Here is a 57671-nt window from a genome sequence, read left to right as displayed (position 1 = left end):
AGGATAAAGTGTTGGTGAACAATGTCTGAGTCAAGTAATCAACCCTGAGCCAATCATTGTTCGTGGGGTAATAAAATTGTTGCGTAATTTCACTTCAAGCACTTGCTTGGCACACTGAATACGTATGCAAATCTTTGCTGTATAAACGAAAAGCGTCATATATTACTTGTTCTAAAGATAAAATAATAATCAACAAGGACATACTATGGCGCGCGTTTTATTTAACGGAGCAAATCCGCTATCCACACAGTCACACTTTGCACTTAATGTTATCGCAGTAGCTTGTGCTGTCGCGTTATCAACCATTCCCAGTATCGCTCAAGCTAAAACCATTAATGTCGCCTCGCCTGACAAGCACATCAACATCAGCTTGACCGATGATAATGGCCGTCCTGAATACCAAGTAAAATTTAATGACAATATTGTTATTAACCCAAGTAAATTAGGGTTGGTATTTCAACAGTTAGGTGAATTAGGTACTGATTTTAACATTAAACATGTGACTAACAGCAGCGTAGACCAAACATGGCAGCAACCTTGGGGTGAACGTGAAAATATCCGCGATCATTACAACCGCGTGGTCGCCACCCTGAGTAACGGCAAAATTGACTTTGATATCGAATTTAAAGCGTTTAATGATGGTATTGGCTTTCGTTACCTAGTGCCAAAACAAACCGGGTTGGCTAACACACCAAAACTCGATATTACCGATGAATTGACTGAATTTTCCATCCCAGATCCACAACACACAACCGCATGGTGGATCCCCGGGCGCGGCTGGAACCGATACGAATATTTATACCGTACAACCTCACTTGATAAAATCGACCGAGCCCACACACCTATGACTTTTAGAACGGCTGATGGCGTGCATTTAAGCATCCATGAAGCCGCCCTCACCGATTATGCCGCAATGGTGCTTAATCAAGGGCGTGACGGTATTTTACGTGCTGATTTAACCCCCTGGTCGGATGGTATTCGAGTGAAGACTCAACCTGGCTTTTCAACACCTTGGCGTACGATTCAAATTGCTAAAGATGCCCCAGGTTTACTTAACTCAGATCTTATCCTTAATCTTAATGAACCCAATAAACTAGGTGATGTGTCTTGGGTGCAACCGGGTAAATACGTCGGCATTTGGTGGGGAATGCACCTCAATGAAAACACCTGGGGAAGCGGCCCTAAGCATGGTGCGACCACCAGCGAAACTAAGCGTTATATGGACTTTGCCGCCCAATATGGGTTTGATGGGGTATTGGTTGAAGGTTGGAATGAAGGCTGGGATGGTAGTTGGTTCGATAACGGCGACGTGTTTAGCTTTACTAAAGCTTATCCTGATTTTGACATTGATGAGATAACTCAATATGGACACAGTAAAAATGTCCGTTTAATTGGCCATCATGAAACCTCTGGTTCAGTCACTAATTACCGAAATCAAATGAGTGATGCTTATGATTTATATCAAAAACATGGCGTGACTCACGTTAAAACCGGTTACGTAGCAGACGGTGGTGACATTAAGCGCGTTGATGAAAATGGTATCGTGCGCCATGAATGGCACGACGGCCAATTTATGGTTAACGAATATCTACATAGCGTTACCGAAGCCGCAAAACGTGGTATTAGCATTAATACTCACGAGCCGATTAAAGATACCGGTTTACGTCGTACTTACCCAAATTGGATAGCACGCGAAGGCGCTCGAGGCCAAGAGTTTAATGCATGGGGAAGCCCACCTAATACTCCAGAACATACAGCAATTCTACCTTATACCCGTATGCTGGCTGGGCCGATGGACTTCACCCCTGGGATCTTTAATTTAGCGCCTGAAGGTCTAGATGCGGTTAACCGCGTAAAAACCACACTCACAAAGCAATTAGCCTTGTATGTCGTGTTGTACAGCCCTATTCAAATGGCTGCAGACTTACCGCGTAACTATGTGCAACGTCTCGATGCCTTCCAGTTTATTCAAGATGTACCAACAGATTGGAGCGACAGTATCGCCCTTGCAGGTGAAGTTGGCGACTATGTTGCCTTTGCAAGAAAACAGCGCGGTGCAGAAGACTGGTATCTAGGCGCATTAACAGATGAAGAATCACGGAAATTGACGCTAAAATTAGACTTCCTCACGCCAGGGAAACGCTACCAAGCCCAAATTTATCGTGACGGTGATAAAGCGGATTGGCTAACAAACCCTTATGATTACGTGATTGAAACCAAAATCGTTACTGCAAAAGACGCGCTGACACTTAACCTCGCAGCCAGTGGGGGTACCGCGATTCGTTTTAAAGCTTTGTAACGCTAGAATGTTACATAAGTGTTCGCATTAGGTTGCTCACAAAGCATGAATACGTATGTAGTCAGTTGTACCAAGAACAAGCTCGAGGATACTATAAAACATGCTATTTCGTTTCTAATTGCAGGATGGAATGGTTTAGGTCGTTTCTGGTGTGTCTTCGGCCATGGAGACCATCAGCTTTAGAGTACCTTGATTAACTTTATCCACTGATTATTTGACGAAAGTCGCTAATGGATAAAGCGTAGGTTTTGGCGAATACCCGTCTTAGGGAGATGCGTATTCGCCATTTTTTTAACTATTAATATGTAACGTAGCCAACGTAATGGTTACCAACGAATTCGCCATAAGCAATAAAATTAAAAGAAGTAAGCACAACGACTTACCAAAAAGGATGTCACATGTCTGACAATAATTATAAAAACGTCACCCAACAACCGCAGCTTAATTTTTGGCAAATCTTCAATATGTGTTTTGGATTTTTGGGGATCCAATTTGGTTTCGCACTGCAAAACGCCAATGTCAGCCGTATCTTTCAAACTCTAGGAGCATCCATTGATGATATTCCCATTTTATGGATTGCCGCACCGCTCACGGGTCTCATAGTACAACCTATCATCGGCTATTTAAGTGACAATACTTGGAATAGCCTTGGCCGTCGTCGCCCCTATTTTTTAATTGGCGCCATACTAACCACCTTGTCGCTATTTATCATGCCGCATTCACCTACTTTATGGATTGCTGCGGGTATGTTGTGGATTATGGATGCCTCAATCAATATCGCCATGGAGCCGTTTCGCGCTTTTGTCGGCGATAATCTTCCCAAAAACCAGCGTACCCAAGGCTATGCAATGCAGAGCTTTTTCATTGGTATTGGTGCGGTGGTGGCATCTGCCTTGCCATATATTTTAACCAATGTATTTGATGTCGAAAATACCGCCCCAGCGGGCGAAATTGCCGACTCTGTACGCTATGCATTTTACTTTGGTGGCGCGGTACTAATGCTGGCCGTGGGTTGGACAATTATTTCAACCAAAGAATATTCTCCAGAGCAATTAGCTGAATTTCATCAACAAGACACCACTGACGCACAAGACACTAACGTCAATACGCGTACAGCCAAACAATATCAAAATGGTGCGATTATATGGATGGCGATTGGCGCCATTTTCACTCTCGCAATTGTAAGCCTAGACCTAGATAAGCAACTTTATATTTTAAGTTTGGGTATTTTTACCTTCGGACCGCTGCAACTTTACTGCTCGCGTAAGTTAGCCAAACTGTCAAACAATAACGCTGAATCGTCAGCAACACGCGACGGCTTAGGCATGACGTTTAATGTTGTCGATGATTTGTTTCATATGCCTAAAGCCATGCGTCAGCTAGCACTGGTACAGTTTTTTGCTTGGTTTGCGCTATTTGCAATGTGGATTTACACCACAGCGGCCGTTACTTCGTACCATTACGGCACCACTGATGTGGTATCACAAGCCTATAATGATGGTGCAGATTGGGTCGGTATCTTATTCGCGTCATATAACGGCTTTGCTGCAATTGCTGCGATTATTATTCCGTTTCTAGCCAAAGCTGTCGGCATTAAACTCACCCATACCATCAACATGTTTATTGGCGGTGCGGGTCTCATCAGCTTTATGTTTATTGAAAACCCTAACCTGTTGTGGATACCAATGATTGGCGTCGGTTTTGCCTGGGCATCTATTCTATCGGTACCTTACGCCATGTTGTCTGGTGTATTACCCCCGAAAAAAATGGGCGTTTACATGGGAATTTTTAACTTCTTCATCGTAATTCCACAACTGTTAGCGGCCAGTATTCTTGGCTTATTGCTTAAGGTATTTTTTGATGGACAACCAATTTACGCGTTAGTACTAGGCGGGATATTTATGATGTTGTCGGGCATTGCGGTGTTATTTGTCGATCAAGACAAGCAAACACAATAAGGATTACCAGTCTTTGTCACTGGTAACTAGGGTCTGTTGATCTTTGCAGGTTAAATTTTGTTCGAGATAAAAACGTTTTAATCGAGGCGAGCGGATTGCTGCCTAGCAATCTAAGCTACTTTTACTTAACGAAGAGTAACTCAACAAAGAGTAAAACGTTTTTAGCCGAACCCTTCGGGCAGCGTTTGTTGGTCATTTTTACTGCGTTATCGACTTTTTATGTAGAATAACTACACCACAAAGTCTCTGCCTTGTACAAATGACCAACAATTCGCTGCAAAAACAACCTTAAAAGATCAACAGGCCCTAGATTAAGATTATTATTTTGGGGAATTCCATGTTAAAACCACATTTACTCACGCATCGCAGCATCATAGCGAAAGCTGTTACGACCAGCATGATGGCTCTAGCCTTAAGTGCGTGCTCACCAGCTGATACTCAAGTAAACACACAAGCTCAAGTTGTTAACGTCGCACCCGGTACGCCAGGCACAGAACCTACTTGGGCTTTCTCAGGAAAAACTGGCATAGGCACATCTTACGAGCCCTATGTTAACGGCCATTATCAAGACACAGCTGCAAACCCTGTCAGTAAAGTGTGGTTTTCGATAGCTCAAGGCGTATTAACCGAAACCATGTTTGGCCTTATTCACAATGCCCAGCTTAAAGAACTGCAATTTATTATCTCTGGCAATGGCTTTGTCGATACTGAAAAAGACCACACTATCAGCACTATTGAGTATTTAGATACCGATGATATGGGACGACCATTATCGCTGGCTTATAAAGTCATTAATAAAGATGTTGAAGGTAAATACCAAATAGAAAAACATATTTTTACCGATCCCGATAGAAATAGCTTGATGATGAAAGTCACCTTTACTGCTTTTGAGGCTGGCATTACGCCACACCTTTATGTCAATCCGCACATTGATAACAGTGGTTCAAATGACATTGCTAGTGTTGAAGGCCAATCGCTAGTGGCTTACACCAGCGACACTAATTCAACGGTAATGACCGTTAAAACAGATGTTGATTTTGTCGCTGCAAGCGCTGGGTTTGTCGGCACATCAGATGGTATTGTCGATTTACAAGATAACGGTAAACTTGACTCTCATTACCAAACCACTAGCGACACCAATCAAGGCGGCAACGTCGCCCTAACCGCACAATACCCTACCCTCACCAATGCTAATGACAGCCTAAGCTTTAATTTGGTTATTGGTTTTGGTAAAGACAAAGCAAGCAGCTTAGCCACCACTCAAGCGACATTAGATGCGGGTTATGACGCCGTTAAACAAGCGTATTTAGGCGACGATAAACATCTTGGCTGGAAAGATTACTTAGCCTCGCTGAAGCCATTAAATGACATGAGCAGCAACACTACAGATAACGGTAAATTACTCTATGCCAGCGCCTTAGTGTTAAAAGCTCAAGAAGATAAAACCCATGCTGGTGCGTTAATCGCATCACTTTCAAATCCTTGGGGCGACACCGTTTCAGCTAAAGTCGGTAGCACAGGCTATAAAGCCGTATGGCCACGTGATTTTTACCAATGTGCAATGGCATTTTTAGCCATGGGCGATATTCAAACACCAAAAGTGGCTTTTGAATATTTAAAGCAGGTTCAAGTTCAACAACAAACACCTGGTTTTGCAGGTACTCCTGGATGGTTTTTACAGAAAACCCATGTCGATGGTGAAATTGAATGGGTTGGCGTGCAGTTAGATCAAACCGCTATGCCAATCATGCTCGGCTGGAAACTGTGGCAAGCAGGTGTGCTTAGCGATGCAGAAATAATCCAATGGTATAACGACATGCTTAAACCAGCCGCTGACTTTTTAGTTAAAGGCGGCAAAGTAAAACTGGATTGGAATGACACTGAAATTAACCCTCCTAGTACCCAACAAGAACGCTGGGAAGAGCAAGCAGGATTTTCTCCATCCACAACTGCAGCCGTAATTGCGGGTTTAGTGGCTGCCAGTGATATCGGAGCGCTAGCCAAAGATGAACAAGCACCTGAATATGCCGATTTAGCGCGTAAGCTACAAAGTCAGCTCGAAACAACGATGGTCACCACCACTGGCTTATTAGGTGAAACAGATGCCAAAGGTAAAGTTGCACCTTATTATGTGCGCATTAGCCCAAATGGTAACCCTAATAACACCGATAAGCTCATCGATAACAATGGTAAACCTGGTTTAGATCAGCGCATGATCCTCGATGGTGGTTTTTTAGAATTAGTCCGTTATGGTGTGGTTAACGCCCAAGACCCTGTTATTAAAAACAGCGTCATGCTAATAGACAACCAAGGTCTTGAAGATAACTTACGAGTTAAATACCTATTTACCGCCAAAGATGGCAGTAAAGTACCAGGATACCGCCGCTATGGTAACGATGGATATGGTGAAGACACTGTCACAGGTCTTAGCTACGCTGAAAAAGGCGACACCGAAAATCAACGAGGTCGAGTATGGCCTTTCTTTACCGGTGAACGCGGTCATTACGAATTAGCCTTAGCAAAAGCGAATGACACCTTAACCCCTGACACGAAGAAAGTATTAATCAATACCTATGTTCAAGGCATGGAAACCTTTGCTAACCAAGGGTTAATGTTGCCAGAGCAAGCTTGGGACGGCGTAGGCAACGCGACTCGTTATAATTACAAAATGGGCCAAGGTACCAACTCAGCAACACCGCTAGCGTGGACCCATGCTGAATACGTTAAATTGGTGCGTTCGATGACCGATGAAAAAGTATGGGACTTTTACCCTGTTGTACAACAAACACTCGCTAAATAGCACTGTATTAATCGCAGTATATTGATGGCATTATTATTAGCTTGTTCAATAAGCCGTTGTGACTCACAACGGCTTTATTTTTTGTGTGTATGTTGAATAAACCTTGTTAATTCAACACTATCTTGTTACAAATACACCGGATTAATAAAAGTTAACGTTAAGGAACAACAAATGGATTGGTATGTAAAAGTATTGAAGCAGTATTTTGATTTTAGCGGCCGTGCACGTCGTAAAGAATACTGGATGTTTGGATTAATCAGTGCGGTGATCAGTATCGTACTGACGCTATTAGACATGGGTGTCGGTTTTTACAGCGACGTCTACGGTGCAGGGGTATTAAGCTCAATTTATTCACTCGCCATCATGATCCCAAGTATCGCTGTGAGTGTCCGTCGTTTACACGACACAGACCATTCTGGTTGGTGGTTATTATTGATATTTATTCCATTGCTTGGCATATTAATTTTACTGGTTGTGATGTGCTTTAACAGTAAAGATGACAACGAATATGGGCCAAATCCAAAAACAGTACCAAATCCAGACAGTCCCGATAATTTAACGGTTTAGTCCTAAGAGACTGATTAACATCGTCGTTATCGTCAATACCACGAAAAAAGCATAGTCATGGACTATGCTTTTTTCGTATGTTTTTACCCATCATTGCTTACCACAACAAATACTTGGATTAACTAACTTTTTGCTGGCATTAACTAGTTTTTTGCAGGCAGTAACTAATCTTTTGCAGGCAGTAACTTGGTCACACCGTTCATCAATAATACCGCCAAACCACCAGCAACAACACCAAATAGTGCATTCAACACGCTTGGGGTTAATAGCCCTAAAACGTCACCAACAAGACTCACCTGGCTAACCAGCGTTTCTGCATGCACAATCCATTCAGATACCACATGAATTCCGTGAGTTAAAATACCGCCACCGACCATAAACATGGCAATAGTGCCGACAAATGTCAGGACCTTCATTAAGTAAGGGGCAGCAGATACTAATCCTAAACCCAATTTATGCCCTATTCCACTTGGCTTACGCTGAGCCAGAAACAAACCAAGATCATCGATTTTAACAATCCCTGCTACTAAACCGTATACCCCTACCGTAATCACAATGGCAATCACACATAAGGTTAAAAATTGCCCCATTAGATCCATGTGTGCAGCCACACCTAAACTAATAGCGATGATCTCAGCCGATAAGACAAAATCGGTACGAATAGCCCCTTTTATTTTTTCTTTTTCGAATGCGGCTAAATCTTCGATATCCGCTTTTGCTTTGGCGACTACCGCATCGTCATCAATCACAGGAGCACGCTTATGTGTTAGTGAATGATAGACTTTTTCAAAGCCCTCATAACATAAAAACAAACCACCAAACATTAATAAAGGCGTTATAGCCCATGGAATAAATGCGCTGATCAGCATGGCCATCGGCACTAAAATCACTTTATTTTTAAATGATCCCATCGCCACCGCAAATACCACAGGCAGTTCACGATCAGAAGCAACACCCGACACTTGTTGTGCATTTAAGGCTAAATCATCACCCAGAACGCCCGCAGTTTTGCGTGCAGCCACTTTACTCATTGCCGCCACATCATCCAGAATAGTCGCAATATCATCTAATAGGGTTAATAAACTGGCACCGGCCATAAAAAACTTATCCTTTAAAAAACAATTGAATAGCAGGAATTACACACATATTTGAAAGCGATTTAATGATATGAGCACGTAAGTTGTTACTGTAAAATAAGTGTTCTTAACTCAGAGCATTAGTTTGCCAAGCTTCTGTAAATAAACAAAAATAGCACTACATAAAGTATTCAATGCACTTAATATCAATTATCTAATTATCTAATTATCTAATTATCTAATTATCTTCAACATTTGCACCACATGAACTACGCACCACTAAATGGGTCTTGATTAATCGCTGGCTAACTTCTTGACCACGGATTAACTTCAACACACTTTCGACAAGTATTTCACCTGCGAACTGAGTATCTTGCTTTATGGTTGTTAACGCCGGATTGGCAAAACTGGCCACTGGAATATCATCGTATCCCACTACAGCAACTTGATCTGGCACTACAACACCGCGCTTTTTCAATGCACGAACCGCCCCTATCGCAATAAGATCACTCGCAGTAAAAATAGCATCAAATGTCACGCCGCTATCTAATAATACGTTGGCGGCATTATAGCCAGAGGCTTCGGTATTAATAGCGTCATGCTGTAACTGTTTGTCGGCTTCGATACCGGTAGATTTTAAAGCATCAACATGACCTAAATACCTGTCGCGAAATTCAGGGCTGCGACTTGACGAGTCACCTAAAAACGCAATGTGTTTATGCCCTAACCCGAGCAAATGCTCCGTGGCCACAAAACCACCTTGATGATTATCGCAACCAATAGACAACACCGCTTTATTGTTATGCTCAGCTCCCCAGATAACAAAGTGAGTATTTTTTTCGATAAGCTTATCAAGTTTATGGGCATAATCCATATAATCGCCATAACCTAATAAAATAATACCATCGGCTTTATTGCTGTCTTCATAATCTGCATGCCAATCCGTTGAAAGCTGCTGAAATGACACCAATAAATCATAACCTTGACGGGCGGTTGCTCGAGTAATCGAACCCAGCATAGAGAGAAAAAATGGGTTGATCATCGACTCATCGTTAGTAGGATCTTCACAAATTAGCAATGCTAACGTATGGCTATTTTGCATGCGTAAGTTACTGGCATTTTTATCGACTTTATAATTGAGTTCTTTTGCAATGGCTTGAATACGCTGCCGCGTTTCTAAATTTACCAACGGACTGTTTCTTAACGCGCGAGACACAGTCGATTGCGACACGCCTGCACGGTAAGCTATATCAATAGAAGTCGCTTTAGATGTCATTTCTCTGCATCGCCTTTAGTTAATGGGTGAAGGTTTGAAACTGAAAGTACCCACATTTGCTTTTAATAATGATTTAAAAAAATAGTTAGCCTCTACTATTATGAAATTTATAAATATTGTAGTTTATTCACTTAAAATATTTATTCATAATTCTATCATTTCATAGTAATGAGCCAACTTAAGCTAGCTGAATACGTAAATGGGGGTAGTTAACTACATCATTTACTTTGGTTTTAGGTATCTATTATCATATGTTAAGTTAAGTTATCAGTAATTACTATGGGTAATTTTTTTAACATTAAGAAGGTGGTATTGTTAATTATTCATTTAAAAGGACTTAGTAACATGCTTATTCAATTTAATAAATTATGGGTTAACCATCCTTATCCCAGCAACCCTTGCGACAAAACATTATTCGCTAATCAATGTGCTATCCGTATGGGTGTGTCATTAGAAGCGTCTGGAATCGATATTTCATCTTTTGATAAAATGTATCCTCAACGTCGCTGTTATCCTGGTTTAAAACATACACCAAGGCATATCCTTGCTGCACAAGAACTTGCAAATTGGATTGACTCTGCTAGCTGTACATTTGTTGGTAACAAACAAGTCCTTAAAAACGATGCTCTATCTGTTTTAAAAGATAAAAAAGGCATTGTTTTTATAATGAATGGTTGGGGAAATACTGATCATATTGATTTATGGGATGGTGAATATTTAAAGGCTGGAGATCCTGACTGGCTTAATTTAGGAGAGCAAATATGGTTCTGGGAAATGTCAGCATGATTCGACCATTTGGTTTACTCGGATCATTATTGTTAATGTCATGTGCTAACGCTCATGTCAGTTTGAACGATGATTCAGGGCAATGCGTTTTCGATAAAGATACTCAACATATTTCTTTACAACTAAAAACACCATGTTCTCTCGTAAAGGTTAATGACGATGGGCGTTATTTTTATCAATACAATAATGTGAAAGTTTATATTGTTGCTGGTGCGCCTGCAGCTTTAGATGAACTCAAAAGATGGCAAGTGAAAGCGATTGATAAATGCTCATTACAATCACAAGCAGTGTTTATCACTGATGGCAAGATGACTGTTTCAACTGTAAGAGATAAAGGGTTAACGTGTCCAACAATTGGCCTAGATGAAAAGGTCTACCGTCACTTCTTAAATAATAAACAATAAATTTTTCTGGTAATAAGATTCTAACGCTATAAGTTGAATGTCTTTAAAGAGCTTCAATAAAGAAATTAACAACCAAGATGGCCAAAATCGAGAGAAACAACCAAGATGAATTGCTTATTTGGTTATGTCTCTCAATCTGCATTACTTATAATCCAAGTTCACTAAGCAAGTCATCTGCGTCATCGACAACAATGCCTTTAATATTGGGATCATTTAATACATCTTTTGATTTTACAGTGCTGACTTGCGCTGTTTTACCATGAGTTTCAATTAACGAGTCCAAATCAAACTCTTCGTCCATTTCAAAGTCTGCTGATCGTATAAACTCAGTTTTATCCATGGCGAATTCAAGATAAAAAATATGATTATTTTCAGTCTTAAATGACACTCGTCTGGCAACTGCATTATCGAGGTTTGTATCGATAGAAATAGTTAACTCTTTATTGATAACCAACATTTTAGGTTGGCTTTGGCTAATTGATGTTTGCAATTCTTTCGATATTTTACCAATAAAATCACCCAAAATTTGGTTCATTAATTCGCCCATAACATTACTGACATCATCAGAAGTATGTGAAAACGCGAGTTCTGTTTCAGGCATGCCCATGTTGATCATATAGCGGCGATAAATTTCAATAGCCGCAGCAGCTGAAAAATTGATAACAACTAAACCTGAAAAGCCGCCGTCGAAAATGGAAAAACACGCCAAATCAGGCTTTAAACGGGTACGAGAAATACTTTGAACCATCCCAGCATGACTAATATGGCTCGCACTAGTGCTAGACAGAACATGAGAAACAGAATGACAAAGTTTAAGTAAAATGTCGTCATTTTTGACTGTAGAAGATGAATTCATAACGTAGGTACCTTATCCATTAATTAAGCTAATCTTGCGGGTAAATCAAAAAAAAATCAAAATTAAAACAATCGATTAGCATGTTAATTAACCAATCAAACTTAATGGTACACTAATCATTTGATAATCAATAATTTTTTACAAATAAACACATTCAATTAACAAATGTAAAAATCAGCTGTTTGCTCACAAAAACAATCTTTCAAGCTTGTGTTTTTTCATATTTTCATTATAATCGCACAACTTTGTATGGATTGTTTGAATTAGGACTGATGATGATTGGATTATTAAGACGCTTAACCATTTTAAAGCGCTTATTCATTATGTTAGCTTTAGCTGCTGTAGGCACTGTGGTTTTCGGTTCTTTTTCAATTAAAGAACAATATAATCATTTAATTGAGGAAAAATATAAGCAGATAAGTGGACAAGTCAGCCAATTAAGTAGCACTCTTGATGCGTTTAAATTGGCTAAGCCGGACGCTACGGTTGAAATATTAAGCCAATTTGCCAGTCAAATTGAGGTTAATGATCATCAAGCTTTTATCATTGTTGATAACCAAGACCGCATTATTGTTAATCCGCTTAATCAAAACTCTATCGGTAAACCACTTGCCAATTTAGCAACATTCAACGGCTCTAATTCATATCAACAATTGATCGCTAACGCCAAAAAAAACAACATCGCACAAAATGAACTTGCTATTGTCGACCAACAAAATCAGCCTCAAACAGTATTAGTCGCAGCGCAGTATTATTCAGCCCTTGATTGGACCTTAATCACTCAAGCTAACGTCAACGATGTTAATGAAAGCATGACGGGTATCATTATTGACTATTTTATTATCATGATGATTATTTCAGTGCCTATTTTTGCATTCTTTTTATTGTTGAATCATTCCATTACCCAACCTCTTAACGTCACGATCGATGCGATGGAACAGATAGCCAAAGGTGAAGGTGACTTGACCCAGCGTTTGTCGACTGAAGGTAACGACGAAGTGGCTAAATTGGCTGATGCATTCAATCAATTTGTGATTAAAATTGCCAATATGGTGGCTAATTTGCAACCGCTCGGGCATACCTTAAATGATGAAGCCATACATTTATTAGACACCGTAAAGTCATCTAATCAAAGCGCGAATCAAGTGCATAGTGAAACCCAAAGTGTCGCCGCGGCTATCAACCAGATGTTATCGACTAGCCAAGAAATGGCACGAAATACACAAGATGCAGCTGACGGTGCCGCTAATGTAAAACATCAAGCGGAACAGAATCAAAAATTGATGCAACAAACCGTTGAACAAACACAAAGTTTAGTCCATGAATTACATCAAGCTGAAACAGTGTCACTAACACTGAGTCATTCATCCGCTGAGATTGGCAGTATTCTTGATGTTATTGGCAGTATTGCAGATCAAACTAACCTGCTTGCGCTCAATGCCGCCATTGAAGCAGCACGAGCCGGTGAACATGGTCGAGGCTTTGCTGTAGTGGCAGATGAAGTACGAGCACTCGCGAATAGAACTCAGTCATCGACTAATGAAATCAATAAAATTATTAGTCAGATCCAAACGGGTATTCAATCGGTTATCGACAGCATTACTCATACCCAACGGGAGTCTGCTCAGTTACAGTCAAAAGCCGTACAGTCAAGCGATGCAATTATCGAAATTCTAGCACTCATCGATAATATTAGTGGCATGACAGCACAACTTGCTAGTGCCACTGAAGAACAAGCATTGGTTACCGAAGACATCAATGTCAACGTCAATACCATTTCTGAACTCACCGAACAGTCGTTAACCGCTAACGAAACCCACAGCCAGGCAGCGCAATCGTTGCAAGCCATTAGTGTTGATATGAGCAAAACACTAGGGCAATTTAAAATATAATTAATAAAACGATTTATTGACTAAGGCTTGTCAGGCGGAGCATTGCAAATGTCAGCCCCAAAAGCCTTAGTTTTTTACCTGCTAAACCCTCTCATTCTTAGCACTACCAATATTGGCTTATATCCTTGATGATTACATCGCAGATCATTTCGAGTCGAACATCACTTTTAGCCCTTCTGACTTTAGGGTATATTGTCTCCATCAGATTAAAAACTTGGGTTCTACAAGCATTTTTCAACCAAATGGCTAGTGAGTACTTTCGACTAGCTTATTGAAATATTGATACTTAATCCGATGAGTATTTAGTTGTCATTCATTACAGAGTATGTTGTTTATGTATCAAAAAACGGTCACCATTGTTGCTCCTCACGGTATTCACACCCGTCCAGCGGCATTACTGGTAAAAGAGGCAAAAGAGTTTGATTGCGACATTATGGTCGAATGTAATGGAAAACAAGCCAGTGCGAAAAGTTTATTTAAGTTGCAAACATTAGGCCTTTACCAAGGCATGTCTGTGACGGTGTTAGCGTCAGGTGAACACGGCCAAGCAGCCGTTGACAAAATAGCCTCAATGCTGATTACGCTTAGTTAATAGGACAACGTTATGTCAATCAATGGAATCGTTGTATCTGCAGGTATCGCTTTTGGTAAAGCATTAACTATTACCACCCAACTGCCACCACTCGATTTTAAACTGCTTTCTATTGAACAAATTGACCAGCAACAGCAACAGTTAACCCAGGCAATTCATCACTTGATTGCACATTTACAACACTGCCAACATCACCTGTGCCCAGATTGTGATAATTTCCAACTCATTGATAGCGATATTATGTTGCTAGAAGATGAGGAGCTGCAGCAGCAACTACATCAACATATTAATCAATTTAGAGTTTGCGCAGCTGTCGCGGTTGATCGGATTTTTAATCAACATGCAGCAGAAATGTCGTCATTAGACGACCCTTATTTAGCCAATCGTAGCGGTGATATTATTTGTTTGGCTAAACGCCTCACCAGTGCTTTGCATGGCCATTTGCAATGGGACTTATCAACACTCGCAGAAGACACCATTTTGCTCGCTGATGATTTAACTCCTGCTGAATTTGCCATATTGCCACTAACCCACATTACCGGACTCATTCTCGAATCTGGAGGCCTAACAAGCCATACTGCGATTTTAGCTCGGGCAGCGGGTATTCCAGCGTTACTTAATTATCAATTCTCACAATCTGAAAACCTCATCATAGATGGCTCGCAGCTCATTTTAGATGGTATGTCAGGTGAGTTACATATCGCCCCATCACCTGAACTTTTCGACCAGTTAAAGCAAAAACAACAACAAGAATTGCTGCGTCGTCAAGCATTGATGATTTATAAAGATAAGCCCAGTCAAACCCTTGATGGTCATAAGATCACTTTGCTGGCTAATGTGGGTAATCTGAGTGAAATATCTCATACAGCCGAAGTCGGAGCACAAGGTATTGGCTTGTTTCGTACCGAATTTTTATTGATGAATGCTAAAGCGCTACCCGATGAACAGCAACAATATAAACTCTATAGCGATGCTCTGCATAGTTTACAAGGCGACGTGTTGACTATTCGAACGTTTGATATTGGCGCAGATAAAGAGATCCCTTGTTTGCCGCAAAATAACGAAGACAACCCAGCCCTTGGTATTCGTGGTATTCGCTATAGTTTGGCGCACCCAGAGACCTTTATCCCCCAAGTAAAAGCGATACTTCGGGCGGCAAACCATGGCCAAGTTCGATTAATGTTTCCGATGGTTAGCCAGGTTGAAGAACTTGACGCCGCGTTTTTATTAATTGAACGTGCCAAAGCGGAGTTAATTGAACAAGAAAAAGGTTTTGGTACCCTGAGTTACGGCATTGTGGTTGAAACCCCAGCAGCAGTTATGAACCTACCCAGCATGCTGCCACTGCTTGATTTTGTCAGTATCGGCACCAATGATTTAACCCAGTATACTTTAGCGGCCGATCGTACTAATCCGCATTTAGCCAAACAATATCCGCCTCTGTCACCTGCTGTTATCCAGTTAATTTCCATCAGCATAAACCACTGTAAAAAGGCAAACGTTAAAGTCTCTTTATGTGGTGAACTTGGTAGCGATCCACGCGTCTTACCTTTATTAGTCGGACTTGGGCTTGATGAATTGAGTATCAACCCAGCTAATTTATTAGATGTAAAAGTGGCATTGATTAAGGGGCATTACGCTGAATATGTCCGCCATGCACAACACATTGCTTTGTTAACTCGAATTACTGATATACGCTCAGCCATTAACGCTTTTGCACTTGATTACAATCAATAGCACGAATAAAGTTGGTAAAGTTCGCAGAGCCGTTTACAATTAACCGCATAAAAATATTAATAAAAGAGGCTTGTTCTTATGGGATTTTTAAGCCGTATTAGACGACTTATTTCTGGCCAACCACCATTAACAGGTGGTATTGCCATTTATGCACCTGTATCTGGTGATATTGTTGCAATTGAAAAAGTACCCGACGTGGTATTTGCTGAAAAAATTGTTGGCGATGGCATTGCTATCGACCCAAAGGGCGAATTTATTGTCGCTCCGATAGATGGCACCATAGGTAAAATTTTTGAAACCAACCATGCATTTAGCATTGAGTCTCCACAAGGGCTTGAACTGTTTGTGCACTTTGGGGTTGGAACCGTTGAACTGCGAGGTAATGGCTTTAAACGTTTGGCCGAAGAAGGTCAGCAAGTTAAAGCCGGTGAACCGATTTTGTCTTTCGACCTTGCCTATTTACGCGGCAAAGTCGACAGTTTACTGACTCCGGTAGTGCTGGCCAATATGGAAGACGTTAAACAATTAGATAAGGCTCAAGGCAGCGTTGTTGCTGGTAAAGATATTATTTTTACGGTGCAAATGTAACATCAAGTTGACTCTATCTATTTAACAACCCTATTCAATGGTTATCGTAAACTATCGCGCCACAATAATATGCAACCTTCAGCTTAAGTGAGCGTAGGTTGCATATTATGAAATCTTTTCAAAACACCGTCTTCGGCTTGTTCAAGCCGCTTCACAATGCCACAATGTTGTTAAATGCATTCAATGATATCCCTTTTACATAAGGCACTTTTTCAGGCTTATCTACAAAGCCAAGCCTTACATGACAACCCTATCGACATTAATGGAGTATTCTTTTGACTTTATACGGCATAAAAAATTGCGATACAGTTCGTAAAGCGCGTAAATGGCTTGAAGCCGAAAAAATTGATTACACGTTTCACGACTTCCGTGAAGATGGTCTAAATGAAACCATGGTTACGCAGTGGGCTGATGTTGTCGGTTGGGAAACCTTATTTAACAAACGCAGCACCAGTTTTCGTGGTTTGACTGATGCTGAAAAAACGGATATCACTCAAGACAAAGCCATAGCATTAATGGTGCAATATCCAACATTGATTAAGCGCCCGGTTCTGGTCAACAACGATAAATTACTGGTTGGTTTTAACCTAGCTCAATACCAAGCGTGGTTCGCATAATGAATAATGATGTAGTTGAATTAGCAAAAGATCTGATATCACGTCCATCGGTAACACCATTGGATGAGGGTTGCCAAACCTTAATGGCCAATCGCCTTGCCGCTGTTGGGTTTAATATTGAACCGATGGTTTTTGAAGACACCACCAATATGTGGGCAAGACGCGGTAACTGTGATCCGGTTTTCTGCTTTGCAGGTCATACCGATGTAGTCCCAACTGGCGATCTTAACCGTTGGCATACTCCTCCGTTTGAACCGACCATTATTGATAACTATTTACATGGTCGCGGCGCGGCAGACATGAAAGGATCGTTAGCCGCGATGATTATCGCGACCGAACGATTTGTTGCTAAACATCCAGACCACAATGGCTCTATTGCTTATTTAATTACCAGTGACGAAGAAGGTCCATTTATAAACGGCACCACGCGGGTTATTGATACGCTCGAAGCTCGTAATGAAAAAATGACATGGGCGCTAGTTGGCGAACCTTCTTCAACTCATAAATTAGGTGATGTCGTCAAAAATGGTCGTCGTGGAAGTTTAACCGGCAACTTAACCGTTAACGGAATTCAAGGCCATGTTGCCTATCCACACTTAGCCGACAACCCTATTCATAAAGCGGTTCCAGCACTAACTGAACTCGCACAAATGCATTGGGATAATGGTAATGAGTTTTTTCCACCGACCAGTTTCCAAATTGCTAACATTAATGGTGGTACTGGTGCATCTAATGTTATCCCCGGTGAATTAACCGTGATGTTTAACTTCCGTTACTCTACCGAAGTGACCGCAGAAGAATTGATCCTGCGGGTGGTGAGTATTCTTGATGCTCATGGCTTAGATTATGATATCAACTGGATTTTTAATGGTTTACCGTTCTTAACGGGTGACGGTCCACTGCTTGATGCCACACGGGAAGCGATTCGCGAAATTACAGGTTATGAAACCGACCCACAAACTTCAGGTGGTACCTCAGATGGTCGCTTTATCGCACCAACTGGCGCACAAGTGTTGGAGTTAGGCCCAGTCAACGCGACAATTCATAAAGTGAATGAATGCGTTAACGTGGCCGACTTAGAGATATTAGCCAATTGCTATGAACGCATTTTGGAAAAGTTATTGTGCAAATAAGCTCACAGTTTTCTTCGATTGATATCCCTAGCGAGCAAGCTAAATTATACGGCTTAGACGATCGACATTTAGTTTCAATCGGACAGTTTTTGCTTGAACAACGCACTGCAACTGCATTTATGCAGTTGCAGTGCGCGGCATCTGTTGCGGGGTTTGATGTACAAATATGTTCTGCATATAGACCATTTGATCGTCAATTGAGTATTTGGAACGCCAAAGCCACAGGTCAGCGACCATTACTCGACCAAGACTCAAATCCAATTGAGTTTACGTCACTCACGCCACAACAAGTGATTGATACCATTTTGATATGGTCTGCACTCCCTGGCGCATCTCGGCATCATTGGGGCACCGATTTCGATATATATGATGCGAATAACATTAGCAAACAAGCACTGCAGTTAATCACTGCAGAATATACAGCCGATGGCCCTTGTGCTCAATTGCATCAATGGCTTACTTCGCATGCTACTGAGTTTGGATTTTATTTTCCCTATCAGCCAGATTTAAGCGGCGTTAGTCCTGAACCATGGCACATGAGCTATTTTCCTGTCGCTAATGAGTTGTTGGAGCAATTTAGCGCAGATGAATTTGCAAAAGTGTTGTCTGCGGCAGAAATATCGTTAAAATCACCCTTAATTGAACGGCTAACAGAGTTAGTTAATCATTATGTTTTCTTTGTTGCGCCCTCTCCGGCTTAATGTTTGCGCGCATTTCCTCTTTGAATGAGTTTGTTATGTCCACTTTAATGCATCACATAGAAATTGATAATCAACCACTGTATTACTTAGATGAAGGACATGGACCTGTTGTTATTTTTTGTCATGGCTTACTCACCAATAGCACTATGTGGCGATCGCAAATTGACCAACTGTCATCACAGTATCGATGTATTGCCATCGACTTTTGGGGCCATGGTCAAACAACCACTATCCCAGAATCTGTTGGAAATTTACAAGATGTGGCCCAAAACGTATTAACGTTAATGGATAAGCTTGAAATCAACTCTGCCGCCATCGTAGGTCATGGTAGTGGCGGTGCAATTGCGGCAGAGCTTATATTACATGCACCGGCTCGCATTAATGGCTTGGTGATGTTAAACAGTTTTGTGGGATTTGAACCGCAAGTTAATTGCGTTAAATACCAAGGGTTAATGGCTCAAGTTGCCAACGACCAAGCTATATCATCAGACCTTGCACAAACCATTAGCACATTATATTTTAGTAAAGAAATTGAGCAATTGGTCAACCAAGACCCCAATCTAGCTAATACTGTTGCACAATTTAGCGCTGAATTAACGTCTTACTCTGGCGCTCAACTTACTGCGTTACTTAAATTTGCCAATATGGCCATATTCAAACGTGACACACTCGAATCGGTTGAGTTATTAACATTACCGACTTTGGTGGCCGTAGGATTAAGTGGTTATTTGCGTACCGCGCTGGAAAGTTATTTAATGCATGACTGTATTGATGGCAGTCAATTATTGCACATTGAACAAGCTGGTCACTTAGCTAACATCGAAAAATCAGCCATTTTTAATCAGCATCTTGTTGATTTTTTGAGTAAAGTTAATTTTAATTAATCACCTCAATGGATAGACCAGATTCGTCGGCATTGCTGATATACTCATAACAAAATGACATATTACCTGTAATACCTTACCGGTAAAAAACGACCTAATTCGAGCGCTCATGAAACTTCTTAAACCATTATTTGATAATAATCGCCGTTGGGCTGAACGGATCAACAAAGAAGATCCTACCTTTTTTGCGCAACTGGCAAAACAACAAAACCCAGAATACTTATGGATTGGTTGCTCAGATAGCCGAGTGCCTTCTAATCAGATTATCGACTTATTACCCGGTGAAGTGTTTGTTCACCGTAACATCGCTAATATGGTCATTCACACAGATTTAAATTGTTTATCAGTGCTGCAATATGCTGTCGATGTACTAAAAGTAAAGCACATCATGGTCGTTGGGCATTATGGCTGTGGTGGTGTTCGTGCGGCAATGAATAAAGAGCGACTGGGCCTGATTGACAATTGGCTCGGACATTTACGTGACATTTATCGTATTCACGAGGATGCTCTTGAATCGATGAGTGAACAAGGGCGTTTTGATCGCCTGTGTGAGCTTAATGTGATGGAACAAGTGTCAAATGTTGTGTCGACCAACATAGTTCAAGAAGCATGGGATCGTGGCCAAGATGTTGCAATACATGGTTGGATTTACGGAATTAATAACGGATTACTCACAGATTTAGACGTGACAATCGACCGTCTTCATGGGCGCAATTTAGCTTAACCTTGCCTTCTATCTCCATTTACACTTTTAATAGGCCTGTTATTTAGCAGGCCTTTGTTTATTGTTATTAAAAATATGCAATAAAAGTCGCGAACCACCACTGAAGAACGTTATAATCATTCAGTTTATTTAGCGCTACTATGCGCAGAATTTTTAGGAGATGATTTCCATGCCTGGTTTTGAATTATTTGGTCCTGAAGAAAAGCAGGAAGTTGCTGACGTAATGGAGAACGGTTTTACCTTCCGTTATAACTTCGACCATATGCGTAATGATCGCTGGAAAACCCGCGACATGGAGCAACTACTTTGCGAAAAAATGAACGTGAAACACGCTCATTTAGTATCAAGCGGTACTGCTGCATTACAAACTGCAATGGCAGCAGCGGGCATTGGTGCTGGCGATGAAGTTATTGTGCCTCCATTTACCTTCGTAGCCTCTGTTGAAGCCGTGTTTATGGCCGGTGCTGTCCCTATTTTTGCTGAAATTGACGAAACATTATGTTTATCTCCAGAAGGTATTGAAGCTGTCATCACACCACGTACCAAGGCTATTAACCTTGTTCATATGTGTGGTTCTATGGCGAAGATGGACGAAATCAAAGCGGTGTGTAAAAAGCATAACTTGGTGATTTTAGAAGATGCATGTCAAGCCATCGGTGGCAGTTATAAAGGCCAAGCATTGGGCACCATCGGTGATGTAGGTTGTTATTCATTTGACTCAGTTAAAACCATCACCTGTGGTGAGGGTGGCGCGATTGTCACTAACAATAGCGAAATTTATAACCACTCACACATGTTTTCAGATCACGGCCATGACCATGTTGGTAATGATCGTGGTGCAGAATCACACCCAATTATGGGTTTGAATTTCCGAATTTCAGAAATGAATGCAGCAATGGGTTTAGCACAATTACGTAAGCTTGATAAAATCATTGCTATTCAGCGTAAAAATAAGAAAACCATTAAAGATGCTATGGCATCTATTGCTGAAATCACCTTCCGTGAAATTCCAGATCCAGACGGCGATTCTGCAGGCTTCTTAACATTTATGATGCCAACAGAAGAACGCACTCAAGAAATTAATAAAAAGCTGGCTGCCAACAAAGTTGATGGTTGTTTTTACTGGTATGTTAACAACTGGCATTACCTTAAAAATTGGAAACACATCCAAGAACTTAAAGCACCTGCCGCATTACCTATTATGCTAATCGCTGATCGCCCTGACTACACTAAAGTGCTGACACCTAAATCTGACGCTATCATGAGCCGAACGATTTCGATGTTGATCAAGTTGTCTTGGACTGATGAGCAAATAGCTGAACGTATTGAAAATATCAAACGCGCTTTTGCCTAGCATTGATGCCTCTCAGTCAGTGATGGCTCAGAGCACTTTTTACAGTACTTATCTCAATGGAGACTGTTGTAATGAGTTTTAAAAATTTTAAATGTGTACCAAAAATGATCTTTGGCCGTGGTTCATTTGTGCAACTTGATGTTGTATTAGGTCAAGAACGCCAAGATGCTAACGATTTTGTCGTTTTCCTTGTCGATGATGTACATCAAGGTAAACCGCTAGCTGACCGCGTGCCAACTCAAGCGCACGACCTACTGATTTACGTAAACGTAGATGATGAGCCAACAACTGAACAAGTTGATGCGTTAACGGCGCAAGTTAACGCATTTAACACTAAGTTACCAGTGAGCGTAGTCGGTTTAGGCGGCGGTTCAACGATGGACTTAGCCAAAGCCGTATCACTAATGCTCACTAACCCTGGTAGTTCTTCTGAATACCAAGGTTGGGATTTAATTAAAAATCCTGCAATACATCATATTGGTATTCCAACAGTGTCTGGCACGGGTGCTGAAGCATCACGTACTGCAGTATTGTGCGGACCCGTTCGTAAGCTAGGTTTAAACTCAGATTACACCGTGTTTGATCAAATCATCATGGACTCTGAATTAATTGCAGGGGTTCCGACTGATCAGTGGTTCTATACTGGTATGGATTGTTTTATCCATTGTGTAGAATCATTACAAGGCACATACCTCAACGAGTTTGCTAAAGCATTTGCCGAAAAATCAATGGATTTATGTCGTCAAGTGTTCTTAGAAGACCACGCAGAAAAAGACGACAAGTTAATGATGGCATCATACATGGGCGGTATGAGCATTGCTTATAGCCAAGTCGGTGCATGTCATGCGGTATCTTACGGTTTAGGTTATGTACTGGGTTATCACCACGGTATTGGTAACTGTTTAGCCTTTGACGTGCTGGAAGAATTCTATCCAGAAGGTGTGACTGAATTCCGTAAAATGATGAAAATTCATAACATCACTCTGCCTAAAAACATCTGTAAAGATTTGCCAGATGAAACTATCGCTAAGATGGTTGCCGTGACTAAGAGCATGGGTCCACTTTGGGACAACGTGTACGGTAAAGGCTGGGAAGAGAAAGTTACCGATGAAATGCTGACTAAGTTATTCCGTCGTATATAATAAACGACAGATTAAGTCATAAAGGGCTCTTATGAGCCCTTTTATTTATTGTCTATATTATTGTCACAACCACAAGTAGGTCATATTAATGAAAGTTACTCTATTAATCCCGGCACGTTATGGTTCAAGCCGTTTCCCGGGCAAGCCGCTAGCCCCGATTAATGGTAAACCCATGATCCAACACGTTTATGAACGTGCATCATTAGCAAAAGGCCTCGATAGCATCTATGTTGCTACAGATGACGACCGCATTAAAGATGCCGTTGAATCCTTTGGTGGTAAAGTCGTAATGACCAGCCCTGATGCCGCCTCTGGTACCGACCGTATTAATGATGCCATTGCATTGCTTGGTCTTAACGATGACGATTTAGTGATTAATTTACAAGGCGATCAACCGCTGATTGATCCTATCTCAATCGAACAAATCATAAGTCTATTTGAACGTCACCCTGGTGAATTCGAAATGGCGACATTAGGATTTGAAATCGTCGATAAAAAAGAATTAGACGATCCTATGCACGTTAAAATGGTATTTGATAATGACCATAATGCATTGTATTTCTCTCGCTCTCGTATCCCCTTTGGTCGCGATACCAATGACTATCCGGTTTACAAACATTTAGGTGTTTATGGCTACACTAAGCGTTTTGTGAATGCCTTTGCTAAGTTACCTTTAGGTAGGCTTGAAGATCTCGAAAAATTAGAACAGCTACGCGCACTCGAATACGGCCACAAAATTAAAATTGCTATCAGCGCATTTGACTCTCCAGAAGTCGATACCCCTGAAGATATTCGCAAATGTGAACTACGTTTAGCCGTCGACTAACCAAACATATATGCTTATAGCTGGTGTTGTCTTAACAACATCAGCTATAAAATTGCAGGTTAAAAGGAGTTTCCAATGAGTCTAGAAGGTTATGAAGTTTGGCTAATTATCATTTTAGTCATCGGCGTTATTGCAAGTAACATTGCGGTGTTGAAATATTCTGCCAAATTTAAAATGCCTCAATTTGGTGAACATAAAGACCGAGAGCAAAATCCTGAAAAAGAAACCAGTTCACCAGAATCTGAACAAAAACTGACTGAAGAACCTTCAGACGAGAAAGACAACGGCAGCAAAGACAAAACGTTATAATGCTCAATGAACCTATCTATAAATGAACCTATCTATAAAATGAGCCTATCTATAATTTAGTGGGTTGCAAATAGCATAACGCCCATGTTGGCCTATCTTCTCGTTCTTAATCGTTGTTATTTGCCTAGCAGTTATTTTATATCTGTATTTCCATTCGTCATAACCTCTATATGGCGCAACTTAAGCCTAATAATAAAAAAGCTAACCCCATAATGAGGTTAGCTTAATGTATCCAACGGCTCTGTTGCTGTACTGATGTTTTAATACCACAGGCAAGTGTTATTCACTGTCAAGTGTGACTCGTTGTTGCTCTTGGTTATTCGGCCAAGCATTAATGACTGCTTTTACTAGCGATGCTAGTGGTATGGCAAAAAAGACTCCCCAAACGCCCCATAAGCCCCCAAAGACTAATACGGCGGCAATAATCACAACCGGGTGTAAATCAACCGCATCAGAAAACAATAGCGGTACCAATACATTGCCATCTAGCGCCTGAATAATCCCATAACCTAACATTAAGTAACCAAACTCAGCACTAAAACCCCATTGAAAAAATGCGACTAATGCAATCGGCAATGTAACCAAAGTAGCACCAACATATGGGATCAATACCGACAAGCCTGTCAATACACCTAGTAGTGCTGAGTAACGCAGCCCCATGATAGCAAAAAAGATATAACTGGCTACGCCAACAATAACAATTTCAATCACTTTACCACGAATATAATTAAAGATTTGTTGGTCCATTTCAAACCAAACTTTTCTCGCTAGACCACGGTTAGACGGGAAAAATCGTTTGCTGCCGTTTAATAAAAAGTCTTTGTCTTTTAAAAAGAAAAATACCAACAATGGCACTAAAATCGCGTACACCATTAACACTAATAATGACGCAGAATAACCTAAAATTTGTTTCCCTAAATCAATAAGGTGCTGTGTATCAAGCATCTTATTAATTTCTTCCATCATCGAATCAAGTTGTGATGCACTCACAAACTGCGGGTAATCAGCGCTAAACTCGCGCACAATTAGCATGCCCTTATCGATCATTGAGGGTAAATCAGTAACCAATGACACCCCTTGACGCCAAATACTGGGCACCAAACCAAACATCAAAATAATCATCACCCCTAAAAATACCACCAACACGATTGTTGCCGCAGCGGTTCGGCTTATACCCAGTCGCGACATTTGTGCTACCGGCCACTCCAGTAAAAACGCTAACACCAAAGCAACCAGCAAAGGCGCAAGCAATCCAGAACCGAAGTACAATGCAAGACCAATCCCAATAATGATAAACATTAACGTTATGGCTTGTGGATCACTAAAACGGGTTTTGTACCAATCAGTTAAAATTTCCAGCATTGAAAAACCTTTTATATAAACAATATCAATTTGTTTTGGTGATGATAAATGACAAACAATGCGGTTGATCAGCAATGATTTCAATACCAAAACCCATTTTTTTTATCAACAAGGGAACATCTCGGCGTGAACCAGGGTCAGATAAGAGTACATGTAATTTTTCATCCACATCCATCTGCTTTAGTAAAAGTTTCACTTTTACTAAAGGATAAGGACAAACATAGGGTGTTAAATCAATTAAAATCATTATCAACTTGCTTTAAACAATCTAGGGCTATTATCCTAGCTTGGACAATAAACCACAAGCAATGTAACTTAAGCAAACTTGCTGGTTAAGCTTAATTTTTCGATTCAATCATCATTAAAGGTTCCGCTTGAGTAAATTATCATTATCGACCTTTTCAAAATCACTGGCTGCTAGTGCTATTAGTGTGCTTTTTGCTGCCAGTATTGGCCACAGTTTTGCCAATAATGATCTTCCAGATCTAGGTACCGCAGCGGTCAATACTTTTAGTTTAGAAAAAGAAACTGTCTACGGAGACGCCTATATGCGCGTTATTCGTTCATCGGCACCGGTACTCAGTGATCCAGTGTTAACCCAATATTTATCTGAACTGGGTAACAAGCTTGTTGCTAATGCCACGGGGGTAAAGACACCATTTTATTTCTTTTTACTCCGCAATGATGAAATCAACGCGTTTGCGTTTTTTGGTGGTCATGTTGGCGTACATACGGGGTTATTTTTAAATGCCGACAACGAAAGTGAACTTGCATCGGTATTAGCCCACGAAATTACCCACGTCACTCAACGCCATTTAGCACGATCTCTTGAGGCACAACAAAAAAGCTCAACTGCCACAATTGTGGGAATGTTAGGGGCTATTTTATTAACGATTGCTGCACCACAAGCCGGTATGGCAGCCTTAGCAACCACTCAGGCCTTAGCAACACAATCTAAAATTAACTATACCCGCTTACATGAAAAAGAAGCTGATCGTATTGGAATGCAAATTCTTGTCGATGCCGGATTTGATCCTAATGCTGCCGCTACATTTTTTGGTCAACTGGCAATTCGTTATCGTTTTACCACAACACCACCACAAATGTTGCTGACGCATCCATTGCCAGAATCACGTATTACCGAGGCACGTAACCGCGCGGCTCAGTACCCTAAAAGTAATGTCCCTAACAGCCTTAACTTTCAGCTAGCTAAAGCGCGTATCCAAGTACGCTTTTCAAGTTTTAGTGATGATGCCGCGTTATCTTTGTTTAATCAACAACTCAAAAAGAACGAGTATTCGTTTAAACAGGCCGCGCTCTATGGCAAAGCTTTAGCACTTTTCCGTTTAGAAAAATTTGCACAAGCTGAAGTGATCATTGATGATTTACTAAAACAAGATGACAATAATCTGTTCTACATCGACACCAAAACAGATTTATTAGATCAGAAAAAAGATTTTGCAGGTGCAATAGCATTATTAGAAGCTCAACGGAAATTAAAACCGACCTCACAAGTGGTCAACGCTAACTTAGCCAATATTTATGTTCAGGCAGATCAGCCTAAAAAAGCTATCCCGCTGTTAGAAGAACTGATATTTTTCGATAAGCAAAGTATGCTGCCGTATCAAATTATGGCTGATGCATATCGTAAGCTAGACAATAAAGCGCTTGAGTATTATAGCAATGCTGAACTCATGGCCTTATCGGCTAACTACAAAGGTGCAATTGACCAACTCAATTATGCATATCGCTATTCTGATGGCCAAAACCTACAAATGGCACGAATTGAAGCAAGAATAAGACAATTCAGACAAGCAGATAGGGCAATGGAAGAATTAAAATAGCCGCGATAATCTAACCTTACAAGCTATTCTTTGATAGAATAATGGCAAACAATAAATCTACTTATTGTTTGCCATTTTTTAATGACGGACTATGACAATGACAACCACCAAAACAACGATATACCATAACCCTCGCTGTTCAAAAAGCCGTGAGACGCTCGCATTGTTGCAAGCTAATGCAGTAGATGTCACTGTCGTTGAATACTTAAAGACGCCACCTACAGCCGCTGAAATTCAGACTATTTTGCAACAACTTGGTTTAACAGCTCGCCAGCTTATGCGCACTAAAGAAGACGAATATAAAGCTCAAAATTTGGCTGACACATCGTTATCGGAAGATCAGCTCATCGCTGCAATGGTAGCAACACCTAAATTAATTGAACGTCCTATCGTGCTAGCCAACAACAAAGCAGCCATTGGTCGTCCACCAGAAAATGTTTTGTCTATTCTTTAACGAGTAAAATAATGACTTCACAAACCTTGTTTCAACTAAGTCGAATTGGTTACCTTGCATTACTCCTGCTGCTCAGCGGCTGGTTTATTCAACAAGGCATGAATGGCACCTACTCGCTAGGATTCAGCTTAATATGGATTGTACCTTTACTGTTTCCGCTTAAAGGCATCTTAACCGGTAACCCATATACATATGCATGGGCCAGTTTTATTCTGTGTGTATACTTATTACATGGCTTAACCCTTGCTTATGTCACCACTGATGCGCTGGTATTTGCACTGATTGAATCGGTATTGATTTGTGTCTTGTTGGTGAGTTTTCCATTCTATGCTCGTAAACGCGGCCGAGAACTGGGATTAGGGTTGAAGAAAAAGTCTGAACAACAATAAACAAACTTCATTTTTGTTGCCTCACTAAGCGCCTTCGGGCGCTTTTTTGTTAGTTGCATTTAACCAAAACAGCGTGCTACATTATTTTGCAAACAAGATGTTATAAAAATGTATTGTTAAATAATAATAAAATAGACATGGAGTCGCTTAATGAAGTTATCGCAAAATTTAGGGATCTATAGCCTTTTAGCCAGTGCCATATTCGTTAGCGCCTGCGGAGGAGATTCAGACAATAACGATCAAGGTGTGCCTACCTCATCCACTTTCGAAATCTGCAGTGAAAGTTTAACTTATTCAATTACCGACACAAACTCTCAATTGACTTTTACCCTTGAACAGCATTATGCCAAAGACAAGCCTGGCAGCATTATTGCCAACCTTAATGAACAAGACACTATTGGCAAATCATTTTTGTGGCAGCAGATATCAGGACCCAGTCTTGAACTAGCTGCAGTTAATAGCCAAGTATTAGCATTCACACCCACAAGTAACCAAGATTACGCTTTTAAGGTGACTGTCTCTGGCGGTAATATCAACATTGAAGAAACGATATCAATTACAGCCGATTCTAATGACAATATTTTACGCATTAATAGCGATCATCAAATGGTGAATAGAACTGATGCGAGTTTACGTATACAAAATATAAACGGCCAAGTACCTGAAAATATTAGTTGGTGCATGTATCCGAGTGCTAATAATAAAGCCTTTACCAACGTGGATTTGAGTGACATAAATAGGCCACTTTTTGTTGCGCCAAACGTCGATACCGATCAATTATTCAGTCTTAAAGCCACTGCCACATTTGATGGCCAAACCATTAGTGATGACGTCAATTTACTCGTAACCAAAGAAAAAAACGCCCCATCGGACGCCTACTTCAGCTACCCCATTGCACGAATGCACCCTTACAAGCCTAACTCACCTTATGCTAATAATCTGGCCTATTGTGTTTACTCGAACCAACTAGTCAATCAATGTAATATTCTTAACGAGCTGCCCTTTATTAGCCAAGATACTAAGCCAGATCCGATTGATACTATTATGGACAGAGTACTTGTGTCGCACGACTGGATGGGGGCAAACTTTGAAGCCTATTTACGCGCACAAACACATAATGACTTTGTAGAATTGTTGCAATCAGTGACGGCTGTGGTCATCAGTTACGATATCAGACCAGCCTTTTATGCTGGTTTTATTGGAGCAATATATCTTGACCCTGAATACCTGTGGTTGACTACTGCTCAGCGAGATACAATTAATGAAACGCCTGATTATCGCAGCAACTTTGGTGAAGACCTGAATTATTTATCTCCCTATCGTTATGTTAAAGATAATGCTTATGCAAGTGAATACATAGAAAAAGGTAATCGCATCAACCGCACGATTGACAGCATGTCTTATGATTTAGCTGATTTGCTCTATCATGAGCTGGCTCATGCAAATGATTTTTATCCACAAAGCATGCATGCCAATATTCAAGGACCTACCTTAATAGACGAATATCAGCGTCGTGATGAATCGAATGCCATGACATCAGCTCAACTCAATATACGCTATCCATTAACCAGTAATGAGATGTATGGTCTTGCAAAAGTAAATTATGCCGGTGAATCTGCAAATAACACCCAAAAAGCCTATACTCCAAGTGATGTAGCGCTATTTTTCTCAAGTGACCTCGCCAACGATGATTATGCCTATTCATCAACACGAGAAGATGTTGCCATGTTGTTTGAAGAAGTGATGATGAGCCATCGATATGGTATTTTGCGTGATATCGCCATTACTGACAAACCAGAAATTGAGACGAGCTCGACGATTGTGGTTGAATGGGGCCAACGCGGCCGAGTCGGTCAACCTGAGTTATACGATCGCGCTAGCTACGTCTTGAGCCAAATACTGCCTGAAGTTGATGTTAGCCAAGTGATGGACGGTTTACCTGCACCAGTAGCGTTAGTTAAAGGCCAAACTTGGGCACAAAACTTGGTGCTAACAACTGATCCATCAAAATCACCACAGAAAATCTCATCACAAACTGAAAAAAATACTGCTGAGACTAGACCATTGCAATTTAGTGGCAGTGATCACGTGAAGCAATAAACCATTGACTCACACAATAAAAAACGCCAAATGAATTCATTTGGCGTTTTTTATTGTGTGATTGCGTAGACTGATGACGATAATTTTTGCCTAAAGAATTAAAACCTAAGGTATTAAAGTCTCAACATCTCTTTTATAAACGGAATAGTCAGTTTACGCTGATGTACCATAGAAGCTTTATCGAGTTTATCGAGTACATCAAACAAGGTGCGTAAATCACGCGCCATTCGCGTCAGTAAAAAGCGCCCTACTTCATCAGACAACTGCAAACCACGCATTGCCGCTCGGCGCTGCAAGGCCACGAGCTTTTCATCGTCTGCCATTGGTTGTAATTGATAGATTAATCCCCATTGCATACGAGAAACCAAATCTGGCAATAAAAACCCCGTTTCAGAAGGTGATGCCTTTCCGCTAACTATTAAACGGCAATCTTGTTGCTCAGCTATACGATTATATAGATGAAAAATAGCTTCTTCCCATACAGGATGACCCGCTATGGCTTCTATATCATCAATACAAATCAATTCCAGAGATTCTAGGCCCTCAAATAATGCCGGTGAAATACTGGCATGAATGCCTAATGGGATATAGAGAGTGCGGCGTTCTAGGTCATTGGCAAGGGCACAAGCTGCATGCATTAAATGCGTGCGGCCTGATTTTTCTGGGCCATATACATACAAAGAAGACGCTAGATTGCCTTCAGCGCTAGCTTGAAGTTTCTGGATCAACTCATCATTACCCGAAGCAGGATAATAACTCTGAAAGGTTTCATCGTCAGGTAGATAAACGGGTAAAGATAATTGTCTTGGTGAGTTTTGTGTCACTCAGATAGGTCTCAAAATCATAAACTAACTAACGTTATTATACCTAAATCCGTCAATTATGCGAGTATCAGCAAGAATCCTGCACATAAAGATCACCTCGGTATAGCATTTCACGCTGTACAATTAAAGTGTACAGCGCACCTTTTGATAATACTTATTGGCCCAACCATTGATAAAGTAATTTAGGCGTAGAATTGTCGGCCTTAGACTCATAAAATGACTCCACACTGCCAACGGTATCTAATTTTGATAACCGACTATCAATATTAAGCAATCGTTGCAAATCATCTACACTGCTAAACAATTCTATCGTATAAGTGGCTGCTTCACCCTTAAACTGACTAAGTTTCAGGGATTTCACCGCACTAAGCTGACGAAGATAGGTTTCAATATTTACCACTTGAGTCATGTTGTTTAACCCAGTAAAGCTGACTTGGGTAGCTACATCACTGCCTGTCGAGGCTATGGCAAACTGGCTAATATAATAATCGGCCAGAATGTTCATCATTCGCTTCGTGGCTTGTTGATAATCCGTCGCTTCACCCTGTTGTGAAATTAACGGCTGTAGTACACCATTAGTTCTATTTTTATCAAATAATTTGATGGTGAAATGAACGTTACTGCTTTGAGTATCCAAATTGGCAATAGCGAAGTAATCAGCTTGATAACGGGTAGATGCATTAGCTAACACATCAGTAAACATTCCACGTACATCAGTGATACTCACTTGCATCACATCATCCAAATCCATAATAGGCAGCAATAACGGAATGCCTTTATTATTAGACTCTTGAGCCAACTCTGATCGAATATCGGCTGAAGAAGCATCAGCTAAAATAGACGGTTCATTATTTTCATCAACCGACATCCATAACAAGGTTAATGGTCGTTGACTGCCCCAAACAGGTAAACCGGCTTGACGTAACGTTGAAATAACCCGTTGATGGTCAAAGCTGGCTTTGAGCATGAGTTCACCATTTTTCTCATAATAACCGTATTGAGTCAAAATGACTTCTGGGTTATTAATTTGGTCTTTTACCAATGGGTTTAATACTACACTCGGCAGACCAGAGTTTTTTAAGAAAACGGCAGCTAATGCCTCTTTAAGGGCGTTATTTTTCACATCGTTTGCGCGTGAAGCTACCGTAATATCGGCTTCATCAAGCTTGCTCACTTCAGCAGCATGCACAAGCGTAATCGAGGTTAACGCAATTAGTGGTAACGTAATGAGATTAATTAGTTTTTTCAGCATCTGATAACATAAACGCAGCAAATATAAGTGAACAAATTATATCATAATAAAATTCTATCGAGTAATGGATAACGAAAACTCTTTTTTACTGCCGCCAAATTGACCCAGTATTGTAGCCATATCAAATAACAATAATCGCTACAGCGTCCTCAAAGTTGTTATGCATATTATCGCTTTTATGTGACAATTCGCGCCGTTTAATCACACGCTAACTTTCTAAATAATGATGGAGAACAATATGAAACGCGTGTTAATTCCGCTTCAAGGCGCACAAATGCTATTTGTCGCTTTTGGGGCACTCGTGCTAATGCCGTTATTAACGGGTTTAGACACCAGTGTCGCATTATTTACAGCCGGTTTCGGTACCCTACTGTTTCAATTAGTCACTAAACGTCAAGTACCTGTATTCCTCGCTTCTTCCTTTGCCTTTATTGCGCCCATTTTATATGGCGTACAAACATGGGGTATTCCTGCCACCATGGGCGGTTTAATGGCTGCTGGCGTGGTGTATATGCTACTTGGATTAACAGTAAAACTTCGTGGCACTGGATTTATACATACTTTATTACCTCCGGTTGTTGTCGGCCCAGTCATTATGATCATTGGCTTAGGCTTAGCGCCTGTAGCCGTCAATATGGCATTAGGTAAAAGTGGTGATGGAAGCTTGATCATCGTAGAGCAAAATGTCGCGCTAACGATTTCACTTTCGGCATTAATGACCACCATAATCGTAGCGATTTTTGCTAAAGGATTGGTCCGACTAATGCCTATTCTGGCGGGTATATTGGTTGGCTATGGTGTGAGCTTAGCCTTTGGTGTTGTCGATTTCACCCCAGTTACTCAAGCGGCTTGGTTAGCCATGCCAAACTTTGTCGCCCCAGAATTTAACTGGCATGCGATTCTATTTATGATCCCAGTTGCCATTGCACCAGCGGTTGAACATATCGGCGATATTTTAGCCATTTCTAACGTGACGGGTAAAGACTATTTTAAAAAGCCTGGTTTACATCGCACCCTTACTGGCGATGGTATTGCTACGATAGCAGCGTCGGCATTGGGCGGTCCGCCTAATACCACTTACAGTGAAGTAACCGGTGCGGTTACACTGACCAAAAGTTTTGATCCACGGATCATGACCTGGACAGCCATCACTGCGATAACCCTAGCTTTTGTCGGTAAATTGGGTGCCATGATGCAAACCATACCTGTACCGGTAATGGGCGGTATTATGTGCTTATTATTTGGCTCGATTGCAGCTGTTGGATTAAATACCTTAATTCGTCATCAAGTCGATTTATCTGAACCTCGTAATCTGAGTATTGTCGGGGTAACGTTGGTGTTTGGTATTGGCGGAATGGCGTTTGGTATTGGCTCGTTTAGCTTAACGGGGATAAGTTTGTGCGGTATTGTTGCTATTTTGATGAACTTGATTTTACCTGCCGTGAAAAAGCCACAGGTTGAAAAGTAACTTTCTGTAACCGCATGCAGAAGCACTGCTTTGTAAGTACATGTTTTAAAAAATAATAAAAAGCCCCAACAGCCTTTCGCTTTGGGGCTTTTTTTGAGTGCGTAAACACTCAATCATCTGCAATTACTCTGCTGCGTCTTCTGTACGGAATTTATCAGCAGTTGCTTTAATAATTGGTTGAAGTTCACCTTTTTGGAACATTTCAGTGATAATGTCACAGCCACCAATTAACTCGCCTTCTACCCATAATTGTGGGAATGTTGGCCAGTTAGCAAATTTTGGTAATTCAGCACGAATATCTGGATGCTGTAAAATATCTACGAACGCAAATTGTTCACCACAGTTGATCATCACTTGAGCAACTTGAGATGAAAATCCACAGCTTGGTAATTTAGGTGAACCTTTCATGTACACAATAATTGGGTTTTCGGTAATTTGCTGTTTAATCTTTTCTACAGTTTCCATTTGATTTCCTAAGTACGACGACTGAATACATAATGTCTATTGTACGACACCTAGACTAAGAACAAAATGCCACAGTTTGTAGGGTTTATCTAAAATCCATAAAATCGATTACTGCAATCCACATAATTCCCTAAACAATGATTCACATCACAAAAATAATCAGTACAATAGCAATAGAGCAATGTTACCTGATGGGTAAACAAAACGATAACCTGAATCCATGGAGAGATACTAATGGCCTTCGAATTACCAGCATTACCTTATGCAAAGAACGCACTTGAACCACACATTTCTCAAGAAACCATTGAGTTCCATTATGGTAAGCATCACAACACATATGTGGTTAAACTAAACGGTTTAGTTGAAGGAACTGAGTTTGCGGGCAAAACACTAGAAGAAGTTGTTAAAACTTCAACTGGCGGTATGTTCAACAACGCGGCTCAAGTTTGGAACCACACTTTTTACTGGAACTGCTTAGCACCTAATGCTGGCGGCGAAGCAACTGGCGATATCGCTGCTGCTATCAATGCTTCTTTTGGTTCTTTTGAAGAATTCAAAGCTAAATTTACTGATTCTGCAGTAAATAACTTTGGTAGCGCTTGGACATGGTTAGTGAAAAAAGCTGATGGTTCATTAGCGATTGTTAACACTAGCAATGCTGCTACACCGTTAACAGATGAGTCTGTTACGATTCTATTAACTGTAGATGTATGGGAACATGCTTACTACGTTGATTACCGTAACGCACGTCCAGAATATTTAGCTCACTTCTGGCAGCTTGTTAACTGGGAATTTGTTAATAAGAATTTTGCTGCTTAATTTCGATTAACTGCAAAAACTAAAGGAGCCTTCTGGCTCCTTTTTTTGTCATTTTATCCGCCTAAAGTACGCTGCCTATCATCAGACTATGTTTGCAACTATTGCAAATGCTACTGTTTGTTATTGTTTTTATTTGATTTATTTTTCATTAAAACTTCGCCAAGTTATTTACCCTGTCCTACACTTTAGTCGTAAAGCCTAATATTGCGCTAACAGATTTAACATTACATTCTTGACCATCGCATTCATCACTCAGGCTTTTTACGTCATACAACTGTACGTTTTGAGGGGGTTACTATGGGCATTTTTGAGCACTATCAACAACGCTATGAAAAAAAACGTGACGAAGAATATACCTTAGAGCAATTTCTCGATATCTGTAAACAAGACAGAAGTGCCTATGTGTCTGCTGCCGAACGGTTACTCATGGCCATTGGTGAACCGCAGATTATTGACACAGCAAAAAATCCAATTTTAAGTCGGATTTTTTCTAATCGTGTTATTGCACAGTATCCCGCATTTAAAGATTTCTATGGTATGGAAGATGCGATTGAACAAATCGTGGCCTACTTGAAACATTCTGCTCAAGGCTTAGAAGAGTCAAAGCAAATATTATATCTCTTAGGCCCTGTCGGTGGCGGTAAATCATCGCTGGCCGAAAAACTCAAAGCATTAATGCAACAAGTGCCGATTTACATATTAACTGCCGATGGCGTTCGTAGTCCTGTCAACGACCACCCATTTTGTCTGTTTGATCCTGAAGAAGACAGTGAACTACTCAAAAACGAATACAACATACCAAGTCGTTATATCAAAACGATTATGTCACCATGGACAGTAAAACGTTTACACCAGTATGGTGGTAATATCTCAAAATTTAGAGTCGTAAAAGTGTATCCATCGGTGCTCGATCAAATCGGTATTGCTAAAACAGAACCCGGAGACGAAAATAACCAAGATATTTCTGCTTTGGTGGGTAAAGTTGATATTCGTCAGTTAGAACATTTTTCACAAGATGATGCCGACGCTTATGCTTACTCAGGTGCGTTATGTCGTGCAAACCAAGGGTTGATGGAGTTTGTTGAAATGTTTAAAGCCCCCATTAAGGTACTTCATCCATTATTGACTGCGACTCAGGAAGGCAATTACAACGGTACTGAAGGCTTATCGGCCTTGCCGTATAACGGTATTATTTTGGCCCATTCTAATGAGTCAGAATGGTCCGCGTTTAGGAATAATAAAAATAACGAAGCGTTTTTAGATCGCGTCTATATTGTCAAAGTGCCCTATTGTTTGCGGGTATCTGAAGAAATGGAAATTTATCAAAAATTATTGGCTAATTCTGAATTATCCACTGCATCTTGTGCTCCTGGGACCTTAGAAACCCTGGCACAATTTAGCGTGTTATCGCGTTTAAAAGTGCCCGAAAACTCGTCTATTTATTCTAAAATGCGCGTCTATAACGGTGAAAGCTTAAAAGACACCGATCCCAAAGCGAAATCCTACCAAGAATATCGTGACTATGCTGGCGTAGATGAAGGCATGCAAGGGCTATCGACCCGATTTGCATTTAAGATTTTGTCACGAGTATTCAATTTTGACAGTGCAGAAATCGCCGCAAACCCAGTCCACTTATTTTATGTACTGGAAAAGCAAATTGAACAAGAACAATTTCCTAACGATATAAGTGAGAAATATTTAGAGTTTCTTAAAGGTTATTTAATCCCTAAGTATGTTGAGTTTATCGGTAAAGAGATCCAAACCGCTTACCTTGAGTCGTATTCTGAATACGGACAAAATATTTTCGATCGTTATGTTACCTATGCTGATTTTTGGATCCAAGATCAAGAATATCGCGACCCAGAAACAGGACAACTTTTTGATCGTGGTGCCTTAAATGCTGAATTGGAGAAAATTGAAAAACCAGCGGGGATCAGTAATCCAAAAGATTTCCGCAATGAAATTGTTAACTTCGTCTTACGTGCTCGAGCCAATAATGAAGGTAATAATCCTCTGTGGACTAGCTATGAGAAATTACGCACCGTGATTGAGAAAAAAATGTTTTCCAACACTGAAGATTTGCTGCCCGTTATTTCGTTTAACGGCAAAACATCGAATGACGATCAGCGTAAGCATGACGACTTTGTTAATCGCATGATGGAAAAAGGTTACACCAAAAAACAAGTCAGACTATTGTCAGAATGGTATTTACGAGTGCGTAAATCATCGTAGACACCCAATAATTGGTAGCGCCGCTGACCAGGGCGCTACCAAACATAAGACTTGGGAGCGACGTATGGCAAATTTTATTGATAGACGACTCAACGCAAAAGGAAAAAGCACTGTTAATCGGCAGCGTTTTATTGAACGCTATAAAAAACAAATCAAAAAAGCTGTCGGTGATGCGGTAACACGCCGAAGTGTTACGGATATTGATAAAGGTGAACAGATTAGTATTCCCAAGCGGGATCTCAGTGAGCCCGTTTTTAGGCAAGGACAAGGTGGAATAAGGGACAGAGTTCATCCTGGCAATGATCAATTTAATCGTGGAGACCAAATTCAACGGCCTAAAGATGGCCAAGGCGGTGCAGGTCGAGGCGATGCCTCAAATAGTGGCGAAGGTGACGACGATTTTGTATTTACTATTTCAAAAGATGAATATTTAGCATTGTTGTTTGAAGATCTCGAACTGCCAAACTTACAGAATAATCGCCTTAATAAATTGGTTGAATATCAAACCTATCGCGCAGGCTTCACCAATGATGGCGTACCCGCCAATATCAATATTGTCAGATCACTGCGTTCATCACTCGCTAGACGCATCGCCATGAGCGGCGGGAAAAAGAAAGCACTACAGGCATTGGAAGCCGAACTTGCGGTATTAGAAGATACTCCTGGCGCTCAAGCCGAGCGGATTATAGCCATCAAAGAGCAAATAACAGTGCTCAAGCAGCAAATCGCTAAAGTACCTTTTATCGATACCTTTGATTTACGCTATAACAACTATGCGAAACGCGAAGTCCCTTCTAGTCAAGCGGTGATGTTTTGTTTAATGGATGTGTCAGGTTCGATGGATCAAGCTACCAAAGATATGGCTAAACGTTTTTATATTCTATTGTATCTATTTCTGACCCGCAGTTATCAGAACCTCGAGGTAGTATATATTCGCCACCATACACAGGCAAAAGAAGTCGATGAACACGAATTTTTTTACTCACAAGAAACCGGCGGAACCATAGTATCAAGCGCATTAAAACTGATGCATGAAATACAACAAGCTCGTTACCCTGAAAATGAATGGAATATCTATGCAGCTCAAGCTTCTGATGGCGATAATTGGTCCGACGACTCCCCCACTTGCCATGAAATATTAGCAAAACATATTCTGCCCAAAGTACGCTATTTCAGTTACATCGAAATCAGTCATCGGGCTCATCAAACCTTGTGGCATCAATATGAACAGTTACAACAGCAGTTTGACAACATTGCGGTACAGCATATTCACCAAGTTGAAGATATCTATCCCGTTTTCCGTGAACTCTTTAAAAAACAAGCTATATAGGAGGCTATCATGGTTCAACATAAACGTAACCCGTTAGATGATGGTCCCGAGTGGACATTTGATTTACTGCAACAATATCAATATGAAATTGAACAGGCCGCGGCTTTCTTTAAACTTGATACTTATCCGAATCAAATTGAAATTATTACCGCGGAACAAATGATGGATGCCTATGCAGGGATAGGAATGCCCATTGGTTACACTCATTGGTCATTTGGTAAACGGTTTATCCAAACAGAACAAGGCTACAAGCGCGGCCAAATGGGGTTAGCTTATGAAATTGTGATAAATTCCGCCCCCTGCATCGCCTATTTAATGGAAGAAAATACCATCACGATGCAAGCATTGGTTATGGCTCACGCCTGTTATGGCCACAATAGTTTTTTTAAAAATAACTATTTATTTAACACCTGGACCGATGCCAGTTCGATTATTGATTATTTAGTTTTTGCTAAGAATTATATTCGTGAATGTGAATTACGTTATGGTGTAGAGCAAGTTGAACTGACCTTAGACTCTTGCCATGCATTAATGAATTACGGTGTAGACCGCTACAAACGTCCAGCTGAAGTGTCACTCAAAGAAGAACAAGCAAGACAACAAGAGCGTGAAGATTATCTGCAAAGCCAAGTGAATGACTTATGGCGAACGCTGCCTACATCACCACAAACAGACACCCCTGAAACGACGGCTATTTTCCCCAGTGAACCTCAAGAAAACATTTTATATTTTATTGAAAAAAACGCACCATTATTAGCACCTTGGCAACGTGAATTGGTGCGCATAGTACGTAAGATGGCGCAATATTTTTACCCACAAAAGCAAACCCAAGTGATGAACGAAGGCTGGGCAACTTTTTGGCATTACACCATACTCAATCGCTTATATGATACCGATAAAGTTACCGACCGTTTCATGTTGGAATTCTTGCAAAATCACACCGCAGTGGTCGCTCAACCTGCCTATAATAGTCCACATTATAGTGGCATAAACCCCTATGCTTTAGGGTTTGCAATGTTTATCGATATCAGACGCATCTGCGAAACCCCCACTGAAGAAGATCGAAAATGGTTTCCAGACATTGCAGGCAGCGATTGGCTGACAACGGTTCACTTTGCCATGAAACACTTTAAAGATGAGAGTTTTATTAGCCAATATTTATCACCTAAAGTGATTCGTGACTTTAAGCTATTTGGTATTTTAGATAATGAAAAACGCAGTCAACTATCAATATCGGCCATTCATGATGATCAAGGTTACCAAGATATTCGCAACACCCTATCACAACAATATAATCTGTCGAATATCGAGCCCAATATACAAGTACAACAAGTGCAAGTGAACGGTGACAGGTCAATTATCTTACGCTACATACCATTTGACGGCATCCCGCTGGCAGACAATCATCAAGAGGTATTAAAGCATTTACATCGATTATGGGGATTTAATGTCACCTTGGAGCAACTTGATGACTTAGGCATTGTTAGTACCTTATCAATGTGTCCAGAAACAGCAGCATAAAGTCTATCTAGTTTACAGTCTGTGGTTTGAACGAGATGAGTTATGCTATAAAAAAGAGCCAATCGATTTGATTGGCTCTTTTTTAAGTGTAAATGAGAGGTTTTACTCACTAATTCACTAATTCACTAATTCACTAGGATTTATCATGACCCATTTCAGCAGGTAAATCATCACGTAATTTTTGCCACATTTTGCCACTTTCGATACCATTGATACGCATTAATGCTGGTACGTCAGAGTAATTTTTATCTTTAGCTAACTTTTCAAGTTTGACATAAAAACGCATGGTTAATTCACGAGCTTCTTGGCTCGAAAAATAATATCGACCAACACGATTATAAAGACCTTTGAAACCATTTAAAATCAATACATACAATGGATTACCTGATGCAAAAGCTAATGTATGATGCAATTGGTAATCAAATGTAGCATACGCTTCTGCATCATTTTCTAAGCTATGAATACCCGCTAATACATCAACTACTTTTTCAGGATTGTGGCGAATGGAGGCCCGAAAATAAATGTTGCTTACGTTACCACGAGCAGCCATTAATTGGTCGACAAGTAGCGGGAAACCATCCGGATTTAAATCAGCAATGGTTTCTAAAATATTTAACCCAGACGTTTCCCAAAAATTATTCACCTGGGTAGGTTTACCATGTTGAATTTTCAACCAACCATCTCGAGCAAGACGTTGTAACACTTCTCTTAACGTTGTTCGAGTAACACCGATAAGTTCAGAGAGCTCACGTTCAGCAGGTAAAATTGATCCCGGTGGAAATTTGTTTTCCCAAATGGAACGAACAATATATTTCTCGGCAAAACTCGCTGGCCCTTTGGCATTGATGATCATCAGCCTTCATATCCTATTGCTAAACAATGGCGAAACTATTGTGACTGATCATACCAGAGCGGTAGAAAATAAAAACCATTGTTTAATCACTACGCTCATTACGATTGATTTTCAAACAACTAAACTGAGCAAAAATCAATAATTGAATATTCATCACATTAAACTACTATAATCATCGACATATCATCAATTTATCTGATAGAACTCTTTAAGTTTAGTATATAATGATGTAGCTAGTTTGTTAACGCTACGTGTTAATTCTAACGACAATAACAGCGTTACAATTCGATTTTTTTTAAGCTACACTAGCGATGAAAATAAGAGCCATACGTAGTTAGTGAGTAAACTATTTTGCTAACACATTGTTTGCTATAACAAGATATCTTTATTCAACAGAGAGTAATTGGCCAAAATACTCAGTTCAATCGAATTGAATTTTAAACTCAATTAACGAAAAATTGATGCTTATCAAGTTTTCTAATCTGAGTTGCCTCTATTCTCCCAAATCTATTTGAAAATAATGATGTATTGTAAGCTATCAAAAAATGGTAACAATACTGCCACAATAACAATATCGGAGAGGCTGATATGCCTGTAACCAAAAGTCAGGCGCTATTTGTAAACTTTTTAGGCAATTCACCTAAATGGTACAAATACGCAATTTTGGCATTTTTAGTAATAAATCCCCTGCTGTTTTTTTATGTCAGTCCATTTATCGCTGGATGGGTGCTAGTCGTTGAATTTATTTTCACTCTAGCAATGGCACTTAAATGTTATCCACTTCAGCCCGGCGGTTTGCTCGCAATTCAAGCCGTATTTATTGGCATGACATCTCCCTCGCAAGTTCTACATGAAATTGAAGCAAACTTAGAAGTATTGTTACTTTTAGTCTTCATGGTCGCTGGTATTTACTTTATGAAGCAGTTGTTACTGTTTGTATTTACCAAGATGATTACCAAAGTACGTTCGAAAATCATCGTTTCATTGATGTTTTGTACTGCGTCGGCATTCTTATCTGCGTTCTTAGATGCGTTAACGGTCATCGCGGTTATTATTGCTGTTGCCGTTGGTTTTTACTCTATCTACCACAAAGTGGCTTCAGGAAAGAGTTTTAATGATGGTCACGACCATACATCTGAAACAACTGAACAGTTAAACAATGAAGAATTAGAATCGTTCCGAGCATTCTTACGTAATTTATTAATGCATTCAGGCATTGGTACCGCTCTTGGTGGTGTTTGCACCATGGTTGGCGAACCACAAAACTTAATCATTGCGGCCCAAGCCCATTGGCAGTTTGGTGAGTTTTTCTTACGGATGTCGCCAGTGACAATGCCAGTATTGGTTGCAGGTATATTCACTTGTTTTCTTGTCGAAAAATTCAAAGTCTTTGGTTATGGTGCACAATTACCTGATGCAGTACATAAGATTTTAACTGATTACGCCACTCATGAAGACTCGCACAGAACCAATCAAGATAAAATGAAATTGGTTATCCAAGCCCTTATTGGTATTTGGTTAATTGCTGGTTTAGCACTTCACCTAGCTTCTGTTGGCCTCATTGGTTTATCAGTCATCATCTTAGCCACTGCGTTTAATGGTATAACCGACGAACATTCTTTGGGTAAAGCATTTGAAGAAGCTTTACCTTTCACTGCACTATTGGCGGTATTTTTTGCCATCGTTGGTGTGATTATTGACCAGGAACTGTTTGCTCCAGTGATCCAATGGGCATTAGGTTATGAAGGCAATATGCAGTTAGTGATTTTTTACATCGCTAACGGCTTGTTATCTATGGTCAGTGATAACGTGTTTGTGGGAACTGTTTACATTAATGAAGTGAAAGCAGCATTGATGAGTGGCCAAATCACTCGAGATCAATTTGACTTACTTGCTGTGGCAATTAATACCGGTACTAACCTACCTTCTGTGGCTACGCCGAATGGACAAGCAGCGTTCTTGTTCTTGTTAACCTCGGCCATAGCACCGCTTATTCGTTTATCGTACGGCCGTATGGTATGGATGGCGTTGCCTTATACGATTGTATTATCAATTGTGGGCGTGATGGCCATTGAGTCAGGTTTCTTAGTCGACATGACTGATTTACTTTATGAAACTCAATTAATTATCCACCACTCAGCCAAAGACATCAGTGGCGCGGCAATGGGGCATTAATTAAATCAGCTTATTGGACTTAGTAGATAAATTATCTTAAAGTCTCTATTGTTTGTGTAAACACCCTCATTTGAGGGTGTTTTTTTATCTGTTAACACATTTATTAGGAACTGAAATTGTCGCAACTACAGCAGTTTTGCCATAACCGTTTGTCTTGGGGTTTATTATTATTGTCCGCCATTGGATTGGAATTGGCAGCCCTTTTCTTTCAATATGGAATGGATCTAGCGCCGTGTGTCATGTGCATTTATATTCGGGTTGCTGTACTCGGTATTATTCTGGCTGCGCTGATAGGGATACTACAACCGAAAGTGTGGTTGTTACGATTTGTGGGTATGGCTGGATGGTCTGTATCGGCGGTTTGGGGCTTCAAATTAGCTTATGATCTAAACCAGATGCAAGTTAATCCTTCACCGTTTGCGACTTGTTCTTTTTACCCCGAATTCCCCAGTTTTATGCCATTAGACACCTGGTTACCTTCAGTATTCTCGCCAACAGGCATGTGTAGTGACTCACCATGGTCGTGGCTGTCTGTCAGCATGGCACAATGGATGATGCTTGGTTTTGCTGTTTATGGTGTTATTTGGTTGTTGATGTTGTTACCTGCACTTAAATCTGCAAAATAAATCAGCAAAAGTTCGAAATCAAATATAAAAAAGACCTCATTGAGGTCTTTTTTATATTTGAAGAATTGATTATTCAACGTCTAGCATCGGCCACAGTACAATACAGTCTTCCAAATACTTCACTTTCATTTCGTTTACGGTTTTACCTTGTACCGAAATACCCGCTGCATGCATAGCCTGTTTATTTCCAGTCAATAACGGATGCCAGCTAGGTAAGCCTTTGCCAACATGCAAACGTCGGTAAGCACAGCTATCGGGTAACCAAGTCAGCTCAGCAATATTCTCAGGCGTAATGGCAGTACATTCAGGCACATAAGTAAAACGATCAGGATATCTACGGCAACCACAAGTATCGTTGTCCAATAGATGGCAGGCGGCATTGGTATAATAAAGTTCATCCGTTTCATCATCGATGATTTTATTTAGACAGCACTTACCGCAGCCGTCACAAAGAGACTCCCATTGTTCGGGGGTCATGTTTTCTAAAGGTGTGGTTATCCAAAACTGAGTCATCATTTTATGTCTAAAGTAGTTTATTGTCTAAATTTTCACGCATTTTACACCTAAAACGGTACAATTTACTGTTTAATTTTCTCAGAAAGGTAGGTTATTGCCAGCGTATCGTACAAAGAATTATTAAATTGATGTAATAATCGAAAATTATTATAAGTTAAATAAAAGCGGCCTTTGGGTCCATCCGGCGCAATTAATGATACTTCCATGTCATTACGTTGGGGTAAATCTGCACCATCAAAACGCCTGACACCATAGGCTTGCCAATCTGGAAATGTGTGATGTGATTGTAAACCAAGTAAGTTTGGATCTAACATCATTGTCGTTTTTACCTGTCTTCCCCACGTAGAATCATATTGCCAATCTTGTTGATGTAGCATATTAGCCGTAGATGCAAAGGCATCATCCATACTGCTCCAAACATCAATGATGCCATCTTTATCGGCATCTATACCGTATTGGAGTATCTGGCTAGGCATCATTTGCATCTGTCCCATCGCCCCTGATGAAGAACTTTGCAATAAATCTTCGGTAATATTTTTTTGTTCGATTAGCTTGAGCGCTGCAATAAATTCATTAATGTAAAAAGCTTCTTTATCGCCTTTATAAGCCAGTGAGGCTAAAACAGATAACCCAGAAAAACGTCCTGTTCGCTCTCCAAATCGAGAGTTCATCCCCCATAATGCCATCAGGAATCGGGACTGAACTTGATAAGTTCGGCTAATATTTTCTATTTGTGATTCATGTTGCTGAAACATTGCTCTGGCTGTACTCACGGTAATTTCAGGTACAGCTTGGGGAATAAAGTGTTCTAATGTTTGTGATTCATCTGAATGGGTATTGAGGCTGGCTTTTTTGAAGATTTTAATATTAGCAATATAGCGTTCTGCTGTCAGTTGATTAACGCCAGTGGCTATTGCCCTTTGTTGTAGTTCCAACAAATAGTCGGAAAATTCGCCACGGCTGTCTTCTGCCATGGCAATATTAGAACAAATGAAGTAACAAAATGCACATAAAATGATTTTTTGAATCATATTCGTCTTGATTACTCCTTTAAGAATGAGCTTATTTCTTAAAAGCTAATTCTTGTTTATGTTGTTCGAGTAAATTAATTTGCGGTGGTGGTATTTGCAAGTAATAGCCTTTTTCTACTAATGCTGACTTAACTTTGTCAATATCAGCGATACCTAAATGATCTCGTTTAGATAAAGGTACAATCATCACTAATGTCTTTGAACCAAACATTTCCATTAACGGTTCAGGAACGTCATCAAATACATCACGTTTTTTGACAAAAAGGTAAGTATCTGCTCTTCGACCGCTTTTATATACTGCACATATCATTTTAGTGTAAATTTCCAAAGGTTCAAACTTGATAGTCAACTAAGCACACTATAACATGGTGGCACAAGAAAATAATTGTAAATCAGTTTATCGCTGAAGTATTGGAGAATCACGCCGGGATGGCTAAACAAAATCTCGAATTAAAGGCCACGTCTTTTACCTTATCAGTACTGCATATCAATCATAACGATCTCGATATCATTGCGGCTGAATTAGACAACAAATTGGCTCAAGCTCCCCAGTTTTTTTTGGGCGCCCCCTTGGTATTAAATTTATCAGCCATTCAGCATACTCACATTGATTTTAATGCACTAAAACAATTATTAATTGACCGAAATCTTATTATTGTAGGCATTACCGATGCCAGCCCAGAACAAATTGAACAAGCAAAAAGTATGGCAATTGCAGTGGTTAAATCGGGTAAACAAGCCCGCAAAGCTGAGTTGCCTGTACGAGCAACTAAAATTGTTAAACAAAATGTGCGTTCTGGACAACAAATATACGCACAAAATGCTGATTTAATCATTTTTGGTGCGGTTGGTAATGGCGCTGAAGTCATTGCTGATGGTAGCATCCATATATATGGTGCTCTTCGTGGGAAAGCCATGGCGGGTGCTGCGGGAGATAATCAAAGTGTGATTATCGCTAACTCGTTAGAAGCAGAATTAGTATCGATTGCTGGACAGTATTGGTTGACAGAACATTTGCAACAATACGATCTAAGTCAAAGAGGCTGTGTTCGCCTTGAAGGCGCATCTCTTACTGTTGAATCATTGCCCCAATAATCGGCAAATACAAGGATATAAATATAAATGGCGCAAATTATTGTTGTCACATCAGGTAAAGGCGGTGTGGGTAAAACAACATCCAGTGCAGCAATTGCCACCGGATTGGCCTTAAAAGGAAAGAAAACTGTCGTTATCGATTTTGATATTGGGTTACGTAATCTTGATTTGATTATGGGTTGTGAACGCAGAGTCGTATATGATTTTGTTAACGTCATTAATGGTGAAGCTAATTTGAACCAAGCGTTAATTAAAGATAAACGCTGCGACAAACTGTTTATCTTACCCGCGTCTCAAACACGCGATAAAGATGCGCTCACTAAAGAAGGCGTTGGCCGGGTACTTGAGAATTTAGCCAAAGATTTCGATTATATTGTTTGTGATTCACCAGCGGGTATTGAACAAGGTGCCATGATGGCGCTTTACTTTGCCGACATCGCGATTGTTACCACTAACCCTGAAGTGAGTTCTGTACGTGACTCAGATCGTATATTAGGCATGCTGCAGAGCCGTTCACGTCGTGCGGAATTGTCTTTAGAGCCCATAAAAGAATATTTATTGTTAACTCGTTACTCTCCTGCGCGGGTCAAAACGGGTGAAATGCTCAGTGTTGAGGATGTGAAGGAAATATTAGCCATTGAATTACTCGGTGTGATCCCTGAGTCTCAATCGGTACTGAAGGCGTCAAACTCTGGTGTACCGGTCATTATTGATCAAGAAAGTGATGCAGGTTTAGCTTATGGCGATACGGTTGCACGCTTATTAGGTGATGATGTACCTGTTCGATTTATTACAGAAGAAAAAAAGGGATTCCTTAAAAGGATATTTGGGAGCTAACTATGTCGATACTTGATTATTTTAGAAGCAGTAAAAAGCCCAATACCGCATCATTGGCAAAAGAACGATTACAAATTATTGTGGCTCATCAACGTGGTGAACGTGGTGCACCTGATTATTTCCCAAAGATGAAACAAGAAATCATCGAAGTGATCCGTAAGTATGTGCAAATATCAGATGACCAAGTCTCTGTGCAACTTGACCAAAACGATGACAATTTATCGGTGTTAGAGTTAAACGTTACCTTACCTGATTCAAAGTAATCAGCCAAGGTCACCCTACTCTGCTTAACACAAAAAAGGATACTGGCATTATGCGAGTATCCTTTTTTGGTATGTTGATAAATTGCATTAACTAAAGCTGAATTAACTAAAGCGCACTGGCTCTAGTAAATCACCTACCAACTGCCCACGCCAACCGACCAAGAGTATCGGTGTTGGTGTTTGTTTGTTGTGATACAACCATAATAGAAATTCATGAATATGGCGCTTAGAACCAACAAATTCTAATGCGACATTTTCACGCTCACATAATTCAGTTAAGACTGTTTTAACTTCTTTAAAAGCTGATTTATAACCTGACTTAAGCGCAACAACATCAACTTCTTCAGGTAGATTAATTAAATCTGCCGTCGCCATAACTGTTAATAAATCTTTGCCGTGAATACGTTTCTCTTGATCTGTTAAGTCATTTAAACTATTCAATTCCGCCAGTGTGGTCGGTTGTTTTTTGGCTAATGCAATTAATGCATGGTCTTTTACCACAAAACCCAGCGCTAGATTGCGGCTTACCGCTTTGGCTAGACGCCATTTCGCCAATACTTTTAAATAGGCTAGCTGCTGACTCGATAATTGAAATGCATTTTTGACTTTAAGGTAAACGCTGTCGCCTTCTGGCAATGACATGCGCCCTTCTGTCATACGCTGACCTTCTTCAAACAACCATTCAAGACGATTGTCCGCAGCAAGCTTCTGTTGCAGCTGAGGGTATAATTGATATAAATAAAACACATCATTAGCCGCATACTGTAATTGCGCATCAGACAGTGGACGATTCATCCAATCCGTACGTGATTCGCCTTTATCTATTTCGACTTGCAAGCATGCGTCAACGAGCTTGGCATAACCTAATCCGTGGCCTAAACCAGCAAAGCTTGCCGCTATTTGGCTATCAAATAAAGGGCTTGGTTGGCATTCACCATAATGAGCAAACACCTCGAGATCTTCACTGCATGAATGCACTAATTTGACAATATTTTGGTCAGTTAATAACTGCCAAAATGGGCTTAAATCGGTAATCGCAACCGGATCAATTAAGGCTAAAGTTTTGCCATCATAGGCTTGAATAAGGCCTAATTTAGCATAATAGGTTCGAGTGCGGACAAACTCAGTATCTAGCACCAGCAAGGTGCTTTGTTGGTATTGTTCAACTAATGACAACAGGCTGGCATCATCACTGATATATTCAAACGTTAACAAAATAGGCTCCGCTAAAAAAAGGTGTGAGCAATACGATAAGCTGATAACAACCAAACATAAAAAAGCCGGCTTAGTTGCCGGCTTTGATTTTACGCTTTGTTAACTTCATCTCGAAGTTGTCGGCGTAAAATTTTACCCACATTGGTTTTCGGTAATTCGTCTCTAAATTCTACCAGCTTAGGAACTTTATATCCCGTTAAATGATGACGGCAGTGCTTAATCAGTTCTTCTTCGGTTAATGATTTGTCTTTTGCTACCACAAAAATCTTCACTAACTCGCCACTGGCATCATTGGGAACGCCAACAGCAGCGACTTCGATAACTTTAGGGTGTAGGGCAACAACCTCTTCTACTTCATTCGGAAATACGTTAAAACCTGATACTAAAATCATGTCTTTTTTACGATCGACAATGAAAAAGAAACCTTTTTCATCCATATAACCAATATCACCAGTGGCTAACCAACCGTTTTTATCAATCACACTGGCCGTTTCTTCCGGACGCTGCCAATAGCCTTGCATCACTTGCGGGCCTTGAGCATACAACTCACCGGTTTCACCCTGGGCTAATACTTTACCATCATCATCACGTATCTGAATGAAGGTTGAAGGCGCAGGAAAACCAATAGAGCCATTGTACCCACTGAGATTATATGGGCAGCATGTGACCAATGGTGATGCTTCAGTTAAACCATAGCCTTCGAGTAAACGTGTCTTAGTAAGGTTTTGCCATTTATCAGCAACGGCGCGCTGCACCGCCATCCCGCCGCCAATAGACAATTTTAAACCAGAAAAATCAAGTTGAGTAAATTCTTCATTATTAACCAAAGCATTGAATAAGGTATTAACACCCGTCAATACCGTAAACGGGTACTTTCTAAGTTCACCCACAAATGCTGGGATATCTCGAGGGTTAGTGATCAGAAGATTTTTACTGCCTTTGTGTAAAAACAATAAACAGTTAACTGTCAGTGCGAAGATATGGTAAAGAGGCAATGCTGTCACCACAAACTCAGCACCATCATCAAGCGTTGGAGAATAAGCGCCACTAGCTTGTAAAACGTTACTTACTACGTTTTTATGGCTTAACATGGCACCTTTAGATACCCCTGTAGTTCCACCGGTATACTGTAAAAAGGCCAAATCCTCGCCACTAATATCGGCTTTAATGTACTGCAGGCGTCGGCCTTTAGAGAGCGCATCGCGAAATGATAATGCATGCGGTAAATGATATTTTGGTACTAATCTTTTAATGTATTTAACAACAAAATTCACTAAGGTGCGTTTGGGTGCGCTGAGCTGATCACCAAGGTTAGTGATAATGACCGACTCTATTGGTGTTTGATCAACAACTTCTTCTAGAGTGTTAGCAAAGTTAGACACCACAATGATGGCTCTTGCACCCGAATCGACTAATTGATGTTTTAATTCCCGTGGCGTATACAGTGGGTTAACATTAACCACCACCATACCCGCACGTAAAATACCAAACAGAGCAATAGGATATTGCAGCAAATTGGGCATCATAATGGCAACACGGTCGCCTTTATTTAAGTGCAGTTCGTTTTGTAAATATGCAGCAAATGCTCGACTTCGCTCTTCGAGTTTACGGTACGTCATCGTCGCACCCATGTTAATAAATGCAGGTTGGTCAGCATATTTTGCTACTGCATCTTCGAACATGTGTACTAAAGAACTGAATTGAGATGGGTCGATTTCGGCCGGAACATGTTCAGGTAAATTATTAATCCAAGGCTGGTCCACAGGTGTCTCCTAATAATGCCCACTGTGCTAAGACGTGCATTCCCCGTCAGTGGTAAAATATTTTATTGTCTGCGTATCATTAATATTGTTTTCGCAGGCTTTATTATGTTGCTTGTCATGAACTAAATCATACAAGTGTTTTAATTTTCGATCATAATCACATAAATAAACTAAAAATAACAGCGTTTTCACCTATGGCTAACGGCTATTTAGAATAAATGCTCCAATCGATTTAGCAACCAGGTCGGCATTCCCCATGTGAAGATGATGGTCTCCGGCTAAATGAACAATATCAATATTGGAAAACCATTTATTGGCTTGCTCTGTTGATACTGTTAATTGTTTATAGCCATCATGGCCAACAATGAGTAACGAAGGCGTGTCACTTATTGTCATCAAAGCGTCAACCTGTTCAAAGGTAAAACGGTTAAGTGAGTCTAATTTTAACCGAGGATCACTACGCCAAGAATAGTGGCCATCAGTGGCGGCCATATTACGTTTGGTGATCATTTCGCACCATGGTAATGCTAATCCAGTGAGTTGATGGCGAGCCTGAATCGCAGTATCCATTGAAGAATACGTTGGAGTGACTCTGGCTAGTTGACGATTAAAGCGTTGTTGTTGCTGTAAGCCTTTTCGTAAGCGATCTTTAGCTTGTGTGGCAGATTCAGATAACGGTGCTAGGGCTTCTATTAATATGAGTTTATGGATGTTGTCAGCAAGACATGCATTGTAAGCTGACGCCACAATGCCGCCGAGCGAATGGCCCAATAAGATAATGGGACCCGTTTCTTGTGACAGGGTATGGATCACGGCTTGCAGATCGTAAATATAATCAACCCAATGCAACGGATAACGCCCTGGGCGATGATCTGATAATCCATGCCCTGGCCAATCGATGCACATCAGTTGAAATTTATCGAATAACCCTTGCTGAGCAAAGGCCTGCGCTAAGGGGATAAAACTGTCGACATTATCAAGCCAACCATGCAAAGCCAAAATCACTGGCTTGTCGGCTTGACCATAACGTTTAGCTGCAAGAGTAATATGAGCCAACGGCAATTGAATTTCTTCTACATCAATGTTCAACATTGTTGGCTCACTTTACAAAAATTATTTAGCGGCTATTTTGGTAAATTTGATTGTCATACGGTCACTTTCACCAATATCAAGATACTTCTGTTTATCTTGATCGCCCATAGCTAAACGCGGTGGTAATGTCCACACACCTTTTTGATAATCTTTAGTGTCTTTAGGATTGGCATTCACTTCAGAGCTGCCGGTTAATTCAAAACCGTATTTATTGGCCAACTCAACCATTTGATTTTGATCCATATAGCCACTTTCTGCAGCCATACCGATATTGGCACGATGTTCAACAATGCCTAATGAGCCTCCAACTTTTAACACGTCATGAGCGGCTTTAAACACACCTTCCAACTCTCCTTTCATTGCCCAATTGTGCAAGTTACGGAATGTTAATACGTGGTCTGCAGAATTATCTTTACCCAATGAAAACTTAGCCGGTGGATCAAGCGTTACAAACTGTACATTGCCTACACTGGCTTTGTTATCGTTAACCCATTTTTCAAACTTTAAACCAGCTGATTTGTAATAAGCACTTTGATTCGTGTCTGTTGCAGGATTAGTTTCAAAATTAGCAGCTACATATTGGCCTTTTTCAGCTAGATATGGCGCTAAAATTTCAGCATACCAACCACCACCTGGCCATAGTTCAATCACAGTTTGTTCAGGCTTAATATCAAAAAACGCTAATGTTTCAGCAGGATGACGATATTGGTCACGTAGTTTATTATCTGCAGTACGAAACTCGCTGGCCACTGCTTTAGCAAGGGCAGAACTAACCTTCGGTGCCGTCACTTTTTTATCGGGCATATTATCGGCTGCGTATATTGCGGTCGACATACCTAAACTTGATAAGCCAATTAAGGCTCCTAACATCATGTTACGTTTCATTTTGACACTCCCTTTTTTCGATCAACTTTACGCCAACAGAGCAACAACATAAACCCGCTAAAGGCGAGCCATGTTATTACCCATAACCATGCAGGTAGCCAAGTCATTTTAGCTAACATAACCGCATCACCTTGACCGCTTAACCCCAATAATACCATCGGACTTGCCATGGCATTTAAAATAATCATTAACCCTAATATACGCAGTAAGGTGTTTAACAGACTACTGTTTTTTAATTTAAGTGGTAACAAAAAAAGTATTATCAATACGCTGAGTATAACAATGGTTAACACATCGCGAGCCCAAAAAAGTAACGATGCAGCCACGGTAAACGCGAGTAAAGTCAGGGTAAATCTAATGGTCTGTTTTTGCGTTGCCATCAGAAATATCGAATAACCCCAGAGTGCGGCGCCAAAATAGCCCGCATAAGCGATTAAGATACTGCTGCCGCCTTGGCTAAAACAAAAGCCAGCGCCGTTTGGAAATAGCTGAATATGACTGACCGAGCCACCGGTCAATAATGTCGCGATGCCATGAGATAATTCGTGAAAATAACTTTCAAACCATTTAAAAGGTATAGAGATATAAGGGAATCGCGTCAGTAAAAAAGCCAACAGTAATTCAATCACAAAACGGCTACGACTGGGTGTTGCAGACAACGGCACATTAGGCATATAAATCAATACCAACCATTTGTTGAATTTCGTCTCTTTTAGCAGAATGCTGTGTCGATAAATACTGAGCTATAGCGCCACGCTGACTGTAAGTCTCACGGTCGTATTCAACACGCGCTTGCTGTTTGGCCGATAAAGTTGAATCATCCACAATGGCCATGTTGCGAGCTTCAATCCCTTGAACCTCAGTTTCTACAGTAGCAGGATTAACAATAATAGGTTCGTGGGCCGCTATGATCGGCCGATTACCGGCAACAGCTTGGCTCAGGCTAATTGGGCCTGATTGATTATTTGCCATTGATAATGCTGAATTTATCGTCATTAACGACACCGTTTACCTATATTTTAATCTTATACTTTATGTCAAATTGCCGTGAATGGCTATTCTCGGCCCGGAAGTTTTTTCCACGTAACAGTATCACGAAGGTACACAGGCGAAAGTTCATCTACAGTAGTATGCAAACCTTGTTGATAACCTTGTTGTGCCAGAATTAACATGGCTTTCGCATCTGGATAAGTTGCTTGGGTGCATGGTGTCATGTGTGGCGCTATCGTTAATAATTGTGGATAGGCTTCAAAGCCTGTGCCACAAACACTAATGTTTTGTTGTGTATCGAGGGTTAACTCAATCGCTTCTGGCGCGCTAACGTGTTCTTGACCTACTAAGGTAGCAATGCCGTCTTTGGCAATGTATTGGCCCCAATAGACTTCCTTCATACGGGCGTCAATACAGCACAATACTTGCGTAGCACCTTGCTCTGTTATGGCTAATTGGGCCATAGCAGCTAAGGTCGAAATGCCAATAACCGGCAAGTCGAGTCCCAAGGCTAATCCTTGGGTCATGCTGGTACAAATGCGAATACCGGTAAAACTGCCAGGACCGCGGCCATAGGCAATCATGTCCACATCGGCCAGTGTCACTTGGGCTTGGGCTAGCACTTCATCGACCATAGGTAATAATCGTTGACTATGCTCACGTGGTGCATCAGCAATAAGTGCAAACACCTCACCATTAATGGTTAACGCAGCGGAGCAAGTTTCAGTGCAAGTATCAAGAGCGAGGATGGTTAACGGCTTTGGCATTATGATGGGTTACCCAGTAAAAAAACATCAAATAGACTCAATATGATAACTGATGCGTACGGTTTTAAAAAGCTTAAGGGATTTGTTTTAAAAATTGTAATGCACGGTCTAAGTCACGTGTGCGTTGCATGGGTGGCAAAGAATTAATAAACGCCTGGCCATAAGCGCGGTTAACGATGCGGTTATCGCACAAAATAAGCACACCACGGTCTTTCTCATCACGGATTAGCCGCCCGACGCCTTGCTTTAAACTTATGACCGCTTGTGGCAGAGAAATATGGTCAAAGGGGTCAAGCCCTTGACGTTCGGCATTGGCTGCACGGGCTTTGTATAAGGCATCATCTGGCGATACAAACGGCAACTTATCGATAATCACGCAGCTGAGTAACTTACCGCGAACATCGACGCCTTCCCAAAAACTGCTAGTACCGAGTAATACTGCATTACCTAACTGCCTAAATTTATTTAACAAACTTTGTTTACTGGCTTGGCCTTGTACCAGTAAAGGATAAGCGACTTTACCTTGTAAAGCGGATGCAACTTGTTCGAGCATTTGATGGCTAGTAAACAATATGAACGTACGGCCTTGAGCCGCGTTGATAGCTTGAATACACACATCGACTAATTGTTTTACCGTATGTTGCGACTGCCCTACTTTACCTAAATGGCGCGGTACACAAAATACCGCTTGATTAGGGTAATCAAATGGACTGTCTAAAATGATTTGTTGTGCTGATAACAAGCCTAGCTCAGTCGCAAAATGGCCCAAACTTCGGTTTACTTGTAAGGTAGCCGAGGTGAAAATCCAGCGAGTTTTGGCATCAAACAGCTGCTGGCATTGTTTTGCCACATTGATAGGACTCAGTCTTAACAGGATAAAGCGCGGACCTAACTCGACACTATAAGCCGCTTGCATGTCTTTGCATTCAAAATAGTCTTGTAGCTTTTCAGCAAGCTCATGCAATTGTTCAAACGCTAAGTCGAGTTGGTCTTCACGCCCAAGATGATGACGCATTACATTGGTAAGGTCGGTAAGTGCCTGTTGTAGTGCCCACGATACTGTCGCTAAGTGTTTATTGGCGAGTACTTTACGCCAATCAGTTACTTGGTTGTCGTACATAGCGTTGTGCCAGTCACTCAAAGCCAACAGCCCACGTTGCGACAGTTGCTCTATTTGAATACTGTCGCGAATGAGTTGTTTGTGTATTTTAATGATGCCATTAAGCAACTGATCAATTTCGCGACTGGAGATATGGCTGCCAAAGTAGTTAATGCAAATATCTGGCACCAAATGGGCTTCATCAAAAATAACCACATCAGGATCTGGCAATAACTCGGCAAACCCGGTGTCTTTGAGTAAGCGGTCGGCAAAAAATAAATGGTGATTAACCACCACCACTTTTGCCTCCATAGCCCTAATACGTGCTTTACGGGTAAAACACACATCATAATGATCGCATTTTTTACCCGTACAGGTTTCTTTGGTGCTCACAACGCTAGGAATAACCTCTGAATGCTCTGCCACCGAGGTTAAATTGCCGATATCGCCATCTTTACTTAAATGTGCCCATTGGTTAATCTTGAGTAAATCATCAATATAATATTCACTAAATTGACTGGCATTTTGCATCTGCTTTTCAAGACGTAACTGACATAAATAATTGTTACGCCCTTTTAATAACGCAATGGGTACATGTACATCTAACATGGCAAGCAATGCGGGGAGATCTTTGAGGAATAGCTGCTCTTGCAGATTTTTACTGCCGGTACTCACAACCACTTGCTTGCCGCTGAGTAAGGCCGGAATTAAATACGCATAGGTTTTACCCACACCAGTACCCGCTTCTAAAATCAGATTATGCTTTTTAGCAATAGCGTCACTGACCGCAACGGCCATATCCGTCTGACTTTGTCGGTGGTGGTAATGATGCACATGTTTGGCTAACGCACCGCGATCGCTAAATTCATGGATTACAGATTGGGTAAGTGTAGAGCTCAAAGCATCCTCAAATTATCGCGCTAATGCTGATGTAGTGTGATTTGGGCTATTATGCTTATAACGGCATCATGTTCCAACTGTTTATCACCAAAAGTTGTAAAGGCAGTTGTATAAACAATATCGATGATTTGACTAAATTTAGACCAGAAACAAAAAATGCTGGCCACCAGCGTGACTCAGCATTTCTTGACTCGTATAAAATATAATCAAACGTTTATTTTTTAGTAATTCAGAGAACAGGTTTTGAATGTGGTGTTCAGGGGTGAATTCAAATACCACTTTTTCATTGGTAACCTTGCGTTTAACACTTATGCTCGTGACTTTTTCGGCCGATTTTGACCAAATAAGTCAAATGACAATATATCAGGCATCACAAAATCATCCGTAAAACATATCTTCTATATCCACATTGCCATCTGTTCTTTGGTGGGCTTACTGCCTTTGTGGACCACTTTTTCATCAACCACTACCGCTGGCGTACTCATTACGTCATAAGCCATAATTTGTGCCATATCGGTCACTTTTTCGATTTTTATTGTAACCCCCTTTTCATCAGCAACAGCTTGGGCAAGCTCAGCAGTTTCAAGACACTTTTTACAACCAGAACCTAATACTTTAATGATTTTCATTTATTGTTCCTTGTGACTAATTCGTAGATGATAGCAACGGAGCAAATGCATTAAATATCCACCCCACTAAAGTGAATGAAACTAATAGAAGGCTAAATAATATTGCCAGTAAACGCCATTGCATGACTTGCTTTAACAAAATAAATTCAGGAAAACTGGCCGCTACAGTGCTCATACAAAATGCTAATGTGGTACCTATTGGTAAACCATTGATAATAAGGCTTTCCATAATCGGAATAACACCTGTCGCATTGGAATAAAGTGGAATGCCGAGCAACACCGCAGCAGGAACAGACCACCATTGTCCGTCGCCCAAATGCGCTTCAATCCAACCGTCCGGTACAAAGCCATGCA

55 protein-coding genes (1 of these 55 only partly in view) are annotated in these 57671 nt (G+C 40.6%); 33 read left to right on the top strand and 22 right to left on the bottom strand.

Translation table 11 applies throughout. The features are described from left to right. Positions 1–205: 205 nt before the first annotated feature. From GUY17_RS09260 to GUY17_RS09245, 4 genes are all read left to right on the top strand, one after another. On the top strand, positions 206–2299 hold the full coding sequence (locus GUY17_RS09260) for a glycoside hydrolase family 97 protein (RefSeq protein WP_162022951.1): 2094 nt from the start codon (positions 206–208) through the stop codon (positions 2297–2299). 398 nt (positions 2300–2697) lie between these two features. Then, on the top strand, positions 2698–4257 hold the full coding sequence (locus GUY17_RS09255; protein ID WP_162022950.1) for an MFS transporter: 1560 nt from the start codon (positions 2698–2700) through the stop codon (positions 4255–4257). A gap of 337 nt (positions 4258–4594) precedes the next feature. Then, positions 4595–7057: a glucan 1,4-alpha-glucosidase gene (locus GUY17_RS09250; RefSeq protein WP_162022949.1), complete on the top strand. Its 2463-nt coding sequence runs from the start codon at positions 4595–4597 to the stop codon at positions 7055–7057. A 171-nt stretch (positions 7058–7228) separates the two neighbouring features. After that, complete coding sequence (locus tag GUY17_RS09245; RefSeq protein WP_101087613.1) at positions 7229–7624, top strand: DUF805 domain-containing protein; 396 nt, start codon at positions 7229–7231, stop codon at positions 7622–7624. Positions 7625–7788: 164 nt separating this feature from the next. Here the strand turns inward: GUY17_RS09245 and GUY17_RS09240 are convergent, their stop codons facing one another. Together GUY17_RS09240 and GUY17_RS09235 are read right to left on the bottom strand one after the other, a co-directional pair. Further along, the gene (locus GUY17_RS09240; protein WP_162022948.1) at positions 7789–8721 is read right to left on the bottom strand and encodes a DUF808 domain-containing protein; all 933 of its coding nucleotides are present in this window, start codon (positions 8719–8721) and stop codon (positions 7789–7791) included. Between the two features lie 217 nt (positions 8722–8938). Beyond that, on the bottom strand, positions 8939–9976 hold the full coding sequence (locus GUY17_RS09235; RefSeq protein ID WP_162022947.1) for a LacI family DNA-binding transcriptional regulator: 1038 nt from the start codon (positions 9974–9976) through the stop codon (positions 8939–8941). Positions 9977–10321: 345 nt separating this feature from the next. On the opposite strand from GUY17_RS09235, the gene GUY17_RS09230 reads away from it, so the two are divergent. Together GUY17_RS09230 and GUY17_RS09225 are read left to right on the top strand one after the other, a co-directional pair. Beyond that, complete coding sequence (locus GUY17_RS09230; protein ID WP_082707333.1) at positions 10322–10762, top strand: T6SS effector amidase Tae4 family protein; 441 nt, start codon at positions 10322–10324, stop codon at positions 10760–10762. Continuing rightward, entirely contained in the window at positions 10759–11166 is a 408-nt protein-coding gene (locus tag GUY17_RS09225) for a hypothetical protein (protein WP_101087610.1), read from the top strand. Before GUY17_RS09230 ends, GUY17_RS09225 begins: the two co-directional genes overlap by 4 nt. A 145-nt stretch (positions 11167–11311) precedes the next feature. Here the strand turns inward: GUY17_RS09225 and GUY17_RS09220 are convergent, their stop codons facing one another. Then, positions 11312–12022, bottom strand: a complete 711-nt coding sequence (locus GUY17_RS09220) for a DUF3334 family protein (RefSeq protein ID WP_101087609.1) — start codon at positions 12020–12022, stop codon at positions 11312–11314. Between the two features lie 275 nt (positions 12023–12297). Between GUY17_RS09220 and GUY17_RS09215 the strand changes: the two genes are divergently transcribed. The 13 genes from GUY17_RS09215 to GUY17_RS09155 all read left to right on the top strand — a co-directional run bounded on the left by GUY17_RS09215 (position 12298) and on the right by GUY17_RS09155 (position 24521). Continuing rightward, a complete protein-coding gene (locus tag GUY17_RS09215; RefSeq protein WP_162024329.1) occupies positions 12298–13914 on the top strand; it encodes a methyl-accepting chemotaxis protein in 1617 nt (538 codons plus the stop codon). A 334-nt stretch (positions 13915–14248) separates the two neighbouring features. Continuing rightward, entirely contained in the window at positions 14249–14506 is a 258-nt protein-coding gene (locus GUY17_RS09210; RefSeq protein WP_041413537.1) for an HPr family phosphocarrier protein, read from the top strand. Positions 14507–14518: 12 nt separating this feature from the next. After that, positions 14519–16243, top strand: a complete 1725-nt coding sequence (gene ptsP, locus GUY17_RS09205; RefSeq protein WP_162022946.1) for a phosphoenolpyruvate--protein phosphotransferase — start codon at positions 14519–14521, stop codon at positions 16241–16243. Positions 16244–16321: 78 nt separating this feature from the next. Then, entirely contained in the window at positions 16322–16831 is a 510-nt protein-coding gene (gene crr, locus GUY17_RS09200) for a PTS glucose transporter subunit IIA (protein ID WP_011637233.1), read from the top strand. A 275-nt stretch (positions 16832–17106) separates the two neighbouring features. Next, entirely contained in the window at positions 17107–17448 is a 342-nt protein-coding gene (locus GUY17_RS09195) for an ArsC family reductase (protein WP_123778317.1), read from the top strand. Next, positions 17436–18581 carry a succinyl-diaminopimelate desuccinylase gene (gene dapE, locus GUY17_RS09190; protein WP_174839636.1) on the top strand — a complete coding sequence of 382 codons (1146 nt, stop codon included), beginning with the start codon at positions 17436–17438 and terminating at the stop codon, positions 18579–18581. The genes GUY17_RS09195 and dapE overlap by 13 nt, the downstream gene beginning before the upstream one ends. Then, positions 18572–19282 (top strand): M15 family metallopeptidase, encoded by a 711-nt coding sequence (locus tag GUY17_RS09185; RefSeq protein ID WP_162022944.1) that lies wholly within the window; start codon positions 18572–18574, stop codon positions 19280–19282. The genes dapE and GUY17_RS09185 overlap by 10 nt, the downstream gene beginning before the upstream one ends. A 35-nt stretch (positions 19283–19317) precedes the next feature. Further along, on the top strand, positions 19318–20166 hold the full coding sequence (locus GUY17_RS09180) for an alpha/beta fold hydrolase (RefSeq protein WP_162022943.1): 849 nt from the start codon (positions 19318–19320) through the stop codon (positions 20164–20166). Between the two features lie 109 nt (positions 20167–20275). After that, positions 20276–20890: a carbonate dehydratase gene (gene can / locus GUY17_RS09175; protein ID WP_101087601.1), complete on the top strand. Its 615-nt coding sequence runs from the start codon at positions 20276–20278 to the stop codon at positions 20888–20890. A gap of 169 nt (positions 20891–21059) precedes the next feature. Further along, a complete protein-coding gene (gene kdnA / locus GUY17_RS09170) occupies positions 21060–22244 on the top strand; it encodes an 8-amino-3,8-dideoxy-alpha-D-manno-octulosonate transaminase KdnA (protein WP_011637227.1) in 1185 nt (394 codons plus the stop codon). Positions 22245–22315: 71 nt separating this feature from the next. Beyond that, positions 22316–23386 (top strand): 3-deoxy-alpha-D-manno-octulosonate 8-oxidase KdnB, encoded by a 1071-nt coding sequence (gene kdnB, locus GUY17_RS09165; protein WP_162022942.1) that lies wholly within the window; start codon positions 22316–22318, stop codon positions 23384–23386. A gap of 88 nt (positions 23387–23474) precedes the next feature. After that, the gene (gene kdsB / locus GUY17_RS09160) at positions 23475–24212 is read left to right on the top strand and encodes an 8-amino-3,8-dideoxy-manno-octulosonate cytidylyltransferase KdsB (protein WP_162022941.1); all 738 of its coding nucleotides are present in this window, start codon (positions 23475–23477) and stop codon (positions 24210–24212) included. Positions 24213–24287: 75 nt separating this feature from the next. Beyond that, positions 24288–24521: a DUF2897 family protein gene (locus tag GUY17_RS09155; protein ID WP_101087598.1), complete on the top strand. Its 234-nt coding sequence runs from the start codon at positions 24288–24290 to the stop codon at positions 24519–24521. Between the two features lie 279 nt (positions 24522–24800). Here the strand turns inward: GUY17_RS09155 and GUY17_RS09150 are convergent, their stop codons facing one another. After that, complete coding sequence (locus GUY17_RS09150; RefSeq protein WP_101087597.1) at positions 24801–25883, bottom strand: AI-2E family transporter; 1083 nt, start codon at positions 25881–25883, stop codon at positions 24801–24803. 25 nt (positions 25884–25908) lie between these two features. Then, the gene (locus tag GUY17_RS09145; protein ID WP_162022940.1) at positions 25909–26130 is read right to left on the bottom strand and encodes a sulfurtransferase TusA family protein; all 222 of its coding nucleotides are present in this window, start codon (positions 26128–26130) and stop codon (positions 25909–25911) included. Between the two features lie 163 nt (positions 26131–26293). Here GUY17_RS09145 and GUY17_RS09140 point away from each other — a divergent pair, with 163 nt between their 5' ends. The 4 genes from GUY17_RS09140 to GUY17_RS09125 all read left to right on the top strand — a co-directional run bounded on the left by GUY17_RS09140 (position 26294) and on the right by GUY17_RS09125 (position 30670). Beyond that, positions 26294–27727 (top strand): M48 family metalloprotease, encoded by a 1434-nt coding sequence (locus tag GUY17_RS09140; RefSeq protein ID WP_254439930.1) that lies wholly within the window; start codon positions 26294–26296, stop codon positions 27725–27727. A gap of 97 nt (positions 27728–27824) precedes the next feature. Beyond that, positions 27825–28181: an arsenate reductase (glutaredoxin) gene (arsC, locus tag GUY17_RS09135; RefSeq protein WP_101087594.1), complete on the top strand. Its 357-nt coding sequence runs from the start codon at positions 27825–27827 to the stop codon at positions 28179–28181. A gap of 11 nt (positions 28182–28192) precedes the next feature. Continuing rightward, positions 28193–28570, top strand: coding sequence for a DUF2069 domain-containing protein (locus tag GUY17_RS09130; protein WP_011637219.1), 378 nt, complete (start codon positions 28193–28195; stop codon positions 28568–28570). 150 nt (positions 28571–28720) lie between these two features. Next, positions 28721–30670 (top strand): hypothetical protein, encoded by a 1950-nt coding sequence (locus GUY17_RS09125; RefSeq protein WP_162022938.1) that lies wholly within the window; start codon positions 28721–28723, stop codon positions 30668–30670. A 113-nt stretch (positions 30671–30783) separates the two neighbouring features. On the opposite strand, the gene hda is transcribed toward GUY17_RS09125, so the two are convergent. Together hda and GUY17_RS09115 are read right to left on the bottom strand one after the other, a co-directional pair. Beyond that, positions 30784–31494, bottom strand: a complete 711-nt coding sequence (gene hda, locus GUY17_RS09120) for a DnaA inactivator Hda (RefSeq protein WP_059745344.1) — start codon at positions 31492–31494, stop codon at positions 30784–30786. A 154-nt stretch (positions 31495–31648) separates the two neighbouring features. Next, complete coding sequence (locus GUY17_RS09115) at positions 31649–32746, bottom strand: DUF2066 domain-containing protein (RefSeq protein ID WP_101087592.1); 1098 nt, start codon at positions 32744–32746, stop codon at positions 31649–31651. A 238-nt stretch (positions 32747–32984) separates the two neighbouring features. Here GUY17_RS09115 and GUY17_RS09110 point away from each other — a divergent pair, with 238 nt between their 5' ends. Then, complete coding sequence (locus GUY17_RS09110; RefSeq protein ID WP_101087591.1) at positions 32985–34214, top strand: uracil-xanthine permease family protein; 1230 nt, start codon at positions 32985–32987, stop codon at positions 34212–34214. A 123-nt stretch (positions 34215–34337) separates the two neighbouring features. Here GUY17_RS09110 and grxD read toward each other — a convergent pair whose 3' ends face one another. Next, entirely contained in the window at positions 34338–34679 is a 342-nt protein-coding gene (gene grxD, locus GUY17_RS09105) for a Grx4 family monothiol glutaredoxin (RefSeq protein ID WP_101087590.1), read from the bottom strand. A 234-nt stretch (positions 34680–34913) separates the two neighbouring features. Here grxD and sodB point away from each other — a divergent pair, with 234 nt between their 5' ends. The 4 genes from sodB (at position 34914) to GUY17_RS09085 (ending at position 40581) form a co-directional block, all read left to right on the top strand. Beyond that, entirely contained in the window at positions 34914–35498 is a 585-nt protein-coding gene (gene sodB / locus GUY17_RS09100) for a superoxide dismutase [Fe] (protein WP_011637213.1), read from the top strand. A gap of 297 nt (positions 35499–35795) precedes the next feature. Then, positions 35796–37730, top strand: coding sequence for a PrkA family serine protein kinase (locus tag GUY17_RS09095; RefSeq protein WP_162022937.1), 1935 nt, complete (start codon positions 35796–35798; stop codon positions 37728–37730). Between the two features lie 64 nt (positions 37731–37794). After that, positions 37795–39060: a YeaH/YhbH family protein gene (locus GUY17_RS09090; protein ID WP_162022936.1), complete on the top strand. Its 1266-nt coding sequence runs from the start codon at positions 37795–37797 to the stop codon at positions 39058–39060. A 9-nt stretch (positions 39061–39069) separates the two neighbouring features. Next, positions 39070–40581, top strand: coding sequence for a SpoVR family protein (locus GUY17_RS09085; RefSeq protein ID WP_162022935.1), 1512 nt, complete (start codon positions 39070–39072; stop codon positions 40579–40581). A 133-nt stretch (positions 40582–40714) separates the two neighbouring features. On the opposite strand, the gene fadR is transcribed toward GUY17_RS09085, so the two are convergent. Next, on the bottom strand, positions 40715–41434 hold the full coding sequence (fadR, locus tag GUY17_RS09080; protein ID WP_101087586.1) for a fatty acid metabolism transcriptional regulator FadR: 720 nt from the start codon (positions 41432–41434) through the stop codon (positions 40715–40717). 588 nt (positions 41435–42022) lie between these two features. Here fadR and nhaB point away from each other — a divergent pair. Together nhaB and dsbB are read left to right on the top strand one after the other, a co-directional pair. Beyond that, on the top strand, positions 42023–43609 hold the full coding sequence (nhaB, locus tag GUY17_RS09075; protein WP_101087585.1) for a sodium/proton antiporter NhaB: 1587 nt from the start codon (positions 42023–42025) through the stop codon (positions 43607–43609). A gap of 116 nt (positions 43610–43725) precedes the next feature. Beyond that, entirely contained in the window at positions 43726–44235 is a 510-nt protein-coding gene (dsbB, locus tag GUY17_RS09070; protein ID WP_162022934.1) for a disulfide bond formation protein DsbB, read from the top strand. Positions 44236–44304: 69 nt separating this feature from the next. Here dsbB and GUY17_RS09065 read toward each other — a convergent pair whose 3' ends face one another. The 3 genes from GUY17_RS09065 to GUY17_RS09055 form a co-directional block, all read right to left on the bottom strand. Continuing rightward, complete coding sequence (locus GUY17_RS09065) at positions 44305–44751, bottom strand: YcgN family cysteine cluster protein (RefSeq protein ID WP_162022933.1); 447 nt, start codon at positions 44749–44751, stop codon at positions 44305–44307. Positions 44752–44813: 62 nt separating this feature from the next. Beyond that, positions 44814–45782, bottom strand: a complete 969-nt coding sequence (locus tag GUY17_RS09060; RefSeq protein WP_162022932.1) for a lytic transglycosylase domain-containing protein — start codon at positions 45780–45782, stop codon at positions 44814–44816. A gap of 31 nt (positions 45783–45813) precedes the next feature. After that, positions 45814–46092 carry a YcgL domain-containing protein gene (locus GUY17_RS09055; protein WP_101087581.1) on the bottom strand — a complete coding sequence of 93 codons (279 nt, stop codon included), beginning with the start codon at positions 46090–46092 and terminating at the stop codon, positions 45814–45816. Positions 46093–46211: 119 nt separating this feature from the next. Here GUY17_RS09055 and minC point away from each other — a divergent pair, with 119 nt between their 5' ends. From minC to minE, 3 genes are read left to right on the top strand one after another with little or no spacing between them, the layout of a single operon-like run. Then, on the top strand, positions 46212–46877 hold the full coding sequence (gene minC, locus GUY17_RS09050; RefSeq protein ID WP_101087580.1) for a septum site-determining protein MinC: 666 nt from the start codon (positions 46212–46214) through the stop codon (positions 46875–46877). 27 nt (positions 46878–46904) lie between these two features. Next, positions 46905–47714 carry a septum site-determining protein MinD gene (minD, locus tag GUY17_RS09045; RefSeq protein WP_011637202.1) on the top strand — a complete coding sequence of 270 codons (810 nt, stop codon included), beginning with the start codon at positions 46905–46907 and terminating at the stop codon, positions 47712–47714. Positions 47715–47716: 2 nt separating this feature from the next. Then, the gene (gene minE, locus GUY17_RS09040) at positions 47717–47977 is read left to right on the top strand and encodes a cell division topological specificity factor MinE (RefSeq protein ID WP_011637201.1); all 261 of its coding nucleotides are present in this window, start codon (positions 47717–47719) and stop codon (positions 47975–47977) included. Between the two features lie 102 nt (positions 47978–48079). Here the strand turns inward: minE and rnd are convergent, their stop codons facing one another. The 10 genes from rnd to GUY17_RS08990 form a co-directional block, all read right to left on the bottom strand. Next, positions 48080–49192: a ribonuclease D gene (gene rnd / locus GUY17_RS09035; RefSeq protein WP_101087579.1), complete on the bottom strand. Its 1113-nt coding sequence runs from the start codon at positions 49190–49192 to the stop codon at positions 48080–48082. 89 nt (positions 49193–49281) lie between these two features. Then, positions 49282–50955 carry a long-chain-fatty-acid--CoA ligase FadD gene (gene fadD / locus GUY17_RS09030; RefSeq protein WP_101087578.1) on the bottom strand — a complete coding sequence of 558 codons (1674 nt, stop codon included), beginning with the start codon at positions 50953–50955 and terminating at the stop codon, positions 49282–49284. 198 nt (positions 50956–51153) lie between these two features. Continuing rightward, positions 51154–52047, bottom strand: a complete 894-nt coding sequence (locus GUY17_RS09025; RefSeq protein ID WP_162022931.1) for an alpha/beta fold hydrolase — start codon at positions 52045–52047, stop codon at positions 51154–51156. 21 nt (positions 52048–52068) lie between these two features. Next, on the bottom strand, positions 52069–52851 hold the full coding sequence (locus tag GUY17_RS09020; protein ID WP_254439929.1) for a class I SAM-dependent methyltransferase: 783 nt from the start codon (positions 52849–52851) through the stop codon (positions 52069–52071). Positions 52852–52928: 77 nt separating this feature from the next. After that, on the bottom strand, positions 52929–53606 hold the full coding sequence (locus tag GUY17_RS09015) for a M50 family metallopeptidase (RefSeq protein WP_101087575.1): 678 nt from the start codon (positions 53604–53606) through the stop codon (positions 52929–52931). Continuing rightward, a complete protein-coding gene (locus tag GUY17_RS09010) occupies positions 53599–53928 on the bottom strand; it encodes a hypothetical protein (RefSeq protein ID WP_059745362.1) in 330 nt (109 codons plus the stop codon). Before GUY17_RS09010 ends, GUY17_RS09015 begins: the two co-directional genes overlap by 8 nt. Positions 53929–53987: 59 nt before the next feature. Continuing rightward, positions 53988–54689, bottom strand: a complete 702-nt coding sequence (gene tsaB / locus GUY17_RS09005) for a tRNA (adenosine(37)-N6)-threonylcarbamoyltransferase complex dimerization subunit type 1 TsaB (protein WP_162022929.1) — start codon at positions 54687–54689, stop codon at positions 53988–53990. A gap of 73 nt (positions 54690–54762) precedes the next feature. Then, complete coding sequence (locus GUY17_RS09000; protein ID WP_162022928.1) at positions 54763–56688, bottom strand: ATP-dependent DNA helicase; 1926 nt, start codon at positions 56686–56688, stop codon at positions 54763–54765. A gap of 398 nt (positions 56689–57086) precedes the next feature. Continuing rightward, positions 57087–57317, bottom strand: a complete 231-nt coding sequence (locus GUY17_RS08995) for a thioredoxin family protein (RefSeq protein WP_162022927.1) — start codon at positions 57315–57317, stop codon at positions 57087–57089. Positions 57318–57333: 16 nt separating this feature from the next. Next, positions 57334–57671: the end of a permease gene (locus GUY17_RS08990; RefSeq protein ID WP_162022926.1), read on the bottom strand. The gene runs 676 nt beyond the window's last position; only the last 338 of its 1014 coding nucleotides appear in the window; its start codon lies off the right edge, out of view; it ends in the stop codon at positions 57334–57336.

The sequence above is a fragment of the Shewanella sp. Arc9-LZ genome (assembly GCF_010092445.1).
In the GTDB taxonomy this organism is placed as follows: Bacteria; Pseudomonadota; Gammaproteobacteria; order Enterobacterales; family Shewanellaceae; genus Shewanella.
The sequence above is the reverse complement of the archived record's forward strand: the minus strand, read 5'-3'. Positions and strand labels throughout refer to the sequence as shown.

What these genes read in the sequence shown, in the direction of transcription:
- GUY17_RS09260 (WP_162022951.1), top strand. Translation starts at nt 206, where the DNA reads ATGGCGCGCGTTTTATTTAACGGAGCAAATCCGCTATCCACACAGTCA.
- GUY17_RS09255 (WP_162022950.1), top strand. Translation starts at nt 2,698, where the DNA reads ATGTCTGACAATAATTATAAAAACGTCACCCAACAACCGCAGCTTAAT.
- GUY17_RS09250 (WP_162022949.1), top strand. Translation starts at nt 4,595, where the DNA reads ATGTTAAAACCACATTTACTCACGCATCGCAGCATCATAGCGAAAGCT.
- GUY17_RS09245 (WP_101087613.1), top strand. Translation starts at nt 7,229, where the DNA reads ATGGATTGGTATGTAAAAGTATTGAAGCAGTATTTTGATTTTAGCGGC.
- GUY17_RS09240 (WP_162022948.1), bottom strand. Translation starts at nt 8,721, where the DNA reads ATGGCCGGTGCCAGTTTATTAACCCTATTAGATGATATTGCGACTATT.
- GUY17_RS09235 (WP_162022947.1), bottom strand. Translation starts at nt 9,976, where the DNA reads ATGACATCTAAAGCGACTTCTATTGATATAGCTTACCGTGCAGGCGTG.
- GUY17_RS09230 (WP_082707333.1), top strand. Translation starts at nt 10,322, where the DNA reads ATGCTTATTCAATTTAATAAATTATGGGTTAACCATCCTTATCCCAGC.
- GUY17_RS09225 (WP_101087610.1), top strand. Translation starts at nt 10,759, where the DNA reads ATGATTCGACCATTTGGTTTACTCGGATCATTATTGTTAATGTCATGT.
- GUY17_RS09220 (WP_101087609.1), bottom strand. Translation starts at nt 12,022, where the DNA reads ATGAATTCATCTTCTACAGTCAAAAATGACGACATTTTACTTAAACTT.
- GUY17_RS09215 (WP_162024329.1), top strand. Translation starts at nt 12,298, where the DNA reads ATGATTGGATTATTAAGACGCTTAACCATTTTAAAGCGCTTATTCATT.
- GUY17_RS09210 (WP_041413537.1), top strand. Translation starts at nt 14,249, where the DNA reads ATGTATCAAAAAACGGTCACCATTGTTGCTCCTCACGGTATTCACACC.
- ptsP (WP_162022946.1), top strand. Translation starts at nt 14,519, where the DNA reads ATGTCAATCAATGGAATCGTTGTATCTGCAGGTATCGCTTTTGGTAAA.
- crr (WP_011637233.1), top strand. Translation starts at nt 16,322, where the DNA reads ATGGGATTTTTAAGCCGTATTAGACGACTTATTTCTGGCCAACCACCA.
- GUY17_RS09180 (WP_162022943.1), top strand. Translation starts at nt 19,318, where the DNA reads ATGTCCACTTTAATGCATCACATAGAAATTGATAATCAACCACTGTAT.
- can (WP_101087601.1), top strand. Translation starts at nt 20,276, where the DNA reads ATGAAACTTCTTAAACCATTATTTGATAATAATCGCCGTTGGGCTGAA.
- kdnA (WP_011637227.1), top strand. Translation starts at nt 21,060, where the DNA reads ATGCCTGGTTTTGAATTATTTGGTCCTGAAGAAAAGCAGGAAGTTGCT.
- kdnB (WP_162022942.1), top strand. Translation starts at nt 22,316, where the DNA reads ATGAGTTTTAAAAATTTTAAATGTGTACCAAAAATGATCTTTGGCCGT.
- kdsB (WP_162022941.1), top strand. Translation starts at nt 23,475, where the DNA reads ATGAAAGTTACTCTATTAATCCCGGCACGTTATGGTTCAAGCCGTTTC.
- GUY17_RS09155 (WP_101087598.1), top strand. Translation starts at nt 24,288, where the DNA reads ATGAGTCTAGAAGGTTATGAAGTTTGGCTAATTATCATTTTAGTCATC.
- GUY17_RS09150 (WP_101087597.1), bottom strand. Translation starts at nt 25,883, where the DNA reads ATGCTGGAAATTTTAACTGATTGGTACAAAACCCGTTTTAGTGATCCA.
- GUY17_RS09145 (WP_162022940.1), bottom strand. Translation starts at nt 26,130, where the DNA reads ATGATTTTAATTGATTTAACACCCTATGTTTGTCCTTATCCTTTAGTA.
- arsC (WP_101087594.1), top strand. Translation starts at nt 27,825, where the DNA reads ATGACAACCACCAAAACAACGATATACCATAACCCTCGCTGTTCAAAA.
- GUY17_RS09130 (WP_011637219.1), top strand. Translation starts at nt 28,193, where the DNA reads ATGACTTCACAAACCTTGTTTCAACTAAGTCGAATTGGTTACCTTGCA.
- GUY17_RS09125 (WP_162022938.1), top strand. Translation starts at nt 28,721, where the DNA reads ATGAAGTTATCGCAAAATTTAGGGATCTATAGCCTTTTAGCCAGTGCC.
- GUY17_RS09115 (WP_101087592.1), bottom strand. Translation starts at nt 32,746, where the DNA reads ATGCTGAAAAAACTAATTAATCTCATTACGTTACCACTAATTGCGTTA.
- GUY17_RS09110 (WP_101087591.1), top strand. Translation starts at nt 32,985, where the DNA reads ATGAAACGCGTGTTAATTCCGCTTCAAGGCGCACAAATGCTATTTGTC.
- grxD (WP_101087590.1), bottom strand. Translation starts at nt 34,679, where the DNA reads ATGGAAACTGTAGAAAAGATTAAACAGCAAATTACCGAAAACCCAATT.
- sodB (WP_011637213.1), top strand. Translation starts at nt 34,914, where the DNA reads ATGGCCTTCGAATTACCAGCATTACCTTATGCAAAGAACGCACTTGAA.
- GUY17_RS09095 (WP_162022937.1), top strand. Translation starts at nt 35,796, where the DNA reads ATGGGCATTTTTGAGCACTATCAACAACGCTATGAAAAAAAACGTGAC.
- GUY17_RS09090 (WP_162022936.1), top strand. Translation starts at nt 37,795, where the DNA reads ATGGCAAATTTTATTGATAGACGACTCAACGCAAAAGGAAAAAGCACT.
- GUY17_RS09085 (WP_162022935.1), top strand. Translation starts at nt 39,070, where the DNA reads ATGGTTCAACATAAACGTAACCCGTTAGATGATGGTCCCGAGTGGACA.
- fadR (WP_101087586.1), bottom strand. Translation starts at nt 41,434, where the DNA reads ATGATCATCAATGCCAAAGGGCCAGCGAGTTTTGCCGAGAAATATATT.
- nhaB (WP_101087585.1), top strand. Translation starts at nt 42,023, where the DNA reads ATGCCTGTAACCAAAAGTCAGGCGCTATTTGTAAACTTTTTAGGCAAT.
- GUY17_RS09065 (WP_162022933.1), bottom strand. Translation starts at nt 44,751, where the DNA reads ATGATGACTCAGTTTTGGATAACCACACCTTTAGAAAACATGACCCCC.
- GUY17_RS09060 (WP_162022932.1), bottom strand. Translation starts at nt 45,782, where the DNA reads ATGATTCAAAAAATCATTTTATGTGCATTTTGTTACTTCATTTGTTCT.
- GUY17_RS09055 (WP_101087581.1), bottom strand. Translation starts at nt 46,092, where the DNA reads ATGATATGTGCAGTATATAAAAGCGGTCGAAGAGCAGATACTTACCTT.
- minC (WP_101087580.1), top strand. Translation starts at nt 46,212, where the DNA reads ATGGCTAAACAAAATCTCGAATTAAAGGCCACGTCTTTTACCTTATCA.
- minD (WP_011637202.1), top strand. Translation starts at nt 46,905, where the DNA reads ATGGCGCAAATTATTGTTGTCACATCAGGTAAAGGCGGTGTGGGTAAA.
- minE (WP_011637201.1), top strand. Translation starts at nt 47,717, where the DNA reads ATGTCGATACTTGATTATTTTAGAAGCAGTAAAAAGCCCAATACCGCA.
- GUY17_RS09025 (WP_162022931.1), bottom strand. Translation starts at nt 52,047, where the DNA reads ATGTTGAACATTGATGTAGAAGAAATTCAATTGCCGTTGGCTCATATT.
- GUY17_RS09020 (WP_254439929.1), bottom strand. Translation starts at nt 52,851, where the DNA reads ATGCCCGATAAAAAAGTGACGGCACCGAAGGTTAGTTCTGCCCTTGCT.
- GUY17_RS09015 (WP_101087575.1), bottom strand. Translation starts at nt 53,606, where the DNA reads ATGCCTAATGTGCCGTTGTCTGCAACACCCAGTCGTAGCCGTTTTGTG.
- GUY17_RS09010 (WP_059745362.1), bottom strand. Translation starts at nt 53,928, where the DNA reads ATGACGATAAATTCAGCATTATCAATGGCAAATAATCAATCAGGCCCA.
- tsaB (WP_162022929.1), bottom strand. Translation starts at nt 54,689, where the DNA reads ATGCCAAAGCCGTTAACCATCCTCGCTCTTGATACTTGCACTGAAACT.
- GUY17_RS08995 (WP_162022927.1), bottom strand. Translation starts at nt 57,317, where the DNA reads ATGAAAATCATTAAAGTATTAGGTTCTGGTTGTAAAAAGTGTCTTGAA.